Below are 56,224 nucleotides of genomic sequence, written 5' to 3'. Positions count from 1 at the left end.
CGGTGATCGTCACCTCTTCGGCGATATCACGCAGCTTGCGGTGCCGGTTCTGACTTGTCTTGCGCAGCAAGTCGAAAGCCTGCTCATCGGTCAGCTTCAACCTGGTCATCAGGATGCCCATCGCGGCGCCGATCTGCCGGTTGCTGGCCAGCGCCCGCTCCAGGTTGGCGACCTTGTCCTCGGCCCGGTTGAGCGCGTACTCCCGGAGCTTGGCCAGCTCGTAATGGGTGCGGACCCGGGCCAGCAGCTCGGGGGCGGCGAACGGCTTGACGATGTAGTCATCGGCGCCGGCTCGCAGCCCCTCGGCAGCCGACTCGGCTCCGGCCCGGGCAGTGAGCAGGATCGCCGGAATCCGCATCAGCATCGGGTTGGCGCGCATCAGCTTGATCAGCTCGACGCCGCTGCGGTCGGGCAGCATCACATCGGAGAGCACCAGGTCCGGCACCGCCCCGGCGGCGAGTGCCTCGTCCACCGAGCCGACTGCCTCGACCTGCCAGCCGTCGGCGCGCAGCAACCGGCTGAGGTAGTCACGCATGTCGACGTTGTCCTCGACCAGCAGGATCCGGCCGGCCGGCAGCACAGTGGGGTCAGCCGGCTCGGACTGCCGGGCGGGCTCGGTCGGAGCGGGTTCGCTCTGGGTGGCCGACCAGGTGTGCGCCTCGGCGATGAAGGCCGGCGCGACGGTGGAGATGCCACCGGCGACCGGTTCCCGATGCGGCCCGACCGCGACCCGGGGGAGCCGCACGGTGAACTCGCTGCCGCTGCCCAGCTCGCTGCGCACGCTCACCTCGCCACCGTGCGCGCGAGCCAGGTCACTCACCAGGGACAGGCCGATGCCGGCCCCCTCACGGCTGCGCGCGCCCCGAACGGGCACCTGGTGGAACCGCTCGAAGACCCGCGGCAACTCCTCTGCCGAGATCCCGAGACCGGTGTCGGTGACCGTCAAGCGGACCTCGTCGCCGCCTTCTTCCAGCCGGAGGTGGATGGTGCCCCGCCGGGTGAACTTCACCGCGTTGGACAGCAGGTTCAGCAGGATCTTGTTGACCATCTCGGGGTCGACGGCGATCGGTTCGGACACCGCGGCGGTGTCCACCACCAGCTTCAGACCGGCCTCTTCCACCACTGAGCGGAACATGCTGGCCACGTCGGTGCTCAACTGCGCCAGGTCGGTCAACTCGAGGTTGGCGTGCAGCTCGTCGGCCTCGGCCCGCGCGAACTCGAGCAGCGTGTCCACCAGCCTGCTCAGGCGCAGCACCGCCCGCCGCGCCGAGGCCACATCGGCCCGGCGGTCCGGCGGCAGGTTGACGTCCGGATCGTCGAGCAAGGCCTGGATCGGGCCCATCATCAGCGTGAGCGGTGTACGGAACTCGTGGCTGATGTTCTCGAAGAACCGGGTCTTGGCCTGGTCCAGCTGGGCGAAGGCCTCGGCTCGACGGTGCTCGCCGGCATAGGCCATCGCGTCGCTGAGCTCTATACCGAACTGGCGGGCGGCCAGATCCAGGAACCGCAGGAAGGCCTCGTCGGGGGCGCGGTAGGGATTGGCCCCCATCACCAGCACCGCGTGCGGCTGCGCACGCCCGCTGAGCCAGACGGGTTGCACCCAGACGGTGTCGGGAACGGCGGGACCCAGTGGCGAGGACTGCAACACCAGGCCCGGCGCCACGCCGGCCGGGTCGCTGAATTCGGCTACCCCGGTGCTGAGCACCCGGCCGAGCGGTGCCGAGGCGTCCGCGGCCGGCAGCTCGGCCGGCAGCGGGGCGCTGTCGGGAGACAGGCCGTAGCATCCCCGCAGCGTGGCCCGACCGTCCTCGGCAAGGGCGTAGACAGCCGCGAACGGGATGCTCGCGCGGTTGCTCGCCAGCACCTGCAGCGCCTGCTCGCAGACATCGTCAGGTGTCTCCGGCGCGGTCACCGACAGCGCTCCGAGCTCGCGGATCGTCTGCATCCACCGGTTCGCCACCTGCTGGTGGGTCACCTCGCTGACGACGACGAGGACCCCCAGCACCTGGCCGGAGTCGCCGCTGATCGGGCTGTAGGAGTAGGTCCAGTAGGTCTCCTCCTGGTAGCCGGCGCGCTGGAGGAACAGCAGTTCGTTCTCGAAGTAGCTGGCCCCGTCACCGGCCAGCACGCTCATCGCCCGGGCGCCGACCGCGGGCCAGATCTCGGCCCAGCACTCGGCAGCCGGCTGGCCGAGAGCGGCCGGGTGCTTGTCGCCGAGCAACGGGCGGTAGGCGTCGTTGTAGAGCTGGATCAGCTGCGGGCCCCACCAGATCAGCATCGGCGCCTTGGACGCCAGCACGGTGCGCACCGCCGCCCGCAACTCCGCGGGCCACTGCCGCACCGGGCCGAGCGGGCTGGCCGCCCAGTCGAACTGGCGCAGCATCGTCATGGTCTCGTCATCGCCGGGGAACAGCTCCGCGGCGCCGCTGCCGGGGAACAGCTCCGCGGCGCCGCTGCCGGTGTCGCTGCCCGCGTCCCTGCCGGTGTCGCTGCCCGCGTCCCTGCCGGTGTCCTGGGCGGCGCGGGTGACCCGGTCGGGCAGCGAGGTGACCCGGTCGGGCAGCGAGGTGACCACTGCCAGCGCAGGCGCGGCGAGGGTGAGCTCCCAGCGCAGCAGGTGCTGATCGGTCAGCGAGTGCTGAAAGGCCTGAACCCGCACCGAGACGCCGATGCCTTCTCCGTCGCCGGCCAGCTCCACCTCGCCCTGCTGCGGGGACTGCTCGACCCGGGCGCCGGTGATCATCGCGCGGATCAAGCGCCGGTGTTCGGACTGGAACAGCGAGGTGATCGGACGCCGGCTGTTGGAGCCGTCCAGGCCGGCCAGCAGCGTCGAGGCGGCCCGGTTGAGGTCCAGCACGATGCCGTAGGCGTCGGTGATCACCAGGGCCTGCGGTGAGGCGTCGAACAGTTGCTCGTTGCGAGCGTTCAGCGCTTCGAGCTTCGAGCGCGACTCGGCCAGCTGCTCGTGCTGGGCGCGAAGCTCCTCATCGGCCACCAGCAACTGCTCACCCAGGTCGGCCACCTCGGCCATCAGCTCGCTGACCTCGGCGCTTCCCTCTGAAGCAGCCATCGCGGTGAGCCGGGAGTGCTTCTCGCTCAGCCGAGCAAGGAACTCCGAGAGTTCGGATGGCGATGTCATGACGTCCCCGTGCGGTACTGCCCTGCCCGCGGACAGCTGTTTCTCAACCGCCGCGAGTGTGGGATTAAAGTTATACAGGGCTGGACGCGTCCGGCGACGAGGCCCAGTCCTACTGGCTCAGAACGGCCAAACCTAACATCGCCTTGCCGGTCGCTCAACCGGTTACTTGGTCAGCCCGCCGACGGTCCGGACTCGCCCAACTGGCTGGCGCTCTCCATCAACAGCAGGGCACCGTCATTGCCGCCGCGCTGGGGACCGGGGCCGGCCAGGGTGGTCACGGTGACCCGCAGCGACACCGGCCGGCCGCGCCGGTCGACGGCCTGCACGATCAGCTCGGCGCGCTCGCGCTCACCGCTGGCGACCTCGCGCGCCACCGTCCGCAGCTCGTCGGTGGGCAGTCCGATGTCGAGGTTGAGCAGGTGTTGACCCAACGTCTCATCCTCACGCAAGCCCCACAGCTCGTAGGCCTGGCGGTTCCAGGTGCGCACCGTCAGCTCGGGGCTGACCACGACCGCCGCGGCGGTCAGGCTGCTGAGCACCGATTCCATGAAGTGGTTCAGCGAGCTGATCTCGGCCGTCCGGGCCTGCAGTTCCTGGTTGATGACATGCAACTCGTCGTTGGTGGACTGCAGCTCCTCGTTGGTGGTCTCGAGTTCTTCGTTGGTGGACTGCAGCTCCTCGTTGGTGGTCTCCAGCTCCTCGATGGTGGACTGCAGCTCCTCGTTGGTGGTCTCGAGTTCCTCGTTGGTGGACTGCAGCTCCTCATAAGCCGTCTCGAGCTGGCGGTTGGTGGCTTCGAGGTCGTCGTTCAGCCGCCGGTACCGCGAGACGTCGTTGAACATCAACGACACCCCGAGCAGCCGGTTGGCGCCCCCGGTCAGCGGCAGCACCTGGATGTCGAGGAACGTCACCTCGGTGGGCGAGCGGTGCCACTCGATGCCACGCAGCCAGGCCGGCTGCCGTGAGGCGGCGACGCCGTCGATGTAGGAGCGCAGCTCGGCCGGCCGGTAGGAGATCTCCAGCTCGGAGAAGCTGCGGCCGACGTCGCGGACGCTGAGGCCGAAGGTGGCCCCGGCGGCGTGGTTGATCAGCTGGATCCGGTTGTCATGGTCGATCACGATGTGCGCGACCGGGCTGTTGAGGAATGCCTCGGAGGACAGCTGGCTGCGTTCGGTCGCCGCCTGACCGGCCGCGCTGCGCAGACTGTCCGCCACCGCGCGGGCTGTCGGCGACGACGTCCGCTTGCGGAAGAACCGGCGCTTGAGGTCGATCGGCTCGAAGGCGGCGCTGTGGTTGAGCAGCATCTCCGCCTTGCCGAGAAAGAGCACCCCCTGCGGTTTGAGCGCGAAAGCGAGCCGCGACACGATCCGGTTCTGGGTCTCGGCGTTGAAGTACATCAGCGCGTTGCGGCAGGCCAGCAGGTCGATCCGCGAGATCGGCGCGTCCTGCAACAAGTCGTTGCGGCCGAAGATCACGCTGCGCCGCAGGTCGGTGTCGAACTGGAACCGGGTGCCGGCCGGCTCGAAGTACCGCTGCCGGTAGCCGTCGGGCAGGCCCGCCAGCTCGCGCTCGGTATAGCTGGCCAACCGCGCGAAGCTCAGCGCCTCCTCATCGACGTCGGTGGCATAGATCTTGACCCGGGCCCGGAACTTCTCCCGCCCGAGCGCCTCGGCGAACAGCATCGCCAGGCTGTAGGCCTCCTGGCCCGAGGCGCAGGCCGCGCTCCACAGCCTGATCGGCTCGTCGCCGAGCTGGTCGAGCAGGCTCGGCACCAGGTCACTGGCCAGCAGGTCCCAGGCGTCGCGATCGCGGAAGAACCCAGTGACGTTGATCAGGATGGTGTTGAAGAGCTGGGTGAACTCCTCCGGATGCACCTGCAGGTAGTCGTGATACTGCTCGAAGTCGGTGATGGCGACCCGCTGCATCTGGTGCAGCACGCGGCGCACCAGGCTGGCCCGCTTGTAGCCGGTGAAATCGAAGCCCCGAACCTCTTTGAGGTAGTCCAGCAGCCGTTCGAAGGCCGGGCTGAGGGCATCGGCGTCCGTCCCGACGGCGTCGCCGCTGTCGGGAGGCTCGGGATGCTGGGAACCGGTCACTGACCTCAACCTAGTAGCCGTCGGCCTCGGCTGTCGGCACCTTGTCGGTTTCGGGCGCGGACTCCAGTAGCTGCCTGATCAACCTGGCGGCGTGGGTGGCGTCCTCGGCCTGGGCGGTGAACCGGCCGGCACTCAGCTGGCTGCCCCGGGTTTCGGCCCGGCTTGCCAGCTGCCGGGCCAGCGCCGCCTTCTCCTCCAGGCTGCGCAGCGCCATCCACAGCGCGCTCTCCAGCTGCAACGCCTGCTCGCCCAGCAGGCTCTCCGGCGACCAGGCATGCCCGACCCGGCAGCGATAGCGGGTCAGCCCGCCGTCGGGGATCTCGAACAGCGTGCCGGCGCAGTCCGGGCAGGAGAAACCGGACGGCGAGCCCGGCCGGTCGGGATTGTCGTAGGCCTCATCCGACAGGGTGGCCATCCCCAGCTCGGTGTCGATCAGGTCGGTGGAGCGGCCCTGGCTCTGGCCGGCTGGCTGGCTCTGTCCGGCGGGTGGGCTCCGCTGGACCGGTGGCCGGCCGGCCGGCTCCTCCCTGGCGGGCACCCGGCAGAGCTTGTCGATCAACCGGCCGAGTTCGGCGGCGCCGGCGACGTAGTCCGGGGTGAGGTGCGTCAGGACACTCTCAGGCATCGCCGAGTAGCTGGCATCGGAGGGGTCCTGCACCAGCACCAGACCGCCGTGCTGGCGGATCGCCACGGCTCCGGCGGTGCCGTCATCGAGCACCCCGGACAGCACCACGCTGATCACGCGGGCGCCGCGGGCCCGGGCCGCGGAGCGGAACAGCACGTCGACGGCCGGACGATGACCGTTCTCGCGCGCTCCCTTGGTCAGCAGCACCTGGGAGTCCTCGACGAACAGGTGGTGGTCGGGCGGGGCCACCAGGATCTGACCGGCGGCGGTGACGTCGCCCGATGCGGCGTGCCGAGCCTGCAACCTTCCGGCGCGATCGAGGATCGCCGGGAGCACGCTGCCGCCGTAGGACGGCACGTGCAGGACCACCAGCACCGCGGCCGGCAGGTCCTCAGGCAGCACCGACACCAGGGTCTTCAGTGCCTCGACGCCCCCTGCCGACGCGCCGATCACCACCAGGTCGTACGACATCATCGTCCTCTGGCTGACCGTTCGAGTGCGCTGTGCGGTGGGCACAGATCGCGGGCGCGTGTGTTCGCTGCGCCCATCCGATCATGTTCGCTGGTTTTCTGCCAGCAGCGTGCGGGCTGAATGCGCTCCCTCGTGGCGCCACGTCAGCCCACCTGTCGCCTTTCAGGCGTCGGATGTCTCTAGAGTGAAGCCGTAGCTAATCGGGGGATGACAGCAGACGCGGAGGAGGGGAAATGGTCGCCGAACCGGAGCTGAACCAGTTTCTTTCCGAGCTGACCGCCCGGCGGCGACTGCTGACGCTGGCCGGGACCACAGGCGCCACCTTCGACGCCGACGTGCTGGCCGAGCTGGCTGAGCTGGCCGAGCAGTTGGTGGTGGCCGACGCTGAGCTGCGAGCCCAGCACGAGGAGCTCGAGGCCGCCCGGGAGGCGCTGCTGCGCTCGCAGGTCAATTACGAGCGGTTGCTGGCCGAGACCAGCACGGCCTACCTGCTCACCGATCAGCACGGCATCGTGAAACAGCTCAATCCGGCCGCCGAGGCGCTGCTGGGCCAGTTGAAACCCAGGTACCGACGGCCGCTGGCCACCAAGTTCGCAGTCGAGGATCGCGGCCGTATTCGGACCGTGCTGTCGCAGCTCAAGCGCTCCGGCGGTGAACCGGCCACCTGCCGGGCGAAGCTGGTGCAGCCGGACGGCGGCCTGCTCGAGGTCGAGGTGACTGCCCGGCTGGTGGCCCAGCTGCAGCCGGAGGACGCCACCCTGAGCTGGCAACTGCGGCCGGTGCCGCAGGAGCCGCGGCATGGCCTGCGGAGCGTGCCGGCTGCCGATGGGCCCGACAGCCCCGACCCCGTCCCCGGCACTGCTGGGCCGGACCGCGCCGAGCCGGACCGCGCCGAGCCAGACCGCGCCGAGCCAGACCGCGCCGAGTCGGGCCGCGCCGAGCGGTCTACGGGTGGTGACGCGCCGGCCCGGCCATCGACGGGCCTGCTGTCCGAGCTGTCCCAGCTGGCGGCGGTGCTGGCCGGCCAGCAGAGCGCTCAGGAGGTGCTCGACCAGGCGGTGCAGGCAGCCAGCCACGCGGTGCCCGGGGCCGAGCAGGCAAGCATCTCGCTGGTCGACAAGGACGGCGGCCTGCGCACCCCGAGCTCGACCGGGGAGCTGGCGACCGAGTGCGACCTCGCCCAGTACCGGCTCGGTGAGGGGCCGTGCCTGCAGGCGCTGTGGGAAGGGCAGGTGCTGCGGATCGATGACATGAGCGCCGAGACCCGCTGGCCGGCTTGGACCGTCCAGGCTCAGGCTCTCGGCGCGGGCAGCCTGCTGGCCTGCCAGCTGGCCACTCCACGGGGGGTGCTCGGCGCGCTGAACCTGTACTCCAGCCAGCCGCACGCCTTCGACTCGACCGCGGCCGCGCTGGTCCCGGTGCTGGCGGCGCAGGTGGGCATCGCGCTGGCCCGGGTCAACAACGAGGCCAACCTGCAGGCGGCGATCCAGAGCCGGCAGCTGATCGGGCAGGCGGTCGGCATCCTGATGGAACGGCACCGGCTCGGGCCGACAGCCGCGTTCGACCTGCTGGTCAGCGCCTCGCAGTCCAGCCAGCTCAAGCTGCGTGAGGTGGCGCTGCGGGTGAACGAGACCGGCCAGGATCCGGCGGACGCGGTGCGCCGGTACTGAGCCATGCCAGCCACGCCGGTCGCCTATCGCCGCTGACCGCGAAGGCGAGCCCGCTATCGTCGCGGGATGGCAGTGACAGAACTGATCTTGGTCCGGCACGGTGAGAGCGTCGGCAACGTAGCCCGCGAAGAGGCCGAGTCGACGGGCGCGCTGTCGATCTCGATGCCCGTGCGCGATGCCGACGTGCCGCTGTCAGAGCTCGGCGTGCTGCAGGCCCGGGCGGTAGGTCGGTGGCTGGCCGAGGACCCGGGCCGGCGGCCCGACGCGGTCTGGACATCGCCCTACCTGCGGGCCCGGCACACCGCGCGGACGGCGCTGGCCGAACTGGCCGACCCACCGGCGCTGCGCCAGGACGAGCGGATCCGCGACCGTGAGCTCGGGGTGCTGGACCTGCTCACCAAGCGGGGCGTCGGCGACCGGTTTCCGGCTGAGGCACAGCGGCGCAGCTGGCTCGGCAAGTTCTACTACCGCCCGCCCGGCGGCGAGTCCTGGGCGGACCTGGTGTTGCGGATCAGGTCCTTCCTGGCTGATCTGGAACGCGGGCCGGGGCAGGGCCGGCACCTGATCGTCTCCCATGACGCGGTGATCCTGCTGTTCCGTTACGTCTGCGAGCAGCTCGACGAGGACCGGGTGTTCGAGATCGCCCGCAGCGGCTCGGTCACCAACGCCTCGGTGAGCAGGCTGGTCCGCCAGGATGGTGAGCCGGGCTGGCGAACCGCCCTTTACAACGACCATCAGCACCTGGAGGCCTACGGAGCCCCAGCCACCGAGCATCCGGGAGAGATCGATGCCGCCCGTTGAGACGATCCTGACGCCGACCGGCCTGCGCGACTGGCCGCTGCCGGTGCCCGAGGGGGACAAGAGCAGCCGGGGGCGGGTGCTCGTGATCGGCGGGGCCCGTACCGCGCCGGGTGCGGTGATGCTGGCCGGCCAGGCCGCGCTGCGGGTCGGCGCCGGGGTGCTGACCCTGGCCGTGGCCCAGTCGGTGGCCGGACCGGTGGCAGCCGCGGTGCCCGAATCGGCGGTGCTCTGGCTGCCCGAGACCGCATCGGGATCGGTGGCGGGTGGCTCGGTCGAGGTGATCCAGCGCGCGCTGGGCAGCGCGGCCGCGATCCTGATCGGACCCGGGCTCGATGACGTCGATGAGACCGCCGAGCTGATCACCGGCCTGGTGTCGGCCGCTCCGCAAGACCTGCCGATCGTGCTGGACGCCTATGCCATCGGCGCCCTGGGCCAGCTGCCGCGGCACGTCCTGACGGCGCTGCGCGGGCGGCTGGTGCTCACCCCCAACCACACCGAGCTGGAACGGCTCCTGGCGGCGGCCGGCGAGCAATCCGGCGGCGCGGACTCCGGCAACGCAGACTCCGGCAACGCAGACTCCGACAACGCAGACTCCGCGGCGTCGGACTCCGACGCCGCGGATGACCCGCAGCGCCGCCTCGCCGAGCACTACGAGGCGGTGCTCAGCAGCGACAACCGGATCGTCACGCCGGCCGGAAACCGCTGGCTGGCGCCGGCCGGCCATTCCGGATTGGGAACCTCGGGCAGCGGCGATGTGCTGGCCGGCGCGCTGGTCGGCCTGCTGGCCCGGGGCGTCGAGCTGGGTCAGGCGGCGTGCTGGGCCACCTACCTGCACGCCGCGGCGGGAGACCGGCTGGCCGCCCGGGTGGGTTCGCTGGGCTTTCTGGCCCGTGAGCTGCTCGATCAGCTGCCGCTGGTGCTCACCGAACTGCAGGCCTGAGCCACGCCCCGCATCTTCGGCGCCGCGTTGGATTAGCTTTCCAACCGGACCTCGGACACCGACTTGTCAGGCCGCAGCCCGCGCCACACCGGGTGCCGCAACCGGCCGTCGGGCGTCCACTCGCCGAAGGCGACCTCGGCGACCAGCTCGGGCCGGACCCACTGCGCGCCGACGGTGAAGGCCCGCGGCGGTGGGGCTGGCAGCGCGGGAGTCGGACGAGCCAGCGGCGTGAGCTGCCGGTGCAGGGCGTCCAGGGCCGCGTCGGTGAAGCCGGTCCCCACCTTGCCGGCGTAGCGCAGGCCGTTGGCCGCGGACTCCCCGTCATCGGGCACGCCGACCAGGATCGATCCGATGGTGCCGGCCCGCCGGCCATTGCCGGGCTGCCAGCCGAGCACGACGACCTCCTGGGTACGGAGGTTCTTGATCTTGCGCCAGTCGGGGGAACGCCGGCCCGGCCGGTAGGTGCTCGCCAGCCGCTTCGCCACCACGCCTTCCAGGCCCAGCTCTTGGCTGGCCTGCAGCACCATCGCCCCGTTGCCCGCGAAGTAGGCCGGGCACTGCCAGCTCGCGCCGTCGAGGTCCAGTCCCTCCAGCAGTTGCCGGCGCTGCCGGTAGGGCAGCCCGATGGTGGCGGAGCCGTCCAGGTGCAGCAGGTCGAAGATCAGGTACCGGGCCGGGTCGGTGCGGCTGAGGCGCTGCGCCTCGGCGGCCTGCCCGACGTGCATTCGCTTCTGCAACCGGGCGAAACTCGGCCTGCCGTCGGGGCCGAAGGCGACCACCTCGCCGTCCAGGACGATCTGGCCGTTACCCAGCCGCGAGCCCAGGTCTTCGAGCTCGGGGTAGCTGACGGTGATGTCGAGGTCGTTGCGCGAGCGCAGGTGGACCCGGCCGCCCTCGAGAAAGGCCAGCACCCGGACGCCGTCCCACTTGGTCTCATAGCCCCACTGCTCGTCCTCGGCGGGGGCGGGCAGGACGCCCGCGGTGGCCAGCATCGGCGTCAGCCCGGGCAGCGGCGGTCCGGAGCGCGCCGGCCGCCCGGCCGGCGATCCGGAACCGCGTTTCATCGCATCCTCCTGATGCCATCGTCGCCGACGCCAACTGTCGCCCCGACCGCAGGGGCACGGCCCGCAGGCACGCGGGTGCGAGCGGCCTGGACAACCACCCTGCCCGCGCGGCATCGCCACCATAGCCGAATCGTCTATTCCGGCCGCAGCGCCCCGGGCGCGACCCGCGCCGCAGCCGAGTCACTAGGTTGGAGGGGTAACCGTCGAATCTAGGAGGTCATCATGTGGGTCCTGCTGTCGTCCCGATTGCGTACCTGGCTGCTGCTCGCCATCGCGGTGCCGGCCTTTCGCGCGGCGCTACGACGCGCTTCGGCCTCCGCGGCCCGACGCGATCCCGCCTCGCCCACCGCTCGCCGGCTTAGCTCGCTGGACTCCGGGCTGTCCCGCTTCGACCGGCGGGACCGGCGCCGTCGCTGAGCTGAACCTGACAAGCCGTCGGCGCGGCTCGGCCGTCACCGTGACCCTGAGCTGACCCGGTTCGCCGGTCGCTGTCCGGCTGGGGCCGCCGTTCGCCGCATCCTGGAGCCTCCTCAAGCACGGCCACCACTGGTCCGTGCCGCTGCCGCTGGGCGTACCTCACCGACGTCTCAGCATTAGTGACAGACGGTAGCCGTATCGTCGCTAGTGCTGAACCGGGCAGGACATGAGGAGAGATAGCCAGTGACAAGGCCGACGCCAGCGGCCCGCCGCCTGCAGTCGTTGGCGGCGCAGGTTGTGGACGACGGGGTGCTGCTCGACCTCAGCGGCTTGTCCTGGCTCGACCCGTTGCACCTGGTCGGCGTCGCCGCCATCGCCCAGCTGGCCGCTGCCCGGGGTTCCCGGCTTCGGTTGAGCGGGCTGCGCCGCAACCAGGCCGGCTACGCCTCCCGGATGCATCTGGGGGCGATTGTCGAGCATTTCGGAGGCAGCCACGACCTGCCGGTGAACGAGCGCGAACTCGACCGCAGCGACAGCCTGCTCGAGGTCACCGAACTCGCCACCGGCAGCGACGTCCGCCAGCTCAGTGGCCTGGTCTATGACCGGATCGCCGGTCACGACGCCGAGATCGCCCACGCGCTGCACACCGCGTTGGCCGAGATCGGAGCCAACGTCTGCGAGCACTCGGGCACCGTCGGCTTCATGGCGGCCCAGACCCTGCCGTCGCAGGGGGTGCTGCGCTTCGCCGTCGCCGACGCCGGGATCGGCTTGTTGGGCACGCTGGTCAGCCAGGGCGCCGAGGACGATCGGATGGCCATCACCATGGCGCTGTCGGGCACCAGCAGGAAGCAGGGTCCCGGTCGCGGCACCGGATTGCCCACCGCGGTGAGCGTGGTGAGCCGGTTGGGCGGTGAGGTTTTGCTGGCCAGCGGGTCGGCCCTGGCCACCGCAAACTCCCGCGGCCGGCGGCACGCGGTGCTGCAGAACAGCTTCGTCGGAACGATGTTCGAGGGCTGGGTTCCGGTGAGCGGGGCCCGACACGGCAGTCCCACGCTGTACGACTGGGCTGGTTAGTGAAACAATGAGCGCTATCGTTGACGCCGGAACAACTGACATGCTAGGGCTGCCGGCAGGCTGGTGATGCTGACAAGCTAAGGGGGTAGTCGTGGGCGTTCGAACATTGCCGTTGCCGCGACTGGTAGCGGGTCGCGATTACGCCGATGACATGGTGAAGACGCTCGGGGCGGTAGGCGGGCAGGACGTGGTGGTCGATGCCACCAGGTTGCTGTCGGGCACGACCTCTTTCGCCTATCAGCTCATCGAGCGATTGCTGGCCGAGGAACACGCCAACTCGGTGCTGCTGGTCGGCGCGCCTGCCGACTTCGCCGAGTACGCCACCTCCGCCGCCCGTGAACTGCGCGTCACCGATCGTTTCGACCTAGCTGAAGAGCTTCCCCGGGCCGCTGCCGCCAGCTGAGCCCGCGGACCCAGGCCGGTGAGCCACCGGCGAGTTGAGCCCCCGCGCACCCAGGCCGGTGAGCCACCGGCGAGCTGAGCCCCGCGCACTCTCAGGCCGGTGAGCCACCGGCAGTGCTCACTTGCGCGTGGGCTTTGCCGACACGCCGTCCTTGCTCCGCAACGCGCTGCCGATCGCGGCGTTCAAATCCTGCCACTGCTGCTGCTCCTGAGCCGCGGTGACCTCCGCCGAGCTGATGAAGCTGACCTCCGCCGCTGACCGCCAACGCTGTGCGGCCGCCGTCACCGCCGGATCGTCCACCCGGCTGAGCGTCACCTCGAGCAGGGCTCGGGCGTCGGTGTAGCGACGCTCAGCCTGCTCCAGCCCGGGCGAGGGCTGGCCGGCCCGGGCACGGCTGATCGCCCCGTAGTCCGAAACCCGACCGCGCAGGGCGAGCGCGGCGTCCTGGGCGTCGGTCAGCGCGGCGCGGCGGCGCTGGTAGCGGCGGGAGTTGCTTTCCCGGACGCTCAGCGCGACCTGGGTGCCGATCGCGATCAGCAGCGAGATGACCGCCGCGCCGACGGCGCCGGCCAGCGTGAGCGAGGTCGTGGACTCCGCGGCCGCCCGCAGCGCCGAGGTCACTGACCGGCGGCGCGGCGGCCTTCGGCCGGCTTGGTCGCGCGCTCGGCCGGGCTGGCGGCCAGCAGTGGGCGTGCCGCGTTGGCGTCGGCGACCTCGATGAGCTTGAGGTCGGCTTGCACGCCGAGGATGGCCGCCTCGATGGTGAGCGCGGCCAACGGCTCGTCCTTGTGCTGGCGGCGCAGCGCTCGCAGGGTCTGCAGTTCAGCCATCCGGGCTTCGCGTTGGGTGCGGCAGACCTCGTGCACCTGTTCCTCGCTGCGCCGGCCGGCGGCCAGCACCTTGAGGATGAAGTCGTCCCGATAACCCGCGGTCCGGGTGGTGGGCTCGGCCAGCCAACCGTCGAGTTCACGCCGTCCGGCGGCAGTGATTTTGTATACAGTGCGGTCCGGTCGGACGTCCTGGGACACAGTCCGCGAAGTCACGAGGCCGTCCCGGCTCAGCCGCTCCAGGATTTGGTACACATGGCCGATATTGAGCCCACCCCATTGTGGCCCGACCGCTTTCTCGAAATTCGTCTTAATCTCATAGCCGTAGCTCGGTCCATCGGCGAGAAAGGACAACACCGCGTGTTGGATAGCCACGCGGACCACTATAGGGGCAACGGTTTGTCCCTGAGGGCTACTGGCGAAGACCCGATCGTGTCAGCTGACAGGAGCATGATGGGGGGATGGAGGCACCAGCCGGTACATCCACCCCAGCGCGGGCGGGCGCGCGCGTCGAACTGGTGTCGGTGACCAAGACCCGACGGCAGGGACGGGCCACCGTGACCTCGCTCGCTGACGTCTCACTCACCATCTCACCGGGTGAAATCGTTGCAGTCACCGGCCCTTCCGGCGCGGGAAAGTCGAGCCTGCTTCAACTGATCGGCGGCCTCGACATTCCGGATACTGGCCGCATCCTTGTCGATGGCATCGACATTGCAGAGCTGTCCGGCAGGCATTCGGCCTACTTCCGCGGCAGTGTCGGGTTTGTCTTTCAGCGCTATCACCTACTACGCAACCTTTCGGCACTGGACAACGTCATAACTCCCGTACTGCCACTACGGGTCGACTTTGACAAACAGCAGCGAGGTCATGAGTTGCTGGCGGCTGTCGGGCTGGCCGACCAGGCCGCCGTCCCCGCCCGCGAGCTCTCGGGCGGTCAGCAGCAACGGGTGGCCATCGCCCGGGCGCTGGTGAACCGGCCACGGCTGCTGCTGGCTGATGAGCCGACCGGCAACCTCGACTCCCGGACCGGTGAGGAGATCTTGGACCTGCTGACCGAGCTGCAGGCCGAGCACGGCATCACGATGCTGCTGGCCACCCACGATTCGACGGTCGCCAGCCAGTGCCAGCGGCTAGTGGGGTTGCGTGACGGCCGAGTGGTCAGTGATCGCGAGTTGCACGGAGCCGACCCGGACAGCACGCTGCGCCGGATCAGCGGGCCGGGCTGATCCGCTCCCGGCTGTCCTCCCGCGGCAGCCCGACCGGGCTGACCCGGTCTTGGCTGTCCCCACCCGCGGCTGCCGAACGGGGCTCCTCGGTTGCCGGCCGGGATCCCCGCGCGGCAGCCGACCCTAGCCTGGCCCGGCAGGCCTGTTCAGTAGCTGATGGGCTCACCGTGAGTGACGATCGAACCCGTAGCCTGCTGTGCCGTGGTGAGCCGCACATCGCGCGATGTCAAACACGACCAAATAAATTGTGACAAGTCAGCTTGACCTGATGTAGTTCAGTGCCTACCGTCTAATAGACGGATTGCCCTACTACAGCAAGGGATTCGTCCATGACCACTCTGCTTGATCGGATCACGAAGGCCTTGTCAGGGTGGCTCAAGCGCAGCCTTCCGCAAAGGGTCACCGGCTGCGCCCCAGATCCTTTCACGCAGTGTGAATGCAACAACTATGACCAGTACGTGTGTCGTGACTGCCACCACTCGGGTCCGACCTGCGGCGTGGTCTGCGGCAATTGGGGGAATCCCATCCGTAGCTGCTGACGTAGCTGCTGACGTCTGGGCGTGTCGACCACGGGGGGAAGTGCAGTGTTCAGTTATGCCTTGATGACCATCAGATGCTTGCTGGTGCTGGTGCTTGCCGTTGCCGCGATCGGCAAGGTGCGCAATCGCTCGGAGCTGGACGAGTTCGGCCGGACTCTGCGGCTCGGTCTGAAGCTGCCCCAGGCCCGACTGGTGGCTGGCGCCTGGGTCGCGGTCGAGGGACTCACCGCGCTCGGGTTGGCGCTACCGCTGACCGTCCAGTACGCCGCCGTAGGGGCCGCGCTCGTGTTCGGGTGCCTCACTGTCGGCGCCGCGGCGCTGGTGACTCAGCGGCAGGAGTTCACCTGCAACTGCTTCGGCGCCGGGCACTCGCCGCTCAGCCGTCGGACCGTGCTGCGCAATGGCGCGCTGACCGGCGCCGCGCTGCTGTTGGCGGTGGGCCTGCGGTCCTCGGCAGCGGCAACTTCGGCCCCGGTGGTGCTGGCCGCGGTTCTCACCGTTCTGGTGGGCGCGTTGCTGGTGGGCCAGGCACGGTCTCTGCGCGCCCTGTTCGGGCGATTTTCCGGCCAATCCCTGGGCACCCCACCCATGCCGCCGAGTTCGGCGCTGCCCGTCGGCGGTCGACGATGACGATCACCACAGTCCTGGTGATGTACGCGTCGCTGGTGGCCACCCTGGCGCTGGGCATCTCGCTGCTGATCCTGCGCGCGCTGCCCCTCGATTCCCTGGCGTCTGCCGAGGGTGACGCCCTCGCCCGGCAGGACAGCGGCCCCGACATGGGTAGCCTGGCGCCGCCGTGCACCGCCCGGACCAACACCGGCGCTCTATTCGACACGGCTGACCTGGTCGGCAGCAACTACCTGCTGACCTTTCTCTCCAGCAACTGTCCAGGCTGCCTGACCGCGGTGCCCGCCCTGGTCGGCTACGCCGGACAGCTGGGGGACTCGCAACATCTGGTGACCGTGATCGTCGGCGATTCCCCGCGCAGGGCCGAGCTCGAGCAACGGCTGGCTGCGATCGCCACGGTCATCTGCGAGCCGGAGGCAGGACCGATCGCCGCCACCTACCGCATCACGGTGTTCCCGAGCTACCTGCTCATCTCCGAGACCGGAGAGGTGCTGGCCACCGGTCAGTCGGTGCACGACCTGCCGCAACCGCAACGACAGTGACATCGCAGGGCAAAACCGGCCACACTAAGCAGATGAACGCCGCCCACGGCTGCTTCCGGCCGTGATCCACCTGCTGCTCGTGCGGCTGCGGGTCAACTGGTTGCGGGTGACCGCGTTGGTACTGGGCGTCGCGGCGGCCACCACCTCGTTCATCGTGCTCACCGGGCAGGTCGCCGAGCAACGGCTGGAACTGCGTGGCCGGGTCAGCGCCCCGGACAGACCCAGTTACGACATCCTGGTGCGGCCGGCGAACTCCCGGACCGAGACGGAGCGGAACCAGGCACTGGTACGCCCCAACTTCCTGGCCGGCCAGTTCGGCGGCATCACCCTGCGGCAATGGCGTGAGATCCAGCGACTGGACGGTGTGGAGGTGGCAGCCCCCATCGCCATGGTCGGCTACCTCATGCAGCGCGTGGAGATTCCGATCGATCTCACCGAGCACCTCACCTCGGACGGCCCGCAGCTGTTCACAGCCTCGATAAACCGGCACACGGCACGGGGGCTGAGCGTGTTCGACCGGCAGGACATCAGCTTCAGCTATGTCACCCCCGAGCCGGTGGGGCTCGGAGGGACGCCGGACGACCTCAGCATGTACGGCGTCGCCATCGTGGGGCCTGACGGTCGAAGGCTGCGGCTGGTCTGCCCGACTCGGCCGCCGGCGACCGGCGGACCGTTCGAGGCGCGCAACCAGCGCAACGGCACCTGCTGGTCGCGGACGAACGGCCGCAACGGCCAAGGCTTCATCGGGCTACCCGAGGGGCATGCCGGACTCATCGTGCGGTGGAACTTCCCGTTTCTGCTCGCAGCGGTCGATCCCGAGCAAGAGGCCAAGCTGGCCGGGCTGGATCGGGCGGTGACCCGCGGCCGCTACCTGCCTCAGACGTGGGCAGGGGTGGGACCGGATCGGCGCACCGTGCCCGTCCTGATGGCCGAGCAGGCCGGCCTCGACATCCTGGACGAGGTCAGCATCCAGCGGCTCTCGCCGGCGGCGGCCGCCCAGTTCGGCGCCGGCCTCACGTCCGCCCAGCTGGACGCGCTGGTGGAGCGCGAAGGCGGGGAGAGGGTCCCGGGCGCCCGCATCACCGCCCAGGGGGCTTACCAGCGCATGCTGTCGGACCGGCTGCGGTCGGGCAGCCCTGATCTGCTCGTGGACAGCTACTGGACCAGCGATCCGGTGGACTATGACACCGAGCCGGACGGGTCGTTGCGGCCGCGGCCGGTCATCAACCCCCCGAGTGTCTGGGAGGCGCCGGTGAACGGCACCGGCTACGTCGCGGTGCCCCCGGAGGCGGCCGACACCGCATTTCGCCGACTCCATCACCATCCGGTGCTGCCCGTCGCCGAGGATCAGCCCGGGGCGTGGCTGAGAGTCATCGGCGCCTTCGACCAGTCCCGGCTGACCGAGGGCTCGACCCAGGCGTTGGGCGGGTACCGCACCGAGCCGCTGGCGCCGGCTGACCCGGCCAGCAGCGCGCACCTGAGGGGCCAGCCGCTGCTGCCGGACAGCAATTTCGCCGGTTACCTGCTGCCCGCGCCGACCATGCTGACCTCGCTCGAGGCGGCGGCGCTGTTCACCGACTCCTCCGTCTTCACCGACGTCAGCGACGCCAAGCCGATCAGCGCGATCAAGGTTCGGGTGGCGGGGGTGCGCGGCGTGGACCCGGTGAGCCGGGAGCGGGTTCGGCTGGTAGCCGAGGCGGTGGCGAGCGCGACCGGCCTGGACGTCGATGTCACGGTCGGCAGCTCGCCGACCAGCCGCCGGATCCTGCTGCCGGCGGGCTCGGCGGGCTCGGTCAACCGGCCGGAGCTGCTGCTGAGTGAGCAGTGGCAGCGCAAGGGCGTGGTGGTGACGGTGCTGCGCGCGGTCGACCGCAAGAGCCTGCTGCTGTTCGTCCTGGTGCTGGTGGTCTGCGGAGTGTTCATCGCCAATGCCGCGGCGGCCGCGGCCCGCTCACCCCGGATGGAGCTGTCGACGCTGAGCTGCCTGGGCTGGTCCCGCGGCCAGCTGATGAGGCTGCTGCTGGGAGAGATGGCGGTGGTCGGCGCCAGCGCCGGCCTGATCGGTGCGCTGGCGGCGTTGGCCGGCGCCCAGGCGCTTGACGTGCCGGTGAGCACCGGCCGGGCCCTGGCCGCGGTGCCGGCGGCGTTGGCCGTCACGCTGCTGGCCGCCGCCTGGCCGGTGTGGCGGGCGTCGCTGCCGACGCCGCTGCCGGGCAAGTCCTCGACCGGCTGGCCGCGACCGGTCCGCGGTGGGGGTGGCCGTGGCGGTGGCTCGGTGGGTGGGCCGCTGCGGCTGGCGTACCGGAACCTGCGCGGTGACTCTGCGCGAACCGGCCTGGCAATGACCGCGGTCGCCGTCGGCTCGGCCGGCCTGACGGGCTTGCTGGCCATCACGGTGGCCTTTCGCGGCAGCGTGGTGGGCAGCCTGCTCGGGGACGCGATCTCGTTGCAGGCCCGCCGGGTCGACTACCTCGCGGTCAGCATCACGTTGCTGCTGGCCGCGATCGCTGTTGCCGACGTCAGCTACCTCAACATCCGCGAGCGTCGCGAGGATCTGGCGTTGCTGCGGGCGGTCGGCTGGACGAGTTCCCAGCTCGGCCGGTTGATCACCGTCGAAGGCCTGCTGATCGGGCTGGCCGGTTCGGGGGCCGGCGCCCTGCTCGGTCTGACGGTGACCGCGCTGCTGGCCGGCTCGGTGCCGAGCAGCCTGTGGTTGCTGGCCGGGCTCACCGCGCTGACCGGCACCGTGATCAGCGTGCTGGCGACCTTGCTGACCGCGCTGAGCTTGCCGTGGCTGGTGCGGGCGCCCTCGCTGACCGAGGACTGATCCTGCGGCAGACCGAGGACTGATCCTGCAGCTGACCGAGGACTGATCCTGCGGCTGACCGAGGACTGATCCTGCGGCAGACTGCAGGCTGTGCCCGACCCGAGCGAGTTCGCCGCCACCGCTGCCGACGCCGACGCCGACCCCGGCGACACTGCCGACGCCGCCGCCGCCGCCGCCGCCGCCGCCGACGCCGACGCCGCCGACGCCGACGCCACCGCTGCCGACCCTGCCGACCCCGCCCACCCGGCCGCTGTCACCGCTCCGGGCGCCGGGGATGCTCCGGCCGGCGGTCCGCCGGTGCTGGTGATCGGTATCGGCGCCGATGGCTGGGAGGGCCTGGGCGCCCTGGCTCGGACGGCCCTGGCCGAGGCCGAGCTGGTGCTGGGCAGCGACCGGCAACTGCGCCTGCTGCCGCCGAACCTGCCGGCCGAGCGGCGCGCCTGGCCCTCGCCGATGCTGGCCTCGCTGCCGGGCCTGCTCGCCGAGCGGCACCGCCGCCGGTTGGTGGTGCTGGCCAGCGGTGATCCGATGTTCTACGGCATCGGCGCCACGCTGGTGCGCCTGCTCGGCGCGGGCTCCGTCCAGGTGCTGCCGCAGGTGTCCTCGCTGTCGCTGGCCGCGGCCCGGCTCGGCTGGCCGCTGGAAGAGGTCGAGGTCTTCAGCGTGCTGGGCCGTCCGGTGACGGCGCTGCACCCGCTGCTGCAGCCGGGACGGCGGCTGCTGGTGTTGCTCGGCTGCGCGGCTGACGCGGCAGCCGTGGCCGGCCTGCTGTGCGAGCGGGGCCTGGGGCCGAGCGAGCTGGTGCTGCTGTGCGAGCTGGGCGGACCGGCCGAACGGCTGTGTCGCCGCACTGCCGAGAGCTGGTCGCCGCTGCCGGAGGAGCCGCTGGCGGTGCTGGCGATCGAGGTCCGGCCGGCGCCCGGCGCGGTCCTGCTGCCGGCCTCACCCGGCCTGCCGGACGCGGCCTTCGACAACGACGGCCAGCTCACCAAGTCCGAGGTGCGGGCCATCACCCTGGCAGCGCTGGCGCCGATCCCCGGTCAGTTGCTCTGGGATGTCGGCGCCGGTAGCGGAAGCGTCGGGATCGAGTGGATGCGCAGCCATCCGTCCTGCCGGGCGGTGGCGATCGAAGCTCGTCCCGACCGGTTGAAGCGGATCGCGGCCAACGCGCAGGCGCTAGGCGTGCCGGGATTGCGGCTGGTGGCAGGGCATGCGCCGCAGGCGCTGGCCGACCTGCCCAGGCCGCAAGCGGTCTTCGTCGGCGGCGCGGTCAGCCGGGCCGGCGTGCTGCAGGCGTGCGAGTCCGCGCTGACGCCCGGTGGCCGGCTGGTGGCCAATGGCGTGACGGTGGAGGCCGAGGCCGTGCTGGCGGATTGGCACCGGCGCCTGGGCGGGCGGCTCATCCGGATCGCGGTGCAGCGGGCCGAACCGGTCGGCGGGTTCACCGGCTGGCGGGCCGCGATGCCGGTCACCCAGTGGAGCTACACCAAGCCCCGGGAGGCCGAACAGCCGTGACGGTTCACTTCATCGGGGCCGGACCGGGCGCGGCGGATCTGATCACCTTGCGGGCCCAACGGCTGCTGGCCTCCTCGCAGGTCTGCCTGTACGCCGGCAGCCTGGTTCCGGCCGAGGTGCTGGAGCACTGCCCGCCGGGTGCTCGGCTGATCGACACCGCCGAGCTGAACCTGGACGAGATCATCGCCGAGCTGGTGGCCGCTGATCGGGCCGGGCACCAGGTCGCTCGGCTGTGCAGCGGCGATCCGTCGCTGTTCAGCGCGGTGGCCGAGCAGCTGCGCCGGCTCGATCAGGCCGGTGTCAGCTATGAGATCACCCCAGGGGTACCGGCGTTCGCGGCGGCGGCAGCGGCCCTGGGGCGCGAGCTGACCGTTCCGGGGGTCGGCCAGAGCGTGATCCTCACCAGGACGGCCGAGCGCGCCACCGCGATGCCGCCGGGAGAAGAGCTGGGCAGCCTCGGCGCCGGCGGGGCGACCCTGGTGCTGCACCTGGCCGTGCAGCGGATCGAGGCCATCGTAGCCGAACTGGTAGGAAACTACGGCCCGGACTGCCCGGTGGCGGTGGTGGCCTATGCCAGCCGACCCGACCAGCAGATCCTGCGGGGCAGCCTTGCCGACATCGGCGAGCAGGTCCGGCAGGCCGGCATCCGGCGCACCGCGGTGATCGTGGTCGGCCGGGTGCTGGCAGCGGAAGGCTTTCCGGACAGTCACCTGTACTCGGCGGCCAGGGAACGGACCGGGCACTAAACTGCCGCCCGCTCAGGTTTGCGGATAGTTGCTAATGAAACTTGTTCAAACTCCGATCTGTCAGGCATTATTTTGTTGTGTCGGACGCCATTCAATACTCTCGCCCGGATCGCCGGGTGCTGCTGTCGGTGGGCGCCGCGGCCGGCCGCCTCGGCGTGGCGCCGGCCACCGTGCGCAGCTGGGAACGCCGCTACGGCCTGGGCCCAGGCGGTCGCAGCGACGGCGGTCACCGGCGCTACACCGAGGCCGATCTCAACCGGCTGCTGCTCATGCAAGAACTGGTCAGCCGCGGCCAGGCGCCCGCTGCGGCTGCCCGGGCTGTGCTGAGCGAGCAGTCCGAGCACGGTTCAGCCCGTTCCGCGAGCGGTTCGGTGACCACCCGGCCGGCCCCGGCGGCACGAGCTCCCAGGCATGGTGGCGGGCCAGGCGGCCGGGTGCTGGCAGTGCCGGGCGCCTCGCCGGAGGTACGCGGGCTGGCGCGAGCGGCCAGCCGCCTGGACGCTGACGCCGCGACCGGCCAGCTCGGTGACCTGCTGGTCAGCCGGGGCGCGGTGCGCACCTGGAACGAGGTGCTGCGCCCGGTGCTGGTCTCCATCGGGGTGCGCTGGGTACGAGCCGGCGTGGATGTCGAGCACGTGCTCAGCGAAGCGATCATGGACGCGTTGCGCGCCTACCGCGCGTTCCTGCCGCGGCCGGTGCCGGGGCGTCCGGTACTGCTTGCCTGCGCTCCGGAAGAGCAGCACACCCTGCCCTTGCACGCGCTGGCGGCCGCGCTGGCCGAGCAGCGGGTGCCGCTGCGGCTGCTGGGCGGGCGAGTGCCGATCACGGCGGTGGCCACTGCCGCGCGGCGCACTTCCGCAGGTGCGGTTTTCCTCTGGCAGCACCACCTCGACGAGCAGGGCGGGGCGCTGGCCGATCCCGACCAGCTGGCAGAGCTCGCCGGGCTGACCCGCAGCCGGCCGGCGCGGCGGTTGGTGGTCGGCGGCTCAGCCTGGAAGCAGACCGCGTTGCCGGCTGGCGCGGCCTACGCCACAGACCTGGAAATGGCGGTCAAGCTGCTCCAGCCGCCGACCCGGTGACCTCACTAATTTGTGCAAGTGGTCTAGCGCAGTTACGTTGGATTTGAGCTGAGAATTGGACAGTCGCCCTGGTCGGCTCCGAGCGGTGGAGCCCGTACCGGCGAGAGCGGGGCACTCCCCGGTCGACGAAGCGAAGTGAACAAGGAGTCATGACCCAACCGGACGTCCTGGTCACCGGGGCTTCAGGGTTCATCGGCTCGCATCTGTGCCAGGCGCTGGAAAGGGCCGGCCATCGGGTCCGGGCGATGACCCGGCATCCGGACCGCTACACAGGCGCCGGTCAGCCGGTGTCCGGTGATGTAGGCGAACCGGCCAGTTTACGAGCACCGTTGGCCGGTGTCCAGGCCGCTTACTATCTTGTGCATTCCCTGGACTCGGCGGAGTTCGAAGAGGTGGATGCCCGAGCTGCTCGCGCGTTCGGGGTCGCCGCTGCCGAGGCCGGCGTGCGGCGCATCATCTACCTGGGCGGCCTGGGAGCCGAGGACCAGCAGCTGTCGGCCCACCTGCGCTCGCGGCGGGCGGTGGAAACCCTGCTGGGACAGGCCGGCGTGCCGGTGACCGTGCTGCGGGCGGCGGTGGTGATCGGCCACGGCGGGATCTCGTGGGAGATCACCCGGCAGCTGGTGGACCACCTGCCGATGATGATCGCCCCGCGCTGGGTGAGCACCCGCACCCAGCCGATCGCGCTGGCCGACGTGGTGCGCTACCTGGTGGCCGTGCTGCAGGCGCCCGAGTCGAGCGGGCAGGTCTATGAGATCGGCGGGCCCGAGGTGCTCCGCTACATCGACATGCTGCAACGGGCGGCGAAGATCCAGCACAAGCGGAAGCTGCCGGTGCTTCCGGTGCCGCTGCTCACCCCGAGGTTGTCCTCGGCGTGGCTGGCGCTGGTCACCGATGTGAACCTGGCGACCGCCCGCAACCTGGTCGATTCCATGACCACCGAGGTGGTGGTGCGCCAGAACTCCATCCAGCGGTTGGCGCCGGGCCCGACGCTGGGCTACGACGAAGCGGTGCGGCGAGCGCTGGCAGCGCGCCGGGCCGCGGCCGGCAGGGACGCCGGGCGGCGACTGCCGCGGGTCGGATGAGGTATCTGCCCGGCTTGCTGCGTCCCGCCCTGGTCGACAAGGTCCCTCGCGATCACCGTGAGCCCGACAGCGCGTTCCGGCGGCGCCAGCTGGTGGTGACGGTGGTGCTGGCCGCCGGCGCCCTGATGCTGGGCCTGTCGCTGTCGGTCCGGCCGGCCGATCCGGCGTTCTATCCGCTGACCGCGGGGCTGGCGGCGGTCTGGCTGATCGGGGGCCTGGGCTCGGGACCGCTGCACCTGGGCCGGATCAGCTTTCGGGGGCAGCTTCGCCGGCCCGTCCTGACGCCGGTCGTCATCGGGTTGGCCGCTGCCGCGGTGTTCGTGCTGGGCGCCTTGGTGGTGCGTGAGATCGAGCCACTGCGGGCATTGACCGAGGACGTGCTGGCGCACGCGCGGTACGGCTCGCTGCCACTGGTGGCAGCGGTCACGCTGCTGAACGGGGTCGCCGAGGAGACCTTTTTTCGGGGAGCGCTGTTCGCCGCGCTGGGTGAGCGGCATCCGGTGCTTGCCTCGACCGCGATCTATGCGGCGGTGACGGTGGCCACCGGAAATGTGATGCTGGTGTTCGCCGCGGCCACGCTGGGGGTGGTCCTGGGCCTGCAACGGCGGGCATCCGGTGGCATTCTGGCCCCGATGCTGACCCACGTCACCTGGTCGCTGGTGATGCTGCTGGCGTTGCCGCCGCTGTTCGCCGGCTGAGGCAACCGATCAGCCGCGGTTCGCCGGCTGAGGCGGACTGATCAGGCGCTGTTCGCCGGCTGAGGCAACCGATCAGGCGCGGTTCGCCGGTTGGCCGTAATCGGCGAACGCCGCCCGGGCCTCGGCCAGTTGGCCGGCATCGAGCAGCTGTGGAACACCCAGCTGGCGCGCCCGCCAGGCCAACTCAGCGGTGTACTCGACGGCTTCGGCGACGGCCATCGCCGCGCTGAGGTCCGTTTCGACCGCGACGACGCCATGGTTGGCCAGCAGCACCGCGAACCCGGTTCCCAGCGCGCGTACGCAGGACTCGGCCAGCTGAGCGGTGCCGTAGCGGGCGTAGGGCGCCACCGGCACCGCCTCGCCGGCCCGGACGATCAGGTAGTGCACCGGCGGAATCTGCTCGCCCAGCACCGCGAAGGTGGTGGCGAACATCGAATGGGTGTGCACCACCGCGCCGACGTCCGGGCGGGCCCGGTAGACGCCCAGGTGCAGGGCCACCTCAGAGGTCGGCCGCAGCGCCCCGTCTAGCTGGCTACCGTCGAGGGCGAGCACCGCCACATCGCTGTCGCGCATGCCGGCGTAGGCCAGCCCGGTGGGGGTGATCGCGATCGCGCCGGAGTCCGGGTCGCGTACCGAGACGTTGCCCGAGGTGCCGCGTACCAGTCCGCTCGACACCAGTTCGTGGCAGGCCCGCACCACCGCGGCGCGCTGGTCGGGGAGTAGCACAGCTGGTTAGGCTACCGGCCATGCGAACCATTGACTGGGTCGACGGCACGGTTCTGATCATCGATCAGACCCGGCTGCCGGCCGAGCTGGTGAGCATCGAGATCCGCGAAGTCGATGAGCTGGTCGTGCACATCCGGTCCCTCGCGGTGCGCGGCGCGATGGCGCTGGGAGTGGCCGGAGCGCTGGGCATGGCGCTGGCCGCCACCCGCTCGGCCGAACGCGGGGGCGACCTGGACGCCGACCTGGCGGTGGCGGCCGGCAAGCTCAGCGGCGCCCGGCCCACCGCGGTGAACCTGTCCTGGGGCGTGGAGCAGCTGAGCTCCGCCCGGGCCGCGGGCGCCGGCGTCGCGGAGCTGGTGGCAGCCGCGCTGGCGATCCGGGACGCCGACATCGAGATCAACCAGGCGCTCAGTGATCGGGGCGCGCAGCTGCTGGCCGGCGCCCGCCGGGTGCTCACCCACTGCAATGCCGGCGCGCTGGCGGGTGTCGAGTTCGGCACCGCGCTGGGTGTCATCGAGCGGCTGCACGCCGAGTCGCCGCTGGAGATGGTCTATGTCTGCGAGACCCGGCCGCTGCTGCAGGGCAGCAGGCTGACCGCCTGGGAACTCGGCCGCCGTGGCATCCCGCACCGGATCATCGTCGACTCCGCCGCGGCCGGGCTGGTGCTGGGCGGCGAGGTCGAGGCGGTGGTGGTGGGCGCGGACCGGATCGCGGCCAACGGCGACGTCGCGAACAAGGTCGGCACCGTCTCGCATGCGCTGGCGGCCAGCTACGCCGGCATCCCGTTCGTGGTGGCCGCTCCGGAATCCACCATCGATCGGGCGACCGAGAACGGAGCGGGGATCTCCATCGAGCTGCGCGATGCCGGCGAGGTGCTGGCGCTGGCCGGTCAACGGGTGGCCGCGCCGGGCAGCAACGGCTGGAACCCGGCCTTCGACGTCACCCCGGCGGCCCTGGTCACCGCGATCGTGACCGAGCTGCGCACTATCGACGGTCGGGCCGACGGCGGCACCATCCCCGGCGACGGCACCGTCTCCGACGGCGACACCGTCTCCGACGGCGACACCATCCCCGGCGACGGCACCGGCCGAGCCGGCGGCACGGGCAACACGGCGGCGACCGGGTTGGTCCACGCCGACTGAACCAGGGTTAGATGTGCAGGTGCCTGCCGAACGCCATCCCCTGGAGCAGCATTTCCTCGCTTCGGTGACGGCATTGGAGCGTGGCGTGAGCCGGGATCCCGACGCCCCGGTCCGGGCCGGCAGCATGCTGTCGATCAGGCAGGCCGGCGAGCTGTACCAGGCGCAGTGCGAATCCCGTCAGGCCGACCTGGCGGCGATCTGGATGCAGACCCAGGGCCGCGGTTTCTACACCATCGCCTCGTCGGGTCACGAGGGCAACGCGGCGGTCGCGGCTGCGCTGCGCCCGGACGATCCGGCGCTGCTGCACTACCGCTCGGGTGGCTTCTACTGCGCCAGGTCCCGGCAGCTGCCCGGTCACGACCCGGTCCGCGACATCCTGCGCGGCGTGGCCGCGTCCACCGATGAGCCGATCGCGGGCGGGCGGCACAAGGTGTTCGGCAATGCCGACCTGGCCATCATCCCGCAGACCTCGACGATCGCCTCGCACCTGCCGCGGGCGGTCGGCCTGGCCTTCGCGCTCGGCCGGGCGCGCCGGGCCGGGGTGCGGACGCCGTGGGCGCCCGACTCGATCGTGGTCACCAGCTTCGGCGACGCCTCGGTGAACCACTCCACGCTGGTGGGCGCGCTCAACAGCTCGTCGAGCACCGTCCACCAGGGCCTGCCGATGCCGCTGCTGATGGTCTGTGAGGACAACGGCCTGGGGATCAGCACCCGGACCCCGTCCGGCTGGATCACCGAGCGGTTCTCGGCCCGCCCGGGTCTGCGCTACCTCGCGGTGAACGGCTGCGACCTGGCCGAGGTCTATGACGCCGCCAGCCAGGCGGTCTCCTACGTCCGGTCGGCGCGCAAGCCGGCGTTCCTGCACCTGCGGACCGTCCGGTTCCTCGGACATGCCGGATCGGATGCGGAGGTGGCCTACCGCACCCCGGCCGAGATCGCCGCCGACTATGGCCGTGATCCGCTGCTGGTCACCGCGGGGCTGCTGGCGGCGGCCGGCTTCGCCGACGGCCCCGAGCTGGCGGCGCGGTACGAGGCGATCGGCGAGCGGGTCCGCGAGGTGGCGGTGCGGGTGATGGCCGAGCCGCAGCTGGGCTCGGCCGCGCAGGTGATGGCGCCGCTGTCCCCGCGCAGCACCGAGCAGGTGGCCGCGGTGGTGGCCGAGCCGGCCGCCCCCGAGCGGGCCGCGCTGTTCGGCGGGCGGCTGCCCGAGGACGAAGGGCCGCTGACGCTGGCCCAGTCGATCAACCGGGCGCTGCACGACGAGCTGGCCCGGCGCCCGCAGGCGCTGCTGTTCGGCGAGGACGTCTCGGTCAAGGGCGGGGTGTACGGGCTGACCAGAGGGTTGCGCAAGAGCTTCGGCGGGGCCCGGGTGTTCGACACCATCCTCGACGAGCAGGCCATCCTGGGCGTTGGCCTGGGCGCCGCGCTGGCCAACTTCCTGCCGATCCCGGAGATCCAGTACCTGGCCTACCTGCACAACGCCGAGGACCAGTTGCGCGGCGAGGCCGCCACCCTGCAGTTCTTCTCCCAGGGCCGGTATCGCAATCCGATGGTCGTCCGGATCGCCGGCCTGGGTTACCAGAGGGGCTTCGGCGGGCACTTCCACAATGACAACTCGGTGGCGGTGCTGCGTGACATCCCGGGCTTGGTGGTCGCGGTGCCGGCGCATCCCGCCGACGCTCCGGCGATGCTGCGGAGCCTGCTCGCCGCCGCCGTGGTCGATGGCACGGTCAGCGTCTTCCTGGAGCCGATCGCCCTTTACCACCAACGTGATCTGCTCACCGACTCCGACGGCGGCTGGCTGGCCGAGTACGCCGGGCCGGACCGGTGGGAGGCCGGGCACATTCCGATCGGACGGGCCCGCCGGTGGTTGGTGGAGGGCGATGACGGTGGTTCGGCACACCGGGCCGATGCCGCGGACCTGAGCATCATCACCTTCGGCAACGGCGTGCGGATGAGCCTTCGAGTGGCGAATGCCCTTGCCGAGGAGGGGATGTCGGTCGCCGTGCTGGACCTGCGGTGGCTGTCGCCGTTGCCGGTCAAGGACATCCTGCGCGAGGCGTCCAGCAGCGGCCAGGTGCTGGTGGTGGATGAGACCCGGCGCTCGGGCGGAGTGTCGGAAGGCATCGTCACCGCGCTGGTCGACGGCGGCTTCCGTGGCCCGATCAAGCGGGTCACCAGCGTGGACAGCTTCATACCGCTCGGTGACGCGGCGCGGGCGGTGCTGCTGGACGAGGCCACCATCCTGCAGGCGGCCCGGTCGCTGCTCTCGGCGCCGGGCGGGGAGTAGCGGTGACCCACCCGTACTGGCCGTTGTTCGACCTGCGGTTGTCGGTGGGCGAGGTGGAGCTGCGCCCGATGACCGAGGCCGATCAGTTGCCGCTGGCCGCCCTGCTGCCCGACGACGTGGAGCTGGACCCCACCGCCACCCGCTACCCCGGCCTGGACAAGGCGACCAACCGCCGGGTGATCAGCTTTCAGCACTACTGGAACAGCTACGGAAGCTGGCGGCCCGAGCGCTGGAAGCTGCCGTTCTGCGTCCGGCTCGGCGGCGAGCTGGTAGGGGCGCAGGAGCTGGAGGCGGAGGACTTTCCGCTGCTGCGCACGGTCGACAGCGCCTCACACCTGGCCCCGCAGGTCCGTGGCCGGGGGATCGGTCAGCAGATGCGACGAGCCGTCCTGGCGCTGGCGTTCGGGCCGCTGCGAGCCCAGGTCGCGATCAGCTCCGCCTGGCATGACAACTACGCCTCGCTGGCGGTGTCGCGGGCGCTGGGTTACCGCCCCAACGGCGAGTCGCTGCATCCGCGCGACGGCGGGGTGGACACCTTGCAGCACCTGCGGCTGCGCCGCTCGGACTGGCTCGCCGGCGACGGGGGAGCGGGGGTGCTGATCGAGGGAGTCGAGGCCTGCTGGCCCTACTTCGGACTCGCGGCGGACGGCACAGCCTTAGCGCGTGATCATCCGGCCGGGCCGCGGAGTGCTGAGGGGACTCGTGCTGGCAGGGAATAGCTCAAAGATGAACCCGGCACGGCAGGCGCTTCTGGCATCATTCACGCCGCCATGGTCTCGCGCTCGCCTGCCTCGCGTCAGCCGGCTTCTGTCCGGGGCTGTTTGCGCAGACAGCTCGGTCGAGCCGACCGCCGCCCACGGCGAGATCACCGTGAGCGGCCGGCGCTCGATTACCAGCAGTAATCCGGGTAGCCGCAGACTTCGACGAGGTAAGCCGAGGAGTTGAGGAATCGCGAGGCCCCGCCGTCACTGATCCAGACATCCACGTGGATCTCCTGCTCGTAGACCGGGGGGGCAGACAGCGTGCAGCCACTCGACATGGAGGTGCAGCCTGAAATGATCCGCGACTGGTAGAAAGCCGGAATAGTCCAGCTAAAGGTTGACGAGGCGGTCGCGTTCTGAACCTTGAAGGCGACGCTGTAATAGGTGTTGGAGTTTCGGGTGTTCCTACAGGTTTGGTAGAAGTTGAACTCGTTTCCCGGCGCAATCCGGCAGCCGAACGTTTCCTGTCCTATTGCGGAGGCGGTGCCGGTGCTGAAAACCGTCAGACCTAGGGTCGTGGCGAGTATGGCGAGTAGACAAGCGAGCTTTCGTAGCATCTGGGCTCCTTCAGGTGAGTGTGACCTACTACACATGTTGGACCTTATAGACCCATTTGTATAGCGGTGGCGGACTACATGCAGCTGCGGTTGAGTCGCGACTGTGCTGGCTCGGTCGAGCGGGTGAGCAGGGCGCAGTCCCGGCCGGTCAGTGGGCACCAACCGGTACTCCTACGCCAAAGACCGGGTGATCCTGGAGTAGAAAGAAGAGATGAGCGAACCGACATCGAACGAGCAGCAGGACCCGGCAGCAGCCGACGAGGTGCGCCAGCACACCCAGACCGACACCGAGGGCGGCGAGGCGACCGACCAGGGCGAAGACGTCGCGCGCGAGCACACCGAGGATCCGGCCGAAGGCTGACGCTGGCCGCACGGCCCGGCAACCGCGCGGAATGAGGCTCTGCCGGCCGGCCTAGGTGCGAACGGCCCGGCAACCGCGCGGAATGAGGCTCTGCCCGGCCTAGGTGCGGACGGCCCGGCAGCCGAGCTTCGTGTTACCGGTGCCCGCGCCCACGTTGATGGCATAGGTGCATACCGTGTGCAGGCCGGCTGGCAGGGTCACCGTGATGTCAAAGCCCTGGTTCGGTCCGGCTGACTTGGCCTTGGCGACGTCCGGGCGTGCCACCGGGAACTTGAACCAGCCCAGGGCGCGCCCGTCGGAGTAGACCGCGATTGCCAGCGGCAGCGACCGGTTGTCGGGGTCGACGGCCCAGCCGCGCAGCCGGGCCCGGTGGGCGGTGAGCGCTACCGCGCTGTCGTAGTAGCCGCTCGGGTTGTGGCCGGCCGTCGAGGCGGGCAACGGCCCGCGGGCGTCGGCGAAGTCCTGGGTGAGCCAGAGCTTGCCGGTGCCGGCGTGGATCAGGACGTCGATGCCGACGTAGCGCACCGACCGGGACAGGATGTTGAGCCGGTGCCCGTCGTTCGGGGGCTTCTCGTTGTACATGGCGCTCTGCAGGCTGTTGGCGCCGGCGGTGGTTCGGTTGGTGGTCCAGCCGACGTTCTCGGCGATCGAGCGCCAGGGCACGCCGACCTGGCTGATCCGGGTACCGAGCGAAGGCTCGCCGGGCAACTGATGCGACAGCACGTTGGCTTTGGCCATCGCCAGGTTGTGACGGCGGGCGGCGGTGGTCAGCGCCGGGCTCGAGCCCAGGCTGGGCAGGCCGTGGGCGGTTCGCTGGGCGTTGAGCATCCGCATCACGCTGGTGGCCGCGGCGGTCTCGGCAGAGGTGGCTGCCTGGGCGGCGCCTGGATGCACCAGCAGCCAGAACACCGACGCGAGCGTGACCGCCAGCGCTAGGGCCGCCTGACGCCGGCGCGACGGACGCGCGGCAGCCACCACCTGCGAGCAGGGCATCTGTTTTCCCATCTGCGTCGCGCCGGCGGAAAGCCAGCGGCAATGGGTGTCTTATCGGCACTTCGGCCGCTGGCTTGAGCAACGCCATGCCCGGGCGCTGCCGGCATGGCCTGCGGCCGCCCGGACCCGCCGTATGGGCTTAGCGGCTGGCCGCCTTCTTGTACTGGCGTGCCGACAGCGGGATGAAGATCAGCATCAGCAGCGCCACCCATCCCAGGGTGTAGAGCACCGGGTGCTGCAATGACCAGTAGTCCGGCACCGGGGCATTGGGGGGAGTGTTGCCGAACAGCTCCCTGGCGGCCTGGGTCACCGACGAGACCGGATTCCAGTTGGCGATGAACTTCAACGGCGCGGGGAAGTTGTTGGTCGGCACGAAGGTGTTGGCGATGAACGTCAGAGGGAAGATCACCATGAAGGCGGCGTTGTTCACCACCTCGGGGCTCGGCACCAGCAGCCCCACCCAGGCCATGATCCAGGAGATGGCGTAGGCGAACAGCAGCAGCAGCAGGAAGCCGGCGATGGCCTCGCCCACCGAGCTGCGGATCCGCCAGCCGACCAGCAGGCCGGTCAGTGCCATCACCACGATGACGAGCACGTTGTTGGCGACATCGCTGCCGGTGCGCCCGATGAGCACCGCCGCGCGTGACATCGGCAAGGACCGGAACCGGTCGATGATGCCCTTCTTGATGTCATCGGCCATTCCTGCGCCGGTCAGGGTGGCGCCGAAGATCACCGTCTGGGCGAAGATGCCGGGGATCAGGAACTCGCGGTAATTGGTGCCTTCAACCCGGATGGCGCTGCCGAAGACGTAGGCGAACAGCAGGATGAACATGATCGGCGAAAGGGTCGAGAAGACCAGCAGGTCAGGAACCCGCTTGATCTTGATCAGGTTGCGCTTGGCCACGATGGCGCCGTCGCTGACGGTTTTGAGCATGCTCATCGAGCGCCGACCTCCTGCTTGGCTCCGGACTTGCCACCGGCCTTGCCGTCGGACCTGCCATCGGCCTTGCCGTCGGCGGATTGGCTGTCGTCCTCGGAGGGGCGCCCGGTCAGGCTCAGGAACACGTCGTCCAGCGTCGGGCGGCGCAGCGCCACGTCCAGCACCGAGATGCCGGCGGCGTCGAGGCGGCGCAGCGCCTCCATCAGCAGGCCGGCGCCGCCGGTCACCGGAGCGACGATGCGGCGGCTGTGCTCCTGCACCTCTACCGGGACCCCGGCCAGCTCGGTCATGAGGGCGCGCGCGGCGGGCAGGTCGTCCGGGCGGAGCAGCACGATCTCGACCCGCTCGCCGCCGACCTGGGCCTTGAGGCTGTCCGCGGTGCCCTCGGCGATGGCCCGTCCGTGGTCGATCACCATGATCTTGTTGGCGAGCCGGTCGGCCTCTTCCAGGTACTGGGTGGTGAGCAGCAGGGTGGTGCCGCCCTTGACCAGCTCCGTGATCACCTCCCACATGTCGGTGCGGCTACGCGGGTCCAGCCCGGTGGTCGGCTCGTCCAGGAAGAGCACCGGTGGCCGCGCCACCAGGGCGCCGGCCAGGTCCAGCCGGCGCCGCATGCCGCCGGAGTAGGTCTTCACCGGCCTGCCGCCGGCCTCCTCGAGGTCGAACTGGGCCAGCAGTTCGCGGGCCCGCTGCTTGGACGGCGCCCGGCCCAGCCCGTAGAGCCGGCCGACCATGTCGAGGTTCTCGAAACCGGTCAGGTACTCATCCACCGCGGCGTACTGCCCGGACAGGCCCAGCTTGGCCCTGACCTGGCCGGGGTTCTTGGCGATGTCGAAGCCGGCGACGTGGGCGGTGCCCGCGTCCGGCTCCAGCAGGGTGGTCAGGATTCGGACGACCGTCGTCTTACCCGCCCCGTTCGGGCCCAGCAGGCCCAGAATCGTCCCCTCGGGCACCGCAAGGTCCAGGCCGTCCAAAGCTCGGAGCTTGCCGTAGGTCTTGACCAGTCCACTGGCCGTGATGACGTCACTCATGGAGGCGGCGCCGGTAACTGCTCGGTCATGTCGTCAGTCCTCACACATCGCGCGTTGGCTGATGGAAGTCTTCAAGCTAGGGCACTGCTCCGACAACACATTTTCGCCCCACCGGGCGGCGTCTTCCACGCCGGTGGCATGGACGGTTCGTCACCACCAGTCGGGCGGACTGTCGTCGGCGGAGCGGTCAGGCCAGCGGCGCGAACACCCAGGGGCGCGAAATTCAGGACTGGGGCGCGAGGGTGCTCAACAGGTGTTCGGCGCGGCGCATCGACTCCTCAGGGTCGGCGTCGGGCGAGCCCACTTCGGGATCGAAGTTCAGGTCGATGAACAGCTCGGTGACGCCCTTGGCGGCCAGCCGGTCGAAGTCCTGGAGGATCTGATCGGCATCGCCGTGCAACGGCCGCCGCCTTGTCGCCGTAGTGCAGCCCGATGCCCGCGGCCAGCGTCCACGGACCCGGGACCTGGAGCTTCAGCGGGCCGGCGTAGTCCTGGGCCAGGTCCTCCAGGGTGTCGGTGTCCCGGGCCAAGGTCGCGGGCCTGGCGCAGGAACCACGTTGACACTGCACAAACTGACGCCTACTGTCCTACAGTGCACGATCAGTAAGAATGGTTTATAAAGGATTTTCCGGACAAGCGCACAGGGTCGTCGCCTGCCGGACACCGCGCCGCCGACGTCGTGAGGACTCACCGGGTTGACCAGAGACACGCGCACGCCGGACCGGCCCGCCGCTCCGGGGGCCTCTCCGGCGCCGACGCGCCCGGCGCCCCAGATCCGGCTCCCGCTCCCCGCGGCCGAGCACCGCGTCGCCGCGGTCGCCGGCGCCGACGGCACCCCGCTGGCCCTGCACAGCTGGCGGCCGGCCGAGCCGACCGAGGCGGCCGAGGTGACGACGCTGCTCTTCTACGTGCACGGCATCCAGAGCCACGCCGGCTGGCTGTTCGAGACCGGACCGGAGCTGACCCAGCACGGGACGGTGACGTACGCGGCCGACCGGCGCGGATCCGGCCGCAGCGGCGGCATGCGTGGCGACCTGCCCGCGGCGGGCGTGGTGCTGGAGGACTACCGGACCGTCCTGGCCCAGGCCCGGCGGGACTGGCCGGGGCTGCCGGTGGTGGCGCTGGGCCAGAGCTTCGGCGGCAGCATCCTGGCCGCCCTGGTCGCCCAGGGCCTGGAGGTCGACCGGCTCATCTACTGCGCCCCCGCGCTGGGCCAGCAACGGGCCCGGCACGGGACGGAGCGGCTGGCCGAGCTGGCCGCGCTGACCGGCACCGAGCACTCGGCCATCGCGCTGGCCGACGAGGACTACACCGACCTCGCCCGCTACCTGGAGTTCATGGCCAACGACCGGCTCATGCTGCGCCAGGTGACCGCCCGGAGCCGGGCCACGATGGTCGAGCTGGAGCGGACCTACCTGGAGCGCCGGGCCGACACCGCGGCCCCGGTGCACCTGGTCCGGGCCGAGCACGACCCGATCATCGCGCTGGCCGAGAGCGAACGGGTCCTCACCACCCTGCACGAGAAGGTCGACGTGGCCACCTTCCGGGGCCGCCACCACTACGTCGAGTTCTCCCGGGCCCGCCGCGACTACTGGCACTGGCTGGCGGCGACCGTGGCCGGGCGGGACCGGTGACGGCCCGGCTGGAGGTGCGGCCGGTCCGCATCCCGATGGAGCGGCCGTTCGTGCACGCCGGCCACGCCCGGTCCCGGGCCGCGTCGGTGTTGGTGGCGGTGGACCTTGACGGGGTCCGCGGCTGGGGCGAGGCCGCACCCCGGTCGTACGTGACCGGCGAGACGGTCGGCACCGCCGTCGACGCGCTGAACCGGGTCCGGCTCGAGGAGCTGCTAGACCCGGCCGACCCGGCCGGCGCCCTGGACCGGCTGGCCCGGTCCGACCTGGCCGGACTGCTCGGCCGGCTGGCTGGCGCGCTGGCCCCGATGCCGGCGGCCGCGGCCGGGCTGGAGATCGCCCTGTTCGACGCCGTCTGCCGGCGGCACGGCCGGACCGGCCTGGACGGGCTGCGCAGCGTCCCGGCCGCGGCGGCGCTGCTGCGCCCGCGGGCCGCCCCGGCCGCGGTCTCGGTGGTGCTGGACCTGGCCGACGACCCGGCCCGGCGGCTGGGCGGGCTGGACCCGTCCGCGGTCCGGCACGTCAAGGTCAAGGCGGGCACGGACGTCGAGGGCTGCGTCCGGCGGGTCGCCGCCGTCCGGGACGTGCTGGGCACCGGCCCGACGCTGTCGGTGGACGTCAACGGCGCCTGGGACCGGGACCTGGCCGTCGCCGGGGCCGCCCGGCTGCGCCCGCTCGGCGTGGACTGGCTGGAGGAGCCGGTCGGCCCGCGGGACTGGGCGGCGATGCGGGCGGTCCGCGAGGCCACCGGGATGGCCGTGATGCTGGACGAGTCCTGCACCGGCCCGGCCGACCTGGACGCCGCGGCGGCCGGCGCGGCCGACTCGGTCAACGCCCGGGTCGGCAAGTGCGGCGGCCTGTTCCCGACCCTGGCCCTGGTCGCCGCGGCCCGGGAGCGCGGCCTCGGCGTCCAGCTCGGGGTGCACGTCGGCGAGGTCGGGCCGCTGTGGGCGGCCGGCCGGCTGCTGGCCTGCTCGCTGACCGGCCTGCTAGCGGTGGAGGGCGGCCGGCAGGACGAGTGGTTCCCCGAGCCGCTGACCAACCCGCCGTACGCGGTGGACCGGGTCCGCTGGCAGGTCGCCCCGCTGACCGGCCCCGGCATCGGGCTGGTGCCGACCCGCGCCCTGCTCGACCGCTGCCCGCCCACCTCGGCCCCGTCCCCCTCGGCCCCGTCCCCCTCGGCCCCGCCCACCTCGGCGCCGTCCCCCTCGGCGCCGTCCCCCTCGGCCCCGCCCGCATCGGCCCCGCCCGCATCGCCGGCCGCCCCGCCGGCCGCCCCGCCGCCCGTCCCGACGACCGCGAGGAGCTCCTCATGACCGCACGCACCGCCCTGCTCGTCGGCGCCGCCGGCGGCATCCTGCGGGAGGTGGCCGCTGGGCTCGCCGAGCAGGGCGCCCCGCTGGTGCTGCTGGACCGCGACGAGGCCGCGGTGTCCGCGCTCGCCGACCGGCTGGCCGACCTGACCAAGGTCGACGTGGTCGTCGGGGACGTCACCGACGTGGCCGTCGCGGAGCGGCAGCTGGCCGAGGTCGCGGACCGGCACAAGCCCGCGGTCCTGGTGAACGGGGTCGGCGGCGACACCCGGGTGATCGGCTACGCCGACCTGGAGGTCGCCCACTTCGAGCAGACCTACCTGGAGAACGTGATCGGCACCTTCCTGGCCATCAAGGCCTGCGCGCCGGGGATGGCCCGGGCCGGCTACGGCCGGATCGTCAACTTCGCCTCGGCCGGCGGCCGGACGTACAGCCACTTCAACAACGCCGCCTACGTCGGGGCCAAGGCCGCGGTGATCGGCATGACCAAGCAGATGGCGTACGAGCTGGCGCCGTCCGGCGTGGTGGTGAACGTGGTGGCGCACGGGCCGATCGCCACCGAGCGGGTCGCCGGTGCGTGGGAGCGCCGGGACCCGGCTCAGAAGGAGCAGGTGCTGTCCCGGCTGCCGATGGGCCGGATGGGCACCGTGGCCGAGGCGGTGGGCAGCGTGCTGCACCTGTGCTCGGAGGGCGCCGGCTACACCACCGGCGCGGTGATCGACATCAACGGCGGGCTCTACATGTGAGCCCGCCCCGTCCGACCCCCCGCTTCCAGAAAGGACAATCGTGGCGATCTATGTCGTCGAGTTCCGCTACCGCGTGGACCGGGCCGGCCGGGAGCCGTTCCACCCCGCGCACGCGGCCTACCTGCACGCGCTGACCGAGCGCGGGGCGCTGCTGCTCGGCGGGCCGCTGACCGGGGACAACGCCGGTCTACTGGTCTACCGGACCGCCGACCGGGCCGAGCTGGACCGGGTGCTGGCCGAGGAGCCGTACGTGACCGGGGGCGTGGTCGCCGACACGGTGGTCCGGGAGTGGCAGCCGGGCAAGGGGAGCCTGGCCGCGGCGCCGGCGGCCGGGGGCCGGTCGTGACCGGCGGGCGGCTGCTGGACGGCCCGGCCCCGGCGCCCGACCCGGGCACGGCGCTGTCCTTCGAACTGGGCGCGCTGCACGCGGCCATCGGCGACCCGCAGATGGACTCCATGCGCATGCTCAGCGAGACCGCGATGCGCTTTCCGGCCGCGCTGTCCTTCTCCTCCGGCGCCCCGTACGACGGCACCCACGACCCGGCCACCCTCCCGGTCTACCTCGACCGCTACCTGCGGCACCTGCGCGAGGGCGGGGTGCCGGAGCAGCGGATCCGCAAGCTGCTGTTCCAGTACGGCCCGGTCAACGGGTTCATCCGGGAGGAGGTCGCGCGCAACCTGCGCCAGGACGAGGGCATCGACGTGCCGGCCGACGCCGTGATGATCACCTCCGGCTGCCAGGAGGCGATGCTGGTCGCCCTGCGCGGCCTGATCACCGGACCGCAGGACGTGCTGCTCACCGTCTCCCCCGCGTACGTGGGGATCCTGGGCGCGGCCCGGATGCTGGACGTCCCGCTGGTCGGGGTGCCCGAGGGCCCGGACGGGCTGGACCCGGACACGCTGGCCGCCGCGGTCGCCGACGTGCGGGCCTCGGGGCGGCGGCCGGTCGCGGTCTACCTGATCCCGGACTTCTCCAACCCGTCCGGGACGGTGGTGCCGCTGGCCGCGCGGCACCGGCTGCTGGAGCTGGCCCGGCGGGAGCGGCTGGTCGTGCTGGAGGACAACCCGTACGGGCTGTTCGCCCGGGACGGCGAGCAGCTGCCGACGATGAAGTCGCTGGACCGGCACGGCTCGGTGCTCTATCTCGGCTCGTTCGCCAAGACCGCGTTCCCGGGCGCCCGGCTCGGCTATCTGGTGGCCGACCAGCCGGTGTCCGGTACGGGCGGGTCGGTGCGGACGCTGGCCGAGGAGTTGTCCCGGGCCAAGAGCATGTTCACCGTCGGCACCTCGTCGCTGTCCCAGGCGGTGGTGGGCGGGATGCTGGTCGAGCACGACTACGACCTGCGCACCGCCACCCGCGCGACGACCGCGGTGTACGCGGAGCGGCTGGACACCACGCTGGCCGCGCTGGCCGGGCACTTCCCACCCGAGCGGCACGCCGAGCACGGGGTCAGCTGGAACACCCCGCGCGGCGGCTTCTTCCTCACCGTCGAGGTGCCCTTCGTCGCCGACCTGGCGGCGATGGAGCGCTGCGCCCGCGATTTCGGCGTGAGCTGGGCGCCGATGTCGATGTTCCACGTCGGCGGGGGCGGCGACCGGGCGATGCGGCTGGGGTTCAGCAACCTGGCCCCGGACGACATCCGGGAGGGGGTGGCCCGGCTGGCCCGCTTCATCTCCGACACCACCCCCGGCCGCAACGGTCACGAAGTACCACGCAAGTGACCATTCCGGCCCGGTCCCCGGACCGCAGCTCCCAAGAGGTGACGATGACCAGAAGCGACGCCAGGCAGGTCGCGGTGGCGGTGGACAGTTACTCCGCCGGCAACTTCTTCCCGGCCGCGTTCGCCCCGTACGACATCCGGCTGGTGCACGTGCGGAGCACCCCGGAGCTGATCCCGACGATGAGCCCGCCGAACCTGTCCGCGTACGACGAGAGCATCGTCATGGACGGGGAGGCGGCGCTGGTCGAGCGGCTGCGCGGCTACGACCCGGTCTGCCTGATCCCCGGGCAGGAGTCCGCGGTCGAGCTGGCCGACCGGCTCAGCACGGCGCTGGGGCTGCCGTCCAACGGCACCGCGCTGTCCCGGGCCCGCCGGGACAAGTTCGAGATGATCGAGGCGCTGCGCCGGGCCGGCGTGCGCACCGAGCCGCTGGTGTTCCACGCCGGCCGCCACACCGGGCTGGCGGGCTGACATGCGGATGGCCAACCTGGCTGGCCGGGCCCACCTGGTGGCGGGCGACCGGTCGGTGGACGTCGCCCGGGCCAGCGGGGGCCGGTTCCCGGCCGACCCGATGGCGGTGCTCGACCGGTGGGCGGAGGTCGTGGCCTGGTCCCGGGACGTGGACGTGGCGGCGGGCGCGCCCTGGGACCCGGCCGAGCTCGGCGCGCCGTCGCCGCGGCCGCGCCAGGTCTTCGCGGTGGCCAGCAACTACCGCGACCGCCCGCTGGTGCTGCCCACACCGGCGGACCTGCCGGTCACCTTCACCAAGTTCCCGGCCTGCGTGGTCGGTCCGTACGCGGACGTCCCGCTGCCGACGGACACGGTGGACTGGGAGGTCGAGCTGGTCGTGGTGATCGGCCGGGCCGCCCACCGGGTGCCGGCCGCGGCGGCCTGGGACGTCGTGGCCGGGGTCACCGCCGGCCAGGACTTCTCCGAGCGGACCCTGCAGCTGGGCGGACCGGCCAAGCAGTTCTCGCTGGGGAAGTCGTTCCCGGCCTTCGGCCCGACCGGGCCGGTGCTGGTCACCCCGGACGAGCTGGCCGACCGCGACGACCTGGGGCTGTCGTGCCGGGTCAACGGCGAGACCGTGCAGGACGCCCGGACCCGGCAGCTGATCTTCCCGGTGGCCGAGCTGGTGGCCCGGCTGTCCGGGGCGTGCGCGCTGCTGCCCGGCGACCTCATCTTCACCGGCACCCCGGGCGGGATGGGGATGACCATGACGCCCCCGCGCTACCTGCGGGTCGGGGACGAGGTGGTCAGCCACATCGAGGGGATCGGCGGGCTCCGCAACCGCTGCACGGCGCCGGACGGGATCCCGCTCTCGTGATGACCCTGCCACGTCCGTTCCGGTTACTCTGGCTCGGGCAGACCCTCTACCGGGTCGGCCTGCTGGCGCCCGCCTTCCTGGTGCTCTACCTCCAGGAGGACGGCCTGGCCTACGACTGGACGACCGCGGTCATCGTGGGCCTGTTCGGGGCCGGGGTGCTGGTCGGCGGCCTGATGGGCGGTGTGGTCGCGGACCTGGTCGGGGCGCGGCGGACCATCCTGTGGTCGCAGCCGGTCGCGCTGGTCACGGCGATGCTGTTCCTAGGGCCTGACCGCGGCCGAGATCGGGCTGATCATCGCGGTCAACGCCGTGCTGTCGGTGCTGCTGCTGAACGCGTTCGCCGGCGGCATCCCGACGTTCGTCGCCGCCGTCGTGGTCTGGACGGCCGGCGAGGTGCTGTGGGCGCCGATGTCGGCGACCTTCCTGGCCAAGCGGGCCCCGGCCGGGCGTACGAGCAGCTACCAGGGGGCGTTCTTCTTCGCCTGGAACGCGGCCTTCGTGGTCGGCGGACCGGTCGGGATCACCGTCGCGAACGCCTGGGGTTACGAGCTGCTCTGGTTCTGCACGTTCGTGGTCGGGGCCGTCGCGGCCCTGGGCCTGCTGCTGATGGCCAGGATTCCGGGCTTCGCCCCGGTGGCCGCGGAATCGAAGGTCGAGAGATGACATGACGACTGTCCGAACGTCCCCCGCCGACCCGGGTCAGGGCGCCCTCGCCCTGTCCTCCTGGCCGCACGTCAACCAGTCCTCGGTGCCCCCGGCGTTCCTCACCGGGACCCGCCGGGCGCTGGCCCGGCAGCGCGCCGCCTGCCACGACGCCCACGCCCCGAGCGCCGCGGTGTTCCGGGACATCCTCGACCAGGCCGAGGGGACCTACTTCGGCAAGCGGCACGGGCTGGCGACCGTGCGCACCCTGCGGGACTGGAAGCGCGCGGTCCCGGTGCACAGCTACTCCGACCTCCGGCCGTACGTGGACAAGCTGCTGGACGGCGACGCCAACGTGCTGACCCGCAGCGAGCCGTACGCGCTGCTGCGCACCTCCGGCTCCAGCGGGGAGCCGAAGCTGATCCCGACCACCCGGCACTGGCGCAACGCCTACCGGGGCCGGGCGCTCTACGCCCAGTGGGGGCTCTACTTCGAGTCCGTCGGCATGGGACCGGGCGCGACCGTCCTGGACCTGTCCTGGGAGCGGTCCAGCACCTCCACCAGCGTCGGCGACTACCCCAGCTACGGCATCTCCCAGCGGCCGGCCGCGGTGAGCAGCGTCGACTGGCTGCCGCCCTGGTACGACGAGAGCTGGTTCCAGGGCGTCGAGGGCGAGAGCTACCGCAACGGCCTCTACCGCAAGCTGCGGCTGCTGGCCGGCGCGGACGTGCGGCTGGTCGTCGCGCTGAACGCCTCCAAGATCGTCGGGCTGGCCGAGGTGCTGGCCGAGCGGGCCGACGACCTGGTCTCCGACCTGCGCAACGGCACGCTGGAGGGGCGGCCGTGCCACGGCGGGGCCGACCCCGACCTGGCCTCCCGGCTGGCCGGCATCCGCCGGGCCAACCGGGGCATGCTGCGGCTGACCGACCTGTGGCCCGGGCTCGCGCTGGTGGTCGCCTGGAACTCGGCCTCGGCCGCGCTCTACCGGCCCTGGCTGGACGAGGTCACCCCCGGGGTGCCCAAGCTGCCCTTCAGCGCGACCGGCACCGAGGGGATCATCACGATCCCGGTGGACGGGCACCGGTCGGCCGGGCCGCTCGCCGTCGACCTCGGCCTGTACGAGTTCGTCCCGGCCGAGGACCGCGACGAGGAGGTCCCGCTGGAGCCGGACGTGGAGACGCTCGACTTCCACGAGGTCGAGGTCGGCCGGACGTACGAGGTGGTAATGACCCAGGCCAACGGTCTCTACCGGTACGCCCTGGGCGACCTCTACACCGTGGTCGACCGGATCGGGCAGGTCCCGCGGCTGGACTTCGTCGGCCGGTCCGGCTTCGGCAGCTCCTTCACCGGCGAGAAGCTGACCGAGAAGGACGTCTACCTGGCCGTGCGGGCCGCGCTGGGCGACCAGTGGCGCAGCCTGTCGCTGTTCAGCTGCGTGCCGGTCTGGGCCGCGCCCCCCGGCTACACCCTGATGATCGAGTGGGCCGACGACCTGCCGCTGTCCCCCGACCGGTTCGCCGAGGATGTCGAGACCGCCCTGCGGCAGCTCAACATCGAGTACGCGGACAAGCGGGCCGCCGACCGGCTCACCCCGCTCGCGCTGCTGCCGGTGCCGCCGGGCACGTTCGCCCGGGTGGAGGACCAGCGCCGACGCGAGGGCGCCTCACCCGCGCAGCTCAAGCACCACTGGATCCAGCGGGACGGCTCGCTGCTCACCCACGCCGCGGCGGCCCTGGCCGAGGTCTAGAAGGGCACAAGAATTCAGGGGCGCGAGAATTCAGGACTGGGGCGCGAAAGTGGTCAACAGGTGTTCGGCGCGGCGCATCGACTCCTCAGGGTCGGCGTCGGGCGAGCCCACCTCGGGATCGAAGTTCAGGTCGATGAACAGCTCGGTGACGCCCTCGGCGGCCAGCTGGTCGAAATCCTCGCGGATCTGGTCGGCATCGCCCTGCAACGGCCGCCGGTCCGCCGCTGCCGGGCGCTCGGTCAGCTCGAGCACGCCCCGGATGATGAACCGCAGTCGGTCCGGGTCCCGACCGGCGTCGCGGGCGGCGCCGCGCATCAGCTCCAGGTCGGCTCCGATGCCGCGCAGGTCGTGCCGGCTGACGCTGATCCAGCCGTCGGCGATCCGGCCGACCCGGCGCAGCGCACGCTCGGCGGCGCCTCCCAGCAACAGCGGCGGATGCGGCCGCTGCAGCGGCTTGGGCTCGACCTGAGCCGGCGGCACCCGGTAGAACTCGCCCTCGAAGTCGACCACCTGCTGGGTCCAGATCGCCTTCAGGCAGGCGATGAACTCCTCGGTTCGGTCGCCCCTGCGGGCGTAGTCGACACCGGCGGCCACGAACTCCTCCTTGGCCCAGCCCAGGCCCAGGCCCGCGTCCAACCGGCCGCCACTCAGCTCGTCCAGGGTGGACAGCTGCTTGGCCAGCAGGATCGGGGAGTAGAACGGCGCGTTGACCACTGCGACCCCGAGCCTGGCTCGCTCGGTGACGGCGGCGACGTGGGCCAGGGTGATCAGCGGGTCCTGCACGGCTCGGTACATCGGGCCCCAGTCACCCTCGGCCGGATGCAGCAGCCGCTGGAAGGACCACAGGGAGTCATAGCCCAGCTCCTCGGCCCGGGTGGCGATCCGGACCAGGTTGGGGGTGCGCGCCCAGCTGCCCGAGACCGGGAGCCCGAATCCCAGCCGCATCCGGCTCACCTGCCGTCCAGCCACTGGCCACCGAAGTACATCAGCTCGTCGCTGAGCAACTCGATTCCGATGCCGTCCGGATCGCGGAAGTACAGCGACTCCTCGATGCCCTGGTCCGGGCCGCCGTAGGCGATCCCCGCGGCGTCGAGCCGGGCCCGGAGCTCGGCATGGCGACCCGGTTCTACCGAGATCGCGATGTGCTGCACTCCTCCGATGGCTTCCTTGCCGGGCTTGAGGCCCAGCCCGGGGAAGTCGAAGAAGCCCAGCAGCGTCGAGTTGCCCAGGTCGAAGAAGAAGTGCGACGAGCCGGGGTAGTCGCGGTTCTCGACCAGCTCGATCAGCGGAAAGCCCAGCAGGTCCTGATAGAACCGGATGGTGGCCTCCGGGTCGCTGCAGATCAGCGCCGCGTGGTGGATGCCCCGGCCGTTGGAGGCGGGCCGGCGCTCGAGCGGGATCAGGTACCGCCGGCGCAACTCGGCCCGACGCTCGGCAAGCCGGGCCTGTTCGGTCTCGTCGGGCTGCGGGGCCATCAGCTCAGCCGCTCCCTGAGGAAACTCACCGTGCGCTGCCAGGCCAGCTTGGCGCTGTCCGGGTCGTAGGTGCCCAGCAGGTCGTGCTCGTTGTGGAAGGCATGCCCCGCGGGGTAGTAGAAGAACTCGACGTCGACGCCGGACTCCTCGCGGATCTGGCTTTCCAGCTCGCGGGCCTGGGACACCGGGTAGAACTGGTCCTGCTCGCCGTAATGGCCCTGCACCGCCGCCCGCAGGCCGGAGTACTGCGAGGGCACCGCCTCACCGACCCCGTAGAACGGCACGGCGGCGCCGATCCGGTCACCCTGCTGGGCGGCCAGCATCAGCACGAAGCCGCCGCCCATGCAGAACCCGACGGCGCCGACCGTGCTGGAGCTGACCGCCTCGTGGCCGAGCAGGTAGTCCACTGCGCCGGCCAGGTCCTGCGCCGCCTTGGCCACCGGCAGCTCCGACATCAGCTTGCCGGCCTCGTCCGTATCGTGGGCGGTCCTGCCGCCGAACAGGTCGGGAGCCAGCGCGACAAAACCCTCGGCCGCCAGCCGGTCGGCGATGTTGACGATGTGGTCGGTCAGCCCCCACCATTCCTGGATCACGATCACGCCGGGGCCGCTGCCACTGGCCGGCAGCGCCAGATAACCGTGTGCCTGACCGCCGTTGCTGGCGAAGGTGGTGTTCTGGGCTGGGTTGTCCTGGGCTGGGCTGTCCTGGCTCACGCGGGGACCTCGCTCTCGGATCTGCGGCACGCTGGAGGGACGTCAAACCTGCCCTCGAACCTAGGTGCTGCTCCGGATCTCCGGCAACCCGGTCCCGGCACCCGGTCCCGGCACCCGGTCCCGGCAACCCGGTCCCGGCACCCGGTCCCGGCACCCGGTCCCCTCAACTACGGGATTCCAGCCGTCCGGGACGATCTCGTCAGCCTCGCCGGTAGGACAACACCGCGACCCGGCCGGCCTCGCCCGAAGCCCAGCACGCGCCGTTCTTCGCGCAGCTGATGGTGTCGAAGCTGCCGCTGTCGAACTGGTGCCAGCTGTGGCCGTCGTCGTAGCTGATGTCACTGCCGGAAATGCCGACGGCGATCGCTGTGGGGTCGTGACGGTGCGGCAACCAGGCCACTCCGGAGCGGTAGCCGCTCGGCGCATCAGACACCAGCCGCCAACTGTCCCCACCGGTGTTGGTGCGGGCCAGCGCCTCGGTGGCGCTGGTCGGGGTGTTGAAGTCCCCGCCGGTGGCCACGCCGTGCCACCGGTCGCGGAACGCCAGCGCGAAGACGCCGGCAGTCGGGCCGCTGCCCATCCCGGTGTCGGTCACCGTCCAGCTGAGCCCGCCGTCGCGGGAGTGGAACACCCGGGCCTGGCTCTGGCCGCCGGTGCCGAACCAGGCATCGCGGCCGAGCGTGGTGATGCAGTCACCGCCGGCCGCGAAGGCCGCCTCGCCGGGCAGCGCGGCCGGCATCGCGGCATTCGACAGCACCTGCCAGCTGCGGCCGCCGTCGCTGGTCGCCAGGATGCGGAACTTGCCGCCGACCGGGTCGCTCAACACCAGGCCGTGCTTGCGGTCGGAGAACGACATGCAGTCGAAGAAGGCCTCCGGATTGGTGTTCTGGTAGGCGACCTGCCAATGCCGGCCGCCGTCGCTGGTGGTGTACAGCGCCGAGTCGGTTCCGGAGCCGGCCGCCATCGCGACCGCATGCCTGGTGTCGAAGGCATGGATGTCGCGGAACTGGAGCGTTTCGGCGCCGGCCGGTGAGACGTCGCGCCAGTGCCGGCCGCCATCGGCCGTCATGAGGATCGTGCCGTCGTAGCCGCCGACCCAGGCCACCCTGGCGCTCACCGCGGACAGGCCGCGAAAGTGCGAAGTGCTGCCGGTGTCGACCAGTCGCCAGGCCGGGGCCGCGACGGGTTTTCCAGAGCCCTGATGTCCAGAGCCGGCTTTTCCAGAGTTGGCGGGGACCGGATGGGCGGGGGCGGCGACGGCGGGGGTTGCCAGTGCGGCCAGCACCGCGGTCAGCGCGGCGCCCGCCACGGCGCGGGTCCGGGTCGTCAGCGACAGGTTCATGCGCCGCGACGTTACTCAGCGCCCGGTTTGCAATGGATGAAGCCAGTGCGAAATCCGGTGGCCCTCCCAGCGCAAACGGCTGGTGCCAATCATCGGCTGAAGTGGCATCGTTATATCCATGAGCATGCAAGCGATCTGGAACGGCGAGGTCATCGCCGAGAGCGATGACACCGTCGTCGTCGAGAACAATCACTACTTCCCGTTGGACTCCGTCCGGCAGGACGTGCTGCGGCCCTCGCAGTACGAGACCCTCTGCCCCTGGAAGGGCACGGCGTCCTACTACTCCCTCGAAGTGGACGGGAAGCTGAACCAGGACGCTGCCTGGTACTACTCCGAGCCCAAGGAGGCCGCCAGCCAGATCAAGGACCGGGTGGCCTTCTGGCGCGGCGTGGAGGTTCGCGCCGGCTAGTCCGACGGCCGCCGCGCCCCGTGCAGTCGATTTTGGCGGGTTGCTGGTTCCGGCAAAGTTTCAATGGCAGGGTGAGGTGTCCGACTCGCACTGATCATGAAAGGCCTCGCCATGCCAATCCATGATGGCCCGTGGCTCGATGGCACGCCCTGCTGGATCGACCTGTCCGTTCCGGACGTCGACGCGGCCAGGCCGTTCTATGAGGGTGTGATGGGCTGGGAGATCCAGGAGACCCCGCCGGAGTACGGCGGGTACCTCAACTGCCTGAAGAACGGCCGGCCGGCCGCCGGCATCGGCCCGAAGATGACGCCGGAGGCGCCGACCGGGTGGCTGACGCACTTCGCCACCTCCGACCTCGAAGCCTCGGTCGAGCGGGTCAGCGCGAACGGCGGCCAGCTGAGCATGCCGCCGATGGATCTGATGGACCTGGGCCGGATGGCCGTGTGCGCTGATCCCAGCGGCGCCGGCTTCAGCCTGTGGCAGGCCGGCAGCCATGCCGGACTGGGCGTCGTGAACGAGCCGGGCTCGCTGATCTGGACCGAGCAGATGAGCCGTTCGTCGCAGGAGAACCTCGCCTTCTACGGCGCGGTGTTCGGCTGGGAGTTCCACGACATGTCGACGGACGACCTTCGGTATGCCACCTTCGTGATCGAGAGCCGCGACATCGGCGGGGTGGGTGAGTACGCCGCCGACGATCTGGAACTGCCCGCCCAGTGGTGGGTGTACCTGGCGGTCGATGACACCGACGCGAGGGTCGATCAGGTGGTCAAGCTCGGCGGCAGCGTGATCCGCCCGCCCGCGGACTCCCCGTACGGCCGGATCGCCACCGTGGCCGACAACCAGGGCGCGAGCTTCTCGCTGATGGCCGCCCCGCCCGAGGGTTATGGTGACTGACCCCGCGCCGGAGGTCGGGCCGGCCCGGCTGAACTGGCGCAACACGATTGGCGGCGGAGACCTGCTAGCGGCGCCGGTCAGCGCGTTCCTGGCCGGCTGGCCCAGCGCCGGGCTGGTCTCGGTGGCTGAGATCGATCCGGCGCTGGCGGACACGGCCGCGTTCTGCGAGTTCTACGGGGTGCCTCCGGAGGCCTCGGCCAACTGCGTGGTGGTGACCGGCAAGCGGGCCGGCGAGGTCAAGTACGCGGCCTGCATGGTGCTGGCCACCGATCGGGCCGACGTCAACGGCGCGGTGCGCCGGCTGCTGGACGTGCGCAAGGCCTCCTTCGCCCCGATGGCCGAGGCCGTCGAGCTGACCGGCATGGAGTACGGCGGCATCACCCCGATCGGGCTGCCCGCCGACTGGCCGGTGCTGGTGTCGGGCGAGGTGGCCGCCGCCGGGCCGGTGGTGATCGGCAGCGGGCTGCGGCGCTCCAAGCTGCGCCTGGACGGCGCCTTGCTGGGCACCCTGCCAGGCGCTGAGGTGGTGCCCGAGCTGTCGCAACGCTGAGCGGTCAGCGCTGCTCAGCCAGCGCGCGCAGCGCTGAAGTCAGCGATGGTCGTCCAGCGCGGTCAGCAAGGCGTCGTGCAGCAGGCCGTTGGACGCGGCGGCGTTGCCCTGCCGCACGCCGTCCACCCCGTTCAGGCCGGTGAACCGGCCACCGGCCTCGGTGACGATCGGCGCGAGGGCCGCCATGTCCCACAGTGACAGCTCGGGTTCGGCGGCCAGGTCCACCGCGCCCTCGGCGACGAGCATGTAGGACCAGAAATCCCCGTAGGCCCGCGTGCGCCAGACCTGGTTGGTCAGCTCCAGGAATGCTTGCTGACGGCCCAGCTCGGCCCATCCGGACAGCGAGGCGTAGGACAGGCTGGCGTCGGCGAGCCGGCTGACGGCCGAGACCCGCAGCCGCCGGGGCGGCTGGCCGAACGAGCTGCCGAACGCGCCCTGCCCGCGAGCCGCCCACCAGCGCTGCCCAAGCGCCGGGGCGCTGACCACCCCCAGCACCGGTTCGTCGTGCACCAGCAGGGCGATCAGGGTCGCCCAGACCGGCACCCCGCGGACGAAGTTCTTGGTGCCGTCGATCGGGTCGAGCACCCACCGGCGCGGCCCGCTGCCGGCCGTTCCGGACTCCTCGCCGCAGAAGGCGTCATCAGGTCGGTCGGCGGACAGCCGTTGCCGGATCAGCCGCTCGACGGCCTGGTCGGCGTCGCTGACCGGTGTCAGGTCAGGTTTGGTGCGCACCACCAGGTCGGCGCTGCGGAACCGCTCGGTGGTGACGGCGTCGGCCAGCTCGGCCAGCCGCAGGGCAAGTTCGAGATCGGCCAGCCAGCCGTGGTCGGGGTCAGCAGGCGGATATTCCGGCGTACTGGTCACGGCCAGCAGGCTATCGTCGCCGGGTGACACAGGGCCAAGCCGGCGTGGACCGGGCACGGGCGCTGGCCGATCCGGCGTCCTTCGACGAGATCGCCGATCCCGCTCTGCGCCGGGTGCTGCGTTCCTACCTGGTGCGCGGACGGTTGCCGGTTCTCCCGCGGGGCGGCGTCAAGCGCAGCCTGCTGCTGGCCTACCTGGCGACCGCCTTCGAACCCGGGGTGCGCTATCGGGAAACAGAGGTGAACTCGATCGTGGGGGTGTGGAACCCGGACGTGGCCGCACTGCGCCGCTACCTGGTCGATGCGGGGCTGCTGGCCCGGCAGGACAGCGTGTACTGGCGATGCGGGGGATGGACATGACCGGACCAGGTGCCGCTGGCCCGTCCGCGCGTTCGGCGGTGTCGCCGTTCTACGTGATGCAGGTCTTCCAGCTGGCCGAGGCCCGGCGCAACCTGGGGCTGCCGGTGTACAACCTGGCGATCGGCCAGCCGGGCACCCCCGCGCCGGCGGCGGTGCGCCAGGCGGCCCGGCAGGCGCTGGCCGAGCACCAGCTCGGTTACACCGACGCGCTCGGGCTCCCGCCGTTGCGGGCGGCGATCGCCGAGCACAGCCGGGCCTGGTACGGCATCGACGTGCCGCCGGCCAACGTGGTGGTCACCACCGGCTCGTCCGGCGGCTTCCTGGCGGCGTTCCTGGCCGCCTTCGAGGCGGGCCAGGTGGTCGCGATGGCCCGGCCGGGCTATCCCGCCTATCGCAACATCCTGACCAGCCTGGGTTATGTGGTGCAGGAGTTCGACTGCGGCCCGGGCCACGGGTTCACCCCGACGCTGGCGATGCTGCAGGCGCTGGACCCGGTGCCCGACGGGCTGATCCTGGGCTCGCCGGCCAACCCCACCGGCGCGATGGTGGCGCCGGACCAGCTCGCCGAGATCGCGGCCTGGTGCCGGGACTCGGGCGTCCGGCTGATCTCGGACGAGATCTATCACGGCATCAGCTACGCCGGCCCGGGCGCCAGCGCCTGGCAGTTCGACCGGTCGGCGATCGTGGTGAACTCGTTCTCCAAGTACTTCTCGATGACCGGCTGGCGAGTGGGCTGGCTGCTGGTGCCGGACGAGCTGCTGGAGGCGGTGGACCGGCTGGTCGCCAACTTCACGATCTGCCCGCCGACGCTGTCACAGCTGGCGGCGCTGGCGGCCTTCGACGCGCATGCCGAGCTGGAGGCCAACGTGGCCCGCTACGCCGAGAGCCGGGCGCTGCTGCTGCAGGCGCTGCCGGCGATCGGCCTGGACCGGCTGGCGCCGGCGGACGGGGCGTTCTACATCTACGCCGACGTCTCCGATCACACCGACGACTCGCTGGCCTGGGTTCGCCAGGTGCTGGCCGCCACCGGGGTGGCGCTGGCGCCGGGGCTGGACTTCGACGCCACCGACGGCCACCGGTTCGCCCGGCTGTCCTTCGCCGGCGACATCACCGTGATCGAGCAGGGTGTGACGGTGCTGGGCAAGTACCTGCAGGCCGGCGGCTGAGCGCCGGGACGCGCCCGCGGCTGAGCGCCGCGAACACGCCCGCGGCTGACTAACCGGCCCGCACCGCGGGCGTGCCGTCCGGGGTGCTGGCGGCCCGGCGGCCGACCGAGCCCCGCAGCACCCGTAGCACGATTCCCGGCGCGAGCAGCCGGGTCGGCGCGTCCACCAGGTTGAGCACCCGCAGGAACGCCGCCCCCAGCACTGGATCGGCCACCGCCGCCACGTGCAGCCGGTGCACGTAGGCGTTGACGAACCGCACCTTCGGCGAGCGCCGCCCGGTCACCTCCGGAAAGCGCAGGTCGGTGCCGACCGCGATCGACCACGGCCCGTCGATCACCCGGGCGGCCCCCCGGAAGAAGCGCCGGGCGAGGTCATCACTGGCGCCAGCGCCAGCGCCGGCGCCGGTGGCGGTGTCGCCGAGCAGCCGGCGCAGCAGCAGCGCCTCCAGCGCGGCGACAGTCATGCCCTGGCCGTAGATCGGGTTGAAGCTGCACAGAGCGTCCGCCACCACCAGGTAGCCGGCGGGGAACCGGCGCAGCCGCTCGTAGCGGCGCCGGGTGCTCACCGGAAAGCGCATCTTGACCGCGGGGCTCTGCGCCACGGCGGTTCGCACGACCTCGCCGACCTGCGGGGCGGACAGCGAGTCGGCGAACGCGGCCATGCCCTCGTCGGCGGTGGGCGGCTCCTCGCCGAGCATGCCGGACAGCGCCACGGCGTAACAGCCATCCTCCTGGGCCGCGACGATGCCGGCCCGGGGCAGTCCCGGCACAGCGTTGGTCAGCGCGCCGGACAGACCTTCCAGGTGGTGCGGCTCCCGGCGGTAGACACGGGTGACGTAGGTGACGTCGACCCGCACCTGCTCCTCGGCGGGGCGCGGGTACCCCAACTCCTCCAGCCAGATCGGGGTGCGCGAGCCGCGACCGCTGGCGTCCACCACCAGGTCAGCGGAGAGTGTCTCCTCGGCACGGTCGGCGCCGCCTGGGCCCGACGGCAGCAGCCGCACTCCGGTGACCCGGCTGCCGTCGGCGGTGGCGGTCAGGCCCAGCACCTCGGTCGGGCCGCTCAATTCCACTCCCGGCAGCGCCCTGACGCGGGCGCGCAACGCGTCCTCCAGTAGCGGCCGGCTCATCCCCAGCGCGATCAGCGGGGACGGCGCGCGCAGCATCCGTTGGCCGTCGTTGTACCAGTGCACGTCGTCGTGCAGGTCGACCAGCGGCACGCCGCGGGCGTTGAGTTCGGCGGACAAGCCCGGGAACAGCTCGTCGAGCGCCTCCTTGCCGCGCGAGAGCAGCACGTGCAACTGCCGGCCCTGCGGCACCCCGCGCCGGGCCGCCGCGCCCTCGGGGAGCACATCCCGATCGAGGACCACCACCCGGGAGTAGGTGTCGCTGAGCACGCGGGCCGCGAGCAGCCCGCCGATGCTGGCGCCGATGACCACGGCGCTGCCGGTAGATGACATGGACGTCACGCTAGGACATCAGCGCGCCGGCACGTCTCCGATCTTGTTCGGTGTGCGGACGGATCTTGTTCGGTGTACGGACGGATCTTGCCGCCGGCGGCTGACGGGGCGAGCCGCTCACGGGAGCGGGATCGCGCCGCCGAGGTCCTTGCGGCTGAACAGCAGCCGCCGGTAGGCATCCAGCCTGGCCGGCGTGGAGTGCCCGGAGGCGACCCAGGCGTCGAGCTTGCAGCCGTCGGCGGCCGCCAGATGCTCGCAGCTTCCCGGGCATTGCGCCGCGCCGTCCTCCAGGTCCGGGAACGCCCACAGCACGTCGTCGGCGCTGACGTGCGCCAGCCCGAACGAGCGCACCCCGGGGGTGTCGATCACCCAGCCGCGCGCCGGTTCGGGCAGCGCCAGGGCGAACACCGAGGTGGAGGTGTGCCGGCCCTTGCCGGCCTCGCTGACCACGCCGGTGCTGCGCGCGGCGCCAGGCACCAGGGCGTTCACCAGCGTTGACTTGCCGACCCCGGAATGGCCGACGAAGACGGTGACGTGTGAGTCCAGGACGGCCCGGATCGGCGCCAGATCGGCCCCGCGCGAGGTCACGATGGCCGGGATGTCGAGCTCGGCGTAGTTGTCCAGCACCTGCTCGGGTGAGGCCAGATCCGCCTTTGTCAGCAACAGGATCGGCTCCAGGCCGGCGGTCAGCGCGGCGACCACGCACCGGTCGATCAGGCCGTAGACCGGCGGCGGGTCGGCCAGCGCGGTCACGATCAGCAGCTGGTCGGCGTTGGCCACGATCACCCGCTCGTACGGGTCGTTGTCGTCGGCGGTGCGCCGCAGCACGGTCTGGCGCGGCTCGACCCGGACGATCCTGGACAGCGTGTCCGGCGCTCCGGTCAGATCACCGACCACCCCGACCCGATCGCCGACGACGATCGCGGTGCGGCCCAGCTCGCGGGCCCGCATCGCGGTCAGCAGCGCCTGACTGTCATCGAGCAGCACCGTGAACCGGCCGCGGTCGACGGTGACCACCATCCCGGTGGAGGCGTCCTCGTGCGCCGGCCGCTGCTTGGTGCGGGCCCGGCTGCCGTACCGGGTGGGCCGGTTGCGGACGTCGTCCTCGTCCAGCCGCCTGGTGTCGCGCTGTGCCATCCGGTTGCCGTTATTCCGCGGCTCGGTGAGCAGCGTCGGGTGGGACCGGGGGAGCGGTGGCGGGTGAGAGCAGTCGCTGCCACATGCCCGGAAAGTCCGCCAGGGTCTTGCTGGTGCAGCCGATGTCATCGACCTTCACGCCGGGAACCGCCAGCCCCAGCACCGCGCCGGCCTGCGCCATCCGGTGGTCGGCGTAGCTGTGCCACCGCCCGCCGTGCAGCCGCGCCGGGCGCAGCACCAGGCCGTCCTCGGTCTCGGTGACGTCGCCGCCGAGGGCGTTCAGCTCGGTGGCCAGCGCCGCCAGCCGATCGGTCTCATGGCCGCGGATGTGAGCCACTCCGGTGATCACCGACTCGCCGTCGGCCAGCGCGCACAGCGCCGCCAGCACCGGTGTGAGCTCGCTGGCTTCGTGCAGGTCGGCGGTCAGCGGGCCGATCGCGCCGTTGCCGGTCACCGTCAGCCCGGCGTCGCCGAGCGCCACCGTGGCTCCCATCGAGGTCAGCAGCTCGGCCAGCAGCGCGCCCGGCTGGTTGGTGCTTGCGGGCCACCGGGGCACCGTCACCGAGCCGCCGGTCACCAGTGCCGCGGCCAGGAACGGCGCGGCGTTGGACAGGTCCGGCTCGATGACCAGGTCGGTGAGGTCGATCGGGCCGGGGGCGACCAGCCAGCGGTCGGCGGCGGTGGTGTCGACGCTCGCGCCGGCCTCGCGCAGCGCTGTCACGGTCATCTCGATGTGCGGCAGCGACGGCAGGTCGGCGCCGTGATGCACCAGCTCCAAGCCCTTGTCGAACCTGGCGCCGGCCAGCAGCAACGCCGAGACGAACTGCGAGGACGCGGCGGCGTCGATCAGCACCCGGCCGCCGGGCAGCGCGCCGGCGCCGTGCACCGTGAACGGCAGCGCCGCGCGACCACCGTCGCTGATCACCGCGCCGGCCTGGCGCAGCCCCTCGATCAGGGTGCTCATCGGCCGGACCCGGGCGGCCGGGTCGCCGTCGAAGTGGCTGTCACCCACCGCCAGCGCGGCCAGCGGCGGCACGAACCGCATCACGGTGCCGGCCAGGCCGCAGTCCACCGAGCCACCGTGCAGAACTCCCGGCCGGACCACCCAGTCCGCGCCGTCCTCGCACACCTCGACCCCCAGACCGCGCAGCGCCGCCGCCATCAGCAACGTGTCGCGGGCCCGCAGCGGGGCGCAGATCCGGGTCGGGGTGGCTGACAGCGCGGCCAGCACCAGCACCCGGTTGGTCAGCGACTTCGAACCGGGTAGCTCGAGAACAGCCGTCACCGGCCCGTCGGCCACGGGCGCGTTCCAGCTACGTCCGCGAGATTCGTCAGCCACGCCTACAGTCTGCCGTAATGCATTCTGCCGTTACGCCGGCTAAACCCAGGAGGCATCCTGTGGCGTATCAAGGATGTGGGGGAATGGATAAGTCGCGAGGTCGTCGTCGACACCGTTGAGGCGCCGGCCATCCCGGCGACGGCCGACGGCTTCGCCCACTGGGTGTCGCCGCACCTGGCCGTGCTCGCGGTCCTCGCGGAGCGGCAGGTCGGCGCGGCCGCGGCCGCGGATGTGCTGCAGGAGACGCTGCTACGCGCCTGGCGCCGCAGAGAGACCTTTCGGCCTGACCGCGGCACCGCCCGCTCGTGGCTGGTGGCGATCTTGCTGGACCAGGCACGCCGGCACCGGATGCGCTGGCGATGGACGAGTTCGACCTCGCAGCCGCCGGCGAGCGGCCTTGCCGGTCCGAACGGCGACCGGGTCGATCTCGAGCGTGCGATCGCGAGATTGTCCCGACGCCAACGCCAGGTCGTCACTCTGTACTACCTGGCAGATCTCGCGGTCGCCGAGGTGGCAGTGGCCCTCGGCATCAGTGAATCTTCGGTCAAGGCTCATCTGGTCGCTGCTCGGGCGGGGCTCAAGACGCTTCTGGAGGAGTCGTGAGAGACAACGTGAACCGGGCGGATGACGAGATCGACGCGCGGTTGTCGGACTGGGGGCAGGCAGCGCGCGAGGCGGCCCGGCCGGTTGCCGTGCCGGTGTCGTCGATGACTGTCGCTACCCCCACCCACCGGGGCACGGTCCTGCTGCGAGTGTGCGCAGGCGTGGCGATGGCCGCGCTCGTCGTGGCCACGGTGACCGGCCTGCCGAGGTACCTGAACCGGGATGCAACGCTGGCAAAGCTTTCGCTCGGCGACATCACCAGCACCGCGTCGGCCCGGCCCGGTTTCCAGGTGGTCACCTTCCGCGGCCTGAGCATCACCGTCCCCAGCTCGTGGCTGGTGGAGGACCCCGAAATCTGCAAGCTCACCAGAGAGACCGTCCTGCGTCCTGGCATCCGCCCGGGGTGCGGTGTTCCTGACACGCCGAGCGTGGCGTTCGTCGAGTTTCTCGGGGGAGACGGCCCGCTCGGATTGACGGGGAAACTCAAGACCACCAAGACCAGGATCAGCGGCATCGCTGCCACCCGCACCGACGGGATCTGGGAGGCTCGGCCGGCGTTCGCGTACACGGTGCCCGAGCTGCAAGCCTCCGTGCGGATCGTCCCGGCGCTGGGACAGACCGGAGCCGACCTGGCCGGCTCCCTCCAGGTCAACGCGTTCGACATCCACGGTTGCCCGGCGATGGTCTCGGACGTGGCAGAGCTGCCGCGTGACAAGCCACCGGCGCGAGACGGCGCCGCTGACACGCTGGTGCCCGGACGACCAGACGTGCTGCGGGTGTGCCGCTACTTCGCCGGCCGTCTCGACCAGGGCGCTGCCCTGACCGGCCCGCAGGCCACCACGTTGATAACCGTGCTGAACGGACTGCCAGCCGGTCTCAGCCGCGCTGACCCCAACAGGTTCTGGCCCCCGCTGTGCGAGACCCCCGCCGAGGGCCCGAACACGGTCGACGGAAGGAGCACCTCCGACGCCGAGGCCTATCGGATCCAAGCGGACTACCCGAGCGGGGATCCGGTGATCGTCGTCGTCCGGCTCACACTGTGCGGCGACCTGGGAGCCTCCAACGGAAGCCGGACGGGGCAGAGCACCAAGGCGCTGGTGGAGGCCCTGTTCACAGTGGCCGGCACCAGTACGGGTGCCAGCACGGTCATAGAAGCGCCCTGACCGGGGTGGCTGACAGCGGCCAGCATTGACGGCCACGCCGTCAGCGGGAAGCTGAGGCGCCGCGCGGTGGTGACACCGCCGCGGCGCTCAGTCCTGCCCGGCCTCTCGGCGGCTGCCTGCCCGGGTGCGCCGTGGGTCCGGCGCGCTCTCCTGCGGAAAGCGGGTCAGGAACTCGGCCTCCAGCTCGAGCATCCGCCGGGTGTGGTGCTCCAGCGCGTCCTCGCTGCCACCCAGCAAGGTGTCGTGCCGGGTGTCGTGCAGGTGCTTGAGCTCACGGCGAAGGTCATCGTCGGCCAGTGCTGCCGGATCGATGCCGTGCGGGTGCTCTGCCATCAAAGCTCCTTAGCGTCAGGTGCGATCTGGTAGCCGGCTGCTTGGCGCCAGTTCTGCCGCGCGGCGTGCGTCCGCGCCT

The 56,224-nt window shown here is 71.4% G+C and carries 56 protein-coding genes (1 of these 56 cut by a window edge); 35 read left to right on the top strand and 21 right to left on the bottom strand.

Annotation, left to right across the window (positions count from 1 at the left end):
• The 3 genes from VF557_08605 to VF557_08595 form a co-directional block, all read right to left on the bottom strand.
• Window positions 1–3,139, bottom strand: the 5' portion of a protein-coding gene (locus VF557_08605; protein HEX8080256.1) for an ATP-binding protein. 29 nt of this gene lie to the left of the window's left edge; 3,139 of the gene's 3,168 nt are visible here — the first part of the coding sequence; it begins with the start codon at window positions 3,137–3,139; its stop codon lies beyond the left edge, outside the window.
• Window positions 3,140–3,309: 170 nt separating this feature from the next.
• Window positions 3,310–5,235 (bottom strand): CheR family methyltransferase, encoded by a 1,926-nt coding sequence (locus VF557_08600; protein ID HEX8080255.1) that lies wholly within the window; start codon window positions 5,233–5,235, stop codon window positions 3,310–3,312.
• 10 nt (window positions 5,236–5,245) lie between these two features.
• Window positions 5,246–6,334 (bottom strand): chemotaxis protein CheB, encoded by a 1,089-nt coding sequence (locus VF557_08595; GenBank protein HEX8080254.1) that lies wholly within the window; start codon window positions 6,332–6,334, stop codon window positions 5,246–5,248.
• 230 nt (window positions 6,335–6,564) lie between these two features.
• Between VF557_08595 and VF557_08590 the strand changes: the two genes are divergently transcribed.
• The 3 genes from VF557_08590 to VF557_08580 all read left to right on the top strand — a co-directional run bounded on the left by VF557_08590 (window position 6,565) and on the right by VF557_08580 (window position 9,742).
• Window positions 6,565–8,001, top strand: a complete 1,437-nt coding sequence (locus VF557_08590; GenBank protein HEX8080253.1) for a GAF domain-containing protein — start codon at window positions 6,565–6,567, stop codon at window positions 7,999–8,001.
• A 66-nt stretch (window positions 8,002–8,067) separates the two neighbouring features.
• On the top strand, window positions 8,068–8,802 hold the full coding sequence (locus VF557_08585; protein ID HEX8080252.1) for a histidine phosphatase family protein: 735 nt from the start codon (window positions 8,068–8,070) through the stop codon (window positions 8,800–8,802).
• A complete protein-coding gene (locus VF557_08580; protein HEX8080251.1) occupies window positions 8,789–9,742 on the top strand; it encodes an NAD(P)H-hydrate dehydratase in 954 nt (317 codons plus the stop codon). Before VF557_08585 ends, VF557_08580 begins: the two co-directional genes overlap by 14 nt.
• 32 nt (window positions 9,743–9,774) lie before the next feature.
• On the opposite strand, the gene ligD is transcribed toward VF557_08580, so the two are convergent.
• Complete coding sequence (gene ligD / locus VF557_08575) at window positions 9,775–10,806, bottom strand: non-homologous end-joining DNA ligase (protein ID HEX8080250.1); 1,032 nt, start codon at window positions 10,804–10,806, stop codon at window positions 9,775–9,777.
• A 222-nt stretch (window positions 10,807–11,028) separates the two neighbouring features.
• On the opposite strand from ligD, the gene VF557_08570 reads away from it, so the two are divergent.
• The 3 genes from VF557_08570 (at window position 11,029) to VF557_08560 (ending at window position 12,700) form a co-directional block, all read left to right on the top strand.
• Window positions 11,029–11,223 carry a hypothetical protein gene (locus VF557_08570; GenBank protein HEX8080249.1) on the top strand — a complete coding sequence of 65 codons (195 nt, stop codon included), beginning with the start codon at window positions 11,029–11,031 and terminating at the stop codon, window positions 11,221–11,223.
• Window positions 11,224–11,466: 243 nt separating this feature from the next.
• Complete coding sequence (locus VF557_08565; protein HEX8080248.1) at window positions 11,467–12,297, top strand: ATP-binding protein; 831 nt, start codon at window positions 11,467–11,469, stop codon at window positions 12,295–12,297.
• 91 nt (window positions 12,298–12,388) lie between these two features.
• Complete coding sequence (locus VF557_08560) at window positions 12,389–12,700, top strand: hypothetical protein (GenBank protein HEX8080247.1); 312 nt, start codon at window positions 12,389–12,391, stop codon at window positions 12,698–12,700.
• A 117-nt stretch (window positions 12,701–12,817) separates the two neighbouring features.
• Here the strand turns inward: VF557_08560 and VF557_08555 are convergent, their stop codons facing one another.
• Together VF557_08555 and VF557_08550 are read right to left on the bottom strand one after the other, a co-directional pair.
• Window positions 12,818–13,321, bottom strand: a complete 504-nt coding sequence (locus tag VF557_08555) for a hypothetical protein (protein ID HEX8080246.1) — start codon at window positions 13,319–13,321, stop codon at window positions 12,818–12,820.
• Window positions 13,318–13,902 (bottom strand): PadR family transcriptional regulator, encoded by a 585-nt coding sequence (locus VF557_08550; GenBank protein HEX8080245.1) that lies wholly within the window; start codon window positions 13,900–13,902, stop codon window positions 13,318–13,320. Before VF557_08550 ends, VF557_08555 begins: the two co-directional genes overlap by 4 nt.
• A gap of 149 nt (window positions 13,903–14,051) precedes the next feature.
• On the opposite strand from VF557_08550, the gene VF557_08545 reads away from it, so the two are divergent.
• The 9 genes from VF557_08545 to VF557_08505 all read left to right on the top strand — a co-directional run bounded on the left by VF557_08545 (window position 14,052) and on the right by VF557_08505 (window position 24,411).
• Window positions 14,052–14,753 (top strand): ABC transporter ATP-binding protein, encoded by a 702-nt coding sequence (locus tag VF557_08545; GenBank protein HEX8080244.1) that lies wholly within the window; start codon window positions 14,052–14,054, stop codon window positions 14,751–14,753.
• A 602-nt stretch (window positions 14,754–15,355) separates the two neighbouring features.
• Complete coding sequence (locus VF557_08540; GenBank protein ID HEX8080243.1) at window positions 15,356–15,922, top strand: MauE/DoxX family redox-associated membrane protein; 567 nt, start codon at window positions 15,356–15,358, stop codon at window positions 15,920–15,922.
• A complete protein-coding gene (locus tag VF557_08535; GenBank protein ID HEX8080242.1) occupies window positions 15,919–16,461 on the top strand; it encodes a hypothetical protein in 543 nt (180 codons plus the stop codon). Before VF557_08540 ends, VF557_08535 begins: the two co-directional genes overlap by 4 nt.
• A 61-nt stretch (window positions 16,462–16,522) precedes the next feature.
• A complete protein-coding gene (locus VF557_08530; protein ID HEX8080241.1) occupies window positions 16,523–19,288 on the top strand; it encodes an ABC transporter permease in 2,766 nt (921 codons plus the stop codon).
• Window positions 19,289–19,378: 90 nt separating this feature from the next.
• Window positions 19,379–20,803: a precorrin-6y C5,15-methyltransferase (decarboxylating) subunit CbiE gene (cbiE, locus tag VF557_08525; GenBank protein ID HEX8080240.1), complete on the top strand. Its 1,425-nt coding sequence runs from the start codon at window positions 19,379–19,381 to the stop codon at window positions 20,801–20,803.
• Window positions 20,800–21,549, top strand: a complete 750-nt coding sequence (gene cobM / locus VF557_08520) for a precorrin-4 C(11)-methyltransferase (protein HEX8080239.1) — start codon at window positions 20,800–20,802, stop codon at window positions 21,547–21,549. Before cbiE ends, cobM begins: the two co-directional genes overlap by 4 nt.
• Before the next feature lie 116 nt (window positions 21,550–21,665).
• A complete protein-coding gene (locus VF557_08515) occupies window positions 21,666–22,628 on the top strand; it encodes a MerR family transcriptional regulator (GenBank protein HEX8080238.1) in 963 nt (320 codons plus the stop codon).
• Window positions 22,629–22,777: 149 nt separating this feature from the next.
• Window positions 22,778–23,713 (top strand): NAD(P)H-binding protein, encoded by a 936-nt coding sequence (locus VF557_08510; GenBank protein HEX8080237.1) that lies wholly within the window; start codon window positions 22,778–22,780, stop codon window positions 23,711–23,713.
• Complete coding sequence (locus tag VF557_08505; protein ID HEX8080236.1) at window positions 23,710–24,411, top strand: type II CAAX endopeptidase family protein; 702 nt, start codon at window positions 23,710–23,712, stop codon at window positions 24,409–24,411. Before VF557_08510 ends, VF557_08505 begins: the two co-directional genes overlap by 4 nt.
• A gap of 72 nt (window positions 24,412–24,483) precedes the next feature.
• On the opposite strand, the gene VF557_08500 is transcribed toward VF557_08505, so the two are convergent.
• Window positions 24,484–25,137 (bottom strand): class II aldolase/adducin family protein, encoded by a 654-nt coding sequence (locus tag VF557_08500; protein ID HEX8080235.1) that lies wholly within the window; start codon window positions 25,135–25,137, stop codon window positions 24,484–24,486.
• A gap of 20 nt (window positions 25,138–25,157) precedes the next feature.
• Here VF557_08500 and mtnA point away from each other — a divergent pair, with 20 nt between their 5' ends.
• The 3 genes from mtnA (at window position 25,158) to VF557_08485 (ending at window position 29,288) form a co-directional block, all read left to right on the top strand.
• Window positions 25,158–26,279, top strand: coding sequence for an S-methyl-5-thioribose-1-phosphate isomerase (gene mtnA, locus VF557_08495; GenBank protein ID HEX8080234.1), 1,122 nt, complete (start codon window positions 25,158–25,160; stop codon window positions 26,277–26,279).
• Window positions 26,280–26,364: 85 nt separating this feature from the next.
• On the top strand, window positions 26,365–28,569 hold the full coding sequence (locus VF557_08490; protein HEX8080233.1) for a thiamine pyrophosphate-dependent enzyme: 2,205 nt from the start codon (window positions 26,365–26,367) through the stop codon (window positions 28,567–28,569).
• Window positions 28,570–28,571: 2 nt separating this feature from the next.
• Window positions 28,572–29,288, top strand: coding sequence for a GNAT family protein (locus tag VF557_08485; GenBank protein HEX8080232.1), 717 nt, complete (start codon window positions 28,572–28,574; stop codon window positions 29,286–29,288).
• A 170-nt stretch (window positions 29,289–29,458) separates the two neighbouring features.
• On the opposite strand, the gene VF557_08480 is transcribed toward VF557_08485, so the two are convergent.
• Window positions 29,459–29,887 carry a hypothetical protein gene (locus tag VF557_08480; GenBank protein ID HEX8080231.1) on the bottom strand — a complete coding sequence of 143 codons (429 nt, stop codon included), beginning with the start codon at window positions 29,885–29,887 and terminating at the stop codon, window positions 29,459–29,461.
• Window positions 29,888–30,098: 211 nt separating this feature from the next.
• Between VF557_08480 and VF557_08475 the strand changes: the two genes are divergently transcribed.
• Complete coding sequence (locus tag VF557_08475) at window positions 30,099–30,248, top strand: hypothetical protein (GenBank protein HEX8080230.1); 150 nt, start codon at window positions 30,099–30,101, stop codon at window positions 30,246–30,248.
• Between the two features lie 99 nt (window positions 30,249–30,347).
• Here VF557_08475 and VF557_08470 read toward each other — a convergent pair whose 3' ends face one another.
• The 4 genes from VF557_08470 to VF557_08455 all read right to left on the bottom strand — a co-directional run bounded on the left by VF557_08470 (window position 30,348) and on the right by VF557_08455 (window position 33,612).
• Window positions 30,348–31,241, bottom strand: coding sequence for a CAP domain-containing protein (locus tag VF557_08470; GenBank protein ID HEX8080229.1), 894 nt, complete (start codon window positions 31,239–31,241; stop codon window positions 30,348–30,350).
• Between the two features lie 139 nt (window positions 31,242–31,380).
• Entirely contained in the window at window positions 31,381–32,181 is an 801-nt protein-coding gene (locus tag VF557_08465; GenBank protein ID HEX8080228.1) for an ABC transporter permease, read from the bottom strand.
• Window positions 32,178–33,212 (bottom strand): ATP-binding cassette domain-containing protein, encoded by a 1,035-nt coding sequence (locus VF557_08460; GenBank protein ID HEX8080227.1) that lies wholly within the window; start codon window positions 33,210–33,212, stop codon window positions 32,178–32,180. Before VF557_08460 ends, VF557_08465 begins: the two co-directional genes overlap by 4 nt.
• A gap of 223 nt (window positions 33,213–33,435) precedes the next feature.
• Window positions 33,436–33,612 carry a hypothetical protein gene (locus tag VF557_08455; protein ID HEX8080226.1) on the bottom strand — a complete coding sequence of 59 codons (177 nt, stop codon included), beginning with the start codon at window positions 33,610–33,612 and terminating at the stop codon, window positions 33,436–33,438.
• Window positions 33,613–33,907: 295 nt separating this feature from the next.
• Here VF557_08455 and VF557_08450 point away from each other — a divergent pair, with 295 nt between their 5' ends.
• From VF557_08450 to VF557_08410, 9 genes are all read left to right on the top strand, one after another.
• Complete coding sequence (locus VF557_08450) at window positions 33,908–34,846, top strand: alpha/beta fold hydrolase (GenBank protein ID HEX8080225.1); 939 nt, start codon at window positions 33,908–33,910, stop codon at window positions 34,844–34,846.
• Window positions 34,843–36,159: an enolase C-terminal domain-like protein gene (locus VF557_08445; GenBank protein HEX8080224.1), complete on the top strand. Its 1,317-nt coding sequence runs from the start codon at window positions 34,843–34,845 to the stop codon at window positions 36,157–36,159. Before VF557_08450 ends, VF557_08445 begins: the two co-directional genes overlap by 4 nt.
• A complete protein-coding gene (locus tag VF557_08440) occupies window positions 36,156–36,902 on the top strand; it encodes an SDR family oxidoreductase (protein ID HEX8080223.1) in 747 nt (248 codons plus the stop codon). Before VF557_08445 ends, VF557_08440 begins: the two co-directional genes overlap by 4 nt.
• Window positions 36,903–36,942: 40 nt before the next feature.
• Window positions 36,943–37,248: a YciI family protein gene (locus VF557_08435; GenBank protein ID HEX8080222.1), complete on the top strand. Its 306-nt coding sequence runs from the start codon at window positions 36,943–36,945 to the stop codon at window positions 37,246–37,248.
• Complete coding sequence (locus tag VF557_08430) at window positions 37,245–38,624, top strand: PLP-dependent aminotransferase family protein (protein ID HEX8080221.1); 1,380 nt, start codon at window positions 37,245–37,247, stop codon at window positions 38,622–38,624. The genes VF557_08435 and VF557_08430 overlap by 4 nt, the downstream gene beginning before the upstream one ends.
• A gap of 44 nt (window positions 38,625–38,668) precedes the next feature.
• Complete coding sequence (locus VF557_08425; protein ID HEX8080220.1) at window positions 38,669–39,094, top strand: hypothetical protein; 426 nt, start codon at window positions 38,669–38,671, stop codon at window positions 39,092–39,094.
• Window positions 39,095–39,101: 7 nt separating this feature from the next.
• On the top strand, window positions 39,102–39,950 hold the full coding sequence (locus VF557_08420; protein ID HEX8080219.1) for a fumarylacetoacetate hydrolase family protein: 849 nt from the start codon (window positions 39,102–39,104) through the stop codon (window positions 39,948–39,950).
• A gap of 309 nt (window positions 39,951–40,259) precedes the next feature.
• Window positions 40,260–40,613 carry a hypothetical protein gene (locus VF557_08415; GenBank protein ID HEX8080218.1) on the top strand — a complete coding sequence of 118 codons (354 nt, stop codon included), beginning with the start codon at window positions 40,260–40,262 and terminating at the stop codon, window positions 40,611–40,613.
• Window position 40,614: 1 nt separating this feature from the next.
• Window positions 40,615–42,339: a GH3 auxin-responsive promoter family protein gene (locus VF557_08410; protein ID HEX8080217.1), complete on the top strand. Its 1,725-nt coding sequence runs from the start codon at window positions 40,615–40,617 to the stop codon at window positions 42,337–42,339.
• A 30-nt stretch (window positions 42,340–42,369) separates the two neighbouring features.
• On the opposite strand, the gene VF557_08405 is transcribed toward VF557_08410, so the two are convergent.
• From VF557_08405 to VF557_08390, 4 genes are all read right to left on the bottom strand, one after another.
• Window positions 42,370–43,284: a TIGR03619 family F420-dependent LLM class oxidoreductase gene (locus tag VF557_08405; protein HEX8080216.1), complete on the bottom strand. Its 915-nt coding sequence runs from the start codon at window positions 43,282–43,284 to the stop codon at window positions 42,370–42,372.
• A 5-nt stretch (window positions 43,285–43,289) separates the two neighbouring features.
• Window positions 43,290–43,814, bottom strand: a complete 525-nt coding sequence (locus tag VF557_08400) for a VOC family protein (GenBank protein ID HEX8080215.1) — start codon at window positions 43,812–43,814, stop codon at window positions 43,290–43,292.
• On the bottom strand, window positions 43,814–44,527 hold the full coding sequence (locus VF557_08395) for a dienelactone hydrolase family protein (protein ID HEX8080214.1): 714 nt from the start codon (window positions 44,525–44,527) through the stop codon (window positions 43,814–43,816). Before VF557_08395 ends, VF557_08400 begins: the two co-directional genes overlap by 1 nt.
• 199 nt (window positions 44,528–44,726) lie before the next feature.
• Window positions 44,727–45,869 (bottom strand): hypothetical protein, encoded by a 1,143-nt coding sequence (locus tag VF557_08390; GenBank protein ID HEX8080213.1) that lies wholly within the window; start codon window positions 45,867–45,869, stop codon window positions 44,727–44,729.
• 118 nt (window positions 45,870–45,987) lie between these two features.
• Here VF557_08390 and VF557_08385 point away from each other — a divergent pair, with 118 nt between their 5' ends.
• The 3 genes from VF557_08385 (at window position 45,988) to VF557_08375 (ending at window position 47,722) form a co-directional block, all read left to right on the top strand.
• On the top strand, window positions 45,988–46,278 hold the full coding sequence (locus tag VF557_08385; GenBank protein ID HEX8080212.1) for a DUF427 domain-containing protein: 291 nt from the start codon (window positions 45,988–45,990) through the stop codon (window positions 46,276–46,278).
• Window positions 46,279–46,389: 111 nt separating this feature from the next.
• Complete coding sequence (locus VF557_08380; GenBank protein ID HEX8080211.1) at window positions 46,390–47,172, top strand: VOC family protein; 783 nt, start codon at window positions 46,390–46,392, stop codon at window positions 47,170–47,172.
• Window positions 47,165–47,722, top strand: a complete 558-nt coding sequence (locus VF557_08375; GenBank protein ID HEX8080210.1) for a YbaK/EbsC family protein — start codon at window positions 47,165–47,167, stop codon at window positions 47,720–47,722. The genes VF557_08380 and VF557_08375 overlap by 8 nt, the downstream gene beginning before the upstream one ends.
• 39 nt (window positions 47,723–47,761) lie before the next feature.
• Here VF557_08375 and hisN read toward each other — a convergent pair whose 3' ends face one another.
• Window positions 47,762–48,586 (bottom strand): histidinol-phosphatase, encoded by an 825-nt coding sequence (hisN, locus tag VF557_08370; GenBank protein ID HEX8080209.1) that lies wholly within the window; start codon window positions 48,584–48,586, stop codon window positions 47,762–47,764.
• A gap of 23 nt (window positions 48,587–48,609) precedes the next feature.
• Here hisN and VF557_08365 point away from each other — a divergent pair, with 23 nt between their 5' ends.
• Both VF557_08365 and VF557_08360 read left to right on the top strand, forming a co-directional pair.
• Window positions 48,610–48,945, top strand: coding sequence for a DUF2087 domain-containing protein (locus tag VF557_08365; protein HEX8080208.1), 336 nt, complete (start codon window positions 48,610–48,612; stop codon window positions 48,943–48,945).
• Window positions 48,942–50,111: an aminotransferase class I/II-fold pyridoxal phosphate-dependent enzyme gene (locus VF557_08360; GenBank protein ID HEX8080207.1), complete on the top strand. Its 1,170-nt coding sequence runs from the start codon at window positions 48,942–48,944 to the stop codon at window positions 50,109–50,111. The genes VF557_08365 and VF557_08360 overlap by 4 nt, the downstream gene beginning before the upstream one ends.
• A gap of 49 nt (window positions 50,112–50,160) precedes the next feature.
• On the opposite strand, the gene VF557_08355 is transcribed toward VF557_08360, so the two are convergent.
• From VF557_08355 to aroA, 3 genes are all read right to left on the bottom strand, one after another.
• Entirely contained in the window at window positions 50,161–51,570 is a 1,410-nt protein-coding gene (locus VF557_08355) for an FAD-dependent monooxygenase (GenBank protein ID HEX8080206.1), read from the bottom strand.
• A 117-nt stretch (window positions 51,571–51,687) separates the two neighbouring features.
• Entirely contained in the window at window positions 51,688–52,707 is a 1,020-nt protein-coding gene (gene rsgA, locus VF557_08350; GenBank protein ID HEX8080205.1) for a ribosome small subunit-dependent GTPase A, read from the bottom strand.
• A gap of 10 nt (window positions 52,708–52,717) precedes the next feature.
• Window positions 52,718–54,046, bottom strand: a complete 1,329-nt coding sequence (gene aroA, locus VF557_08345) for a 3-phosphoshikimate 1-carboxyvinyltransferase (GenBank protein ID HEX8080204.1) — start codon at window positions 54,044–54,046, stop codon at window positions 52,718–52,720.
• 75 nt (window positions 54,047–54,121) lie between these two features.
• Here aroA and VF557_08340 point away from each other — a divergent pair, with 75 nt between their 5' ends.
• The gene (locus VF557_08340) at window positions 54,122–54,649 is read left to right on the top strand and encodes an RNA polymerase sigma factor (protein HEX8080203.1); all 528 of its coding nucleotides are present in this window, start codon (window positions 54,122–54,124) and stop codon (window positions 54,647–54,649) included.
• A complete protein-coding gene (locus tag VF557_08335; protein HEX8080202.1) occupies window positions 54,646–55,812 on the top strand; it encodes a hypothetical protein in 1,167 nt (388 codons plus the stop codon). The genes VF557_08340 and VF557_08335 overlap by 4 nt, the downstream gene beginning before the upstream one ends.
• An 87-nt stretch (window positions 55,813–55,899) precedes the next feature.
• Here VF557_08335 and VF557_08330 read toward each other — a convergent pair whose 3' ends face one another.
• The gene (locus VF557_08330; GenBank protein ID HEX8080201.1) at window positions 55,900–56,145 is read right to left on the bottom strand and encodes a DUF6158 family protein; all 246 of its coding nucleotides are present in this window, start codon (window positions 56,143–56,145) and stop codon (window positions 55,900–55,902) included.
• Window positions 56,146–56,224 lie beyond the last annotated feature (79 nt).

It is taken from the genome of Jatrophihabitans sp., from assembly GCA_036389035.1.
Lineage (GTDB): Bacteria > Actinomycetota > Actinomycetes > Mycobacteriales > Jatrophihabitantaceae > Jatrophihabitans_A.
Note: the sequence above shows the minus strand (reverse complement) of the source record. Positions and strands in the feature narration are given on the sequence as shown.

Excerpts from the sequence above, each read along its gene's own strand:
- VF557_08595 (HEX8080254.1), bottom strand. The coding sequence starts at position 6,334 with ATGATGTCGTACGACCTGGTGGTGATCGGCGCGTCGGCAGGGGGCGTC.
- VF557_08590 (HEX8080253.1), top strand. The coding sequence starts at position 6,565 with ATGGTCGCCGAACCGGAGCTGAACCAGTTTCTTTCCGAGCTGACCGCC.
- VF557_08585 (HEX8080252.1), top strand. The coding sequence starts at position 8,068 with ATGGCAGTGACAGAACTGATCTTGGTCCGGCACGGTGAGAGCGTCGGC.
- VF557_08580 (HEX8080251.1), top strand. The coding sequence starts at position 8,789 with ATGCCGCCCGTTGAGACGATCCTGACGCCGACCGGCCTGCGCGACTGG.
- ligD (HEX8080250.1), bottom strand. The coding sequence starts at position 10,806 with ATGAAACGCGGTTCCGGATCGCCGGCCGGGCGGCCGGCGCGCTCCGGA.
- VF557_08570 (HEX8080249.1), top strand. The coding sequence starts at position 11,029 with ATGTGGGTCCTGCTGTCGTCCCGATTGCGTACCTGGCTGCTGCTCGCC.
- VF557_08540 (HEX8080243.1), top strand. The coding sequence starts at position 15,356 with ATGACCATCAGATGCTTGCTGGTGCTGGTGCTTGCCGTTGCCGCGATC.
- VF557_08535 (HEX8080242.1), top strand. The coding sequence starts at position 15,919 with ATGACGATCACCACAGTCCTGGTGATGTACGCGTCGCTGGTGGCCACC.
- VF557_08510 (HEX8080237.1), top strand. The coding sequence starts at position 22,778 with ATGACCCAACCGGACGTCCTGGTCACCGGGGCTTCAGGGTTCATCGGC.
- VF557_08505 (HEX8080236.1), top strand. The coding sequence starts at position 23,710 with ATGAGGTATCTGCCCGGCTTGCTGCGTCCCGCCCTGGTCGACAAGGTC.
- mtnA (HEX8080234.1), top strand. The coding sequence starts at position 25,158 with ATGCGAACCATTGACTGGGTCGACGGCACGGTTCTGATCATCGATCAG.
- VF557_08480 (HEX8080231.1), bottom strand. The coding sequence starts at position 29,887 with ATGCTACGAAAGCTCGCTTGTCTACTCGCCATACTCGCCACGACCCTA.
- VF557_08475 (HEX8080230.1), top strand. The coding sequence starts at position 30,099 with ATGAGCGAACCGACATCGAACGAGCAGCAGGACCCGGCAGCAGCCGAC.
- VF557_08470 (HEX8080229.1), bottom strand. The coding sequence starts at position 31,241 with ATGCCCTGCTCGCAGGTGGTGGCTGCCGCGCGTCCGTCGCGCCGGCGT.
- VF557_08465 (HEX8080228.1), bottom strand. The coding sequence starts at position 32,181 with ATGAGCATGCTCAAAACCGTCAGCGACGGCGCCATCGTGGCCAAGCGC.
- VF557_08460 (HEX8080227.1), bottom strand. The coding sequence starts at position 33,212 with ATGAGTGACGTCATCACGGCCAGTGGACTGGTCAAGACCTACGGCAAG.
- VF557_08440 (HEX8080223.1), top strand. The coding sequence starts at position 36,156 with ATGACCGCACGCACCGCCCTGCTCGTCGGCGCCGCCGGCGGCATCCTG.
- VF557_08425 (HEX8080220.1), top strand. The coding sequence starts at position 38,669 with ATGACCAGAAGCGACGCCAGGCAGGTCGCGGTGGCGGTGGACAGTTAC.
- VF557_08420 (HEX8080219.1), top strand. The coding sequence starts at position 39,102 with ATGGCCAACCTGGCTGGCCGGGCCCACCTGGTGGCGGGCGACCGGTCG.
- VF557_08410 (HEX8080217.1), top strand. The coding sequence starts at position 40,615 with ATGACGACTGTCCGAACGTCCCCCGCCGACCCGGGTCAGGGCGCCCTC.
- VF557_08405 (HEX8080216.1), bottom strand. The coding sequence starts at position 43,284 with ATGCGGCTGGGATTCGGGCTCCCGGTCTCGGGCAGCTGGGCGCGCACC.
- VF557_08400 (HEX8080215.1), bottom strand. The coding sequence starts at position 43,814 with ATGGCCCCGCAGCCCGACGAGACCGAACAGGCCCGGCTTGCCGAGCGT.
- VF557_08390 (HEX8080213.1), bottom strand. The coding sequence starts at position 45,869 with ATGAACCTGTCGCTGACGACCCGGACCCGCGCCGTGGCGGGCGCCGCG.
- VF557_08385 (HEX8080212.1), top strand. The coding sequence starts at position 45,988 with ATGAGCATGCAAGCGATCTGGAACGGCGAGGTCATCGCCGAGAGCGAT.
- VF557_08380 (HEX8080211.1), top strand. The coding sequence starts at position 46,390 with ATGCCAATCCATGATGGCCCGTGGCTCGATGGCACGCCCTGCTGGATC.
- VF557_08360 (HEX8080207.1), top strand. The coding sequence starts at position 48,942 with ATGACCGGACCAGGTGCCGCTGGCCCGTCCGCGCGTTCGGCGGTGTCG.
- VF557_08355 (HEX8080206.1), bottom strand. The coding sequence starts at position 51,570 with ATGTCATCTACCGGCAGCGCCGTGGTCATCGGCGCCAGCATCGGCGGG.
- rsgA (HEX8080205.1), bottom strand. The coding sequence starts at position 52,707 with ATGGCACAGCGCGACACCAGGCGGCTGGACGAGGACGACGTCCGCAAC.
- VF557_08330 (HEX8080201.1), bottom strand. The coding sequence starts at position 56,145 with ATGGCAGAGCACCCGCACGGCATCGATCCGGCAGCACTGGCCGACGAT.